Genomic DNA, 57,671 nt, shown 5'->3' with positions numbered 1-57,671 from the left:
TGTTTCAGGTCTAAGCTGGTGTAACAAAGCAGAAAGTTGGCTACCATCCATAGTTGAAACAAAATGTACATTTAACGGCTTAGCTGTTTTTACTTTGTAATCTGAAAGTGCATGACTCACCATCACAGGACCTAAATCAGATCCACCGACACCAATATTCACCACATCTTGAATGACTTCACCGGTACATCCACGATATTGCCCCGCATGTATTTTATTGACCAAAGCATACATACGTTCCAACTGTGTATGCACCAATTGGCTGAGTTCTGGAAATTTTTGACTATGTTGAGGCAATCGTAATGCCCAATGCATCGCTGCACGTTGCTCGGTATAATTAATTTTATTTTCGGAAAACAGCATCTCAATCTGAGTGTTTAGCTGCTTCGTTTGAGCGAATTCAAGCAATGCGTTTAAAACCTGTGAGTTAATCCGCTGCTTACTATAATCCAGTACAATTTGATTAAATTGATGTGATAAATGCTCAAACCGTTGTGTATCATCTGCAAACAACTGATTTAAATGTCTAAGTTTAAATTCATCTGCGTGATGATTTAAATCTTGTAGTCGCTCACCCGAGCCAGATTGATGTTCACTCATGCTCGCCCCACTCCCGCATAAATAAAGCCCTGCGCCTTAACATATTCAGGATTGTAAACATTACGCCCATCTAAAATGAAGGCTTGCTGCATCAATGTTTTTAATTGTTTAAAATCTGGACTTAAATATTGTTTCCATGCCGTCATAAGACACAGCGCATCTGCCGATTGTACGGTTTGATATTGGTCTTCAAATAAAACCAAGTCATCACGTTGACCATATGTTTTTCTAATCTCATCTAATGCTTGGGGATCATGTAAATGAACAGTCACACCTTGTGCCCACAGCGCTGCAAGCATGACATGAATCGGTGCATTATGAATACTTGAGGTATTTTCCTTAAAGGATGCCCCCCAAATCGCTACAATTTTTCCTTTTAGCTCGGTATGATAATGGTTCCATAACTTTCTAAATAAAATTTCTTTTTGTTGTTCGTTTATTTCCCACACTTGTTCCAACAACTGACTATTCGCACCCGTTCCAGCAACTGTACTCGATAAGGTCAGGATATCATGAGAGAAATTTTCACCACCAAAACCAGTACCTGTAGATAAATAAGCTGAACCAATACGACTATCCGCAGCTAGACCTTGCTGTACATTCAAAATATCAATGCCCAGCTTTTCAGTGACTAAAGCCAAATCATTCATATAACTAATTCGAGTTGCTAACATCCCTGAGATACTCAGTTTAGTAAATTCCGCATCTAAAATCGGCATAAATAAATATTGATGTTTAAACTGAAAAATAGGTCTGAGCAATTCTTGCACCAAGTGAGCTGCTAAATCACTATCCACCCCAACAATAATCTGTTTAGCTGAAGTAAAACTATTGATCGCATTACCTTCCTGAATCACATCTGGCAAATAAGCCCAAGCATCGACCGCTAAAATTTGTTTTAACTTTTCCGTACCATATAAACCAAAAGTAGAACTATTAATCATTAATTTTGGATGAGAAATAGCCAGTTGAGCGATCTTTTTAGCTGCCGCCGTTGCTTGATTCACTTCAGTCGCTGCATAACTAAATAGAAAAACTTCTTGGTCCGAATTAACTTGATCAAGATGTTTTAATGTTAAGAATCCAGTTTGAATTTGCTTTTGAATGAGCTGATTCACCACGCCATCTTGATAGTGTATTAACAACTCAGCGCTTGTATTTGAACACCAAGTCACTTGGTGTCCATTTTCAGAGAACAGTCCAGCCAGAACACCAGCTTGCAGCGTTGCCCCTAAAACAGTGATTTTCATTGCGAATCCAATCTGAATTTTATAATTTCAATTCTTGTATTAGCTGTTTAAATTCATCACCCAATTTTGGGTGTTCAATACCATAATGCAGTACGGCTTTTAAATAACCAATTTTACTACCACAGTCAAAAGTTTGTCCCTGCATACGATATGCTTCAACAGGTTCAAGTTTTTGCAAAGCAGCAATGGCATCGGTCAATTGAATTTCATTGCCTGCACCCTTCGGTGTACTTTCTAAAAGCTGCATAATTTTTGCAGGTAAAACGTAGCGTCCCACTACAGATAAATTTGAAGGTGCAGTTCCCACTGTAGGCTTTTCAACGATACCCTGCATCACCATACTTTCACCTTCCGCAGGTGTATTTTTTACATCAACAATGCCATATTGATCGACCAAGTGCTCAGGTACAGCTTCCACCATAATCTGAGCCGACTGTGACTGCTCAAAACGATGAATCATTTTAGCTAAATCATTGGCTGCATCAGCATTTTTTACCAGTACATCTGGCAGTAAAACTGCAAATGCTTCATTTCCAATCACATTTTTAGCACAAAGCACGGCATGCCCTAAACCAAGCGGTTGGGGTTGGCGTACACTAATCACACTAATATGCTTCGGTAAAATTTCAGTAATTTCTTTAAGTAAATCAAATTTCTTTTTATTTTCTAAGGTGGTTTCAAGTTCAAAATTACGATCAAAATAATTTTCGATGGATGCTTTTGAAGCATGTGTCACCAGAATAATTTGCTCGATTCCTGCTGCTACAGCTTCTTTAACCACATATTCAATTGCGGGACGATCAACCACTGTCACCATTTCTTTTGGAATAGCTTTACTTGCAGGTAAAAAACGTGTGCCTAACCCTGCGACTGGAAGAATTGCTTTTTTAATCATCATCATTACTTACTTAAAAAACTCTATAATTTAACTTCATCGTTTTGATCTGGGGCATTGTTGCCCTTAAATAATGAAGGCCCTACATGCCCAGGTGCATTAATACCTTCTTTATTGGTCATGACTGAGACGGTTTTAAACATAATTTTAAAGTCGACAAAAACATTATGATGATCTACATACCATACATCACACTTAAATCGCTCTTCATAATCCAGTTCATTACGACCACTAACTTGAGCTAAACCCGTCATACCTGGCCGAACATCCAAACGACGAGCCTGTTCTGGAGAATATAACTCCACAAACTCTTTAAGCATAGGACGCGGTCCAACAACACTCATATCACCCTTCAATACATTAATAAGTTGGGGCATCTCATCTAAGCTTGTGGAACGTAATTTTTGCCCAAATGGCGTAATCCGTTGTTCATCTGGTAATGGATTACCTTGAGCATCATTTGCATCTTTCATCGAACGAAATTTCATCATTTTAAAAAGATTGCCATTCTTCCCTGGACGCTCTTGATAGAAGAATATAGGCGAACCAAGATTTTTACGCACTTTATAAGCTACAATAAAAAAAATAGGAGAAAGCAGTATCAAGGCAATTGATGCTATCAAAATATCAACCAATCTTTTCATTTGATTCATTTAAACCCATTATTTCAAATAATTTTTTATTTGCCTTATTCACATCAAAATGCTCAATAGCAATTTTATAACTTTCTAAACCCATAACATTAATCTGTTCTGGATGCTCTATAAAATAACATATTTTATCGGCCAATGCCTGAGTATTCCATTTAAGCACTAAAAAACCATTTACTCCATCAACAACTGTTTCTCTACAACCAGGAACATCCGTCGTAATGACAGGACGACCTATTGCCATTGCTTCTTGCGCACTTCTTGGTACACCTTCACGATATGATGGTAGAATAAATACACTCGTTTCAGCAATCCAATCTTGTACGTTTGCAACATAACCAGGATATTCGAATAAATTTTCAGCAATGAGTTGATCTAATGTTTCTTGCTTTAATGCTCCCATATTTTGAGGGTCTATAGCTCCTAAAATTGTAAAATGAGCATCAGGATACTTTTTCTTTACCAACCTTATCGCCTCAATAAGCTCGAAAATACCTTTTTCTTTCAGTAATCGACCAATAAATAAAAATTTAACAGGAATACATTTTGCAACAGAGAATGGATATTGTTCTAGATTTAATCCTATACCACCCAATATGTGTATTTTGGATACTTTAAGCCCATAAACTTCCATCAAATCTCTTTGATCATCCGCATTTAGAAAAATAATTTGATCTAAACAAGGAAATGCAAGCTTATAAAGCATAACCTGTACACTTTTGACTAATTTCGTTTTATTACTTTGCCCTTCTGGTTGTTCTGTAAATGTATAACCCAAACCTTCCAGCATACCAATCACCAAGGGAACCCGAGCTGCTTTAGCTGCCATACTTCCATAAATGACAGGTTTTGCAAAATATGAAAAGACGATATCTGGTTTAAGTTTTTTTAATAAACCTTTTAATTGTAAAAAAGAAGCAATATCAGCAAATGGATTCAGTCCACCACGACTCAATTTATAGGTAACTGGTTCTGCACCAAGTTCTTTGATTTTTTCTAAACATTGATCAGTATATTCTGATGTAAAAGCAAAAACTTGATGTCCTTGAGCATTTAAGCGTTTAATTAAATCCGCACGAAAACCATAAAAACTTGCGCCAGTTGTGCCTATTAGAGCTATTTTTTTATTTTGATTCATAAGTTTCTAACCATTGATTTACAATAATTTTCAAATCAAAATTATCTTTTACGTATTTTAATGCTAGTTCATTATTTCTCTGACGTTCTAAATGACTCATTTGAATCGCACCACTCAACTCTTTCGCTAGAGCATTCATATCATTAACTGGAGACATTAAACCGTAGCCTCCCATTACCTCTTTAACACCACCACAATCGGTAGCAACAACAAATGTTTTACAAGCCATCGCCTCTGCTACAACCAATCCAAAACCTTCAAAATTTGAAGAAAGGACAAACAAATCTGCTGCTGACATTAATGCAGGAATATCATCTCTTCTTCCCAATAGTTTAACATGCGCAGTTAAATTCAAAGCCTGAATTAGTTGTTCTATTTCCAACCTGAGCTCACCATCACCGGCAATAATCAATTCTGGTTGATTTTGTGTATTTTTTTCAATTACTTTTTTAAATGCCCGAATCAAACCGAGAAAATTTTTCGCCTCATGAAAACGCCCAACTGCTAAAATCATTACCTTATTGGTATTAAGCTCTAATTCACTTCTAATATTAATTCGACTTTCAGAACTAAATTTAAACTTATTTAAATCAATCCCATTGTAGACTGTATAAATACCACTTTTAGGTACTGCACCTAGTTTCTCAAAACTTTCACAAGCTGACGTACTAACATTCGTAGTCATATCAGCCATATCATGAGTAAGTTTATAAGCTAACATACGTAGTTTGCCCCCCTCATTATTACTATGCGCAGTGCAAATAAGCCTTGGAATCGGAGAAAATTTACGAGATATTCGTGAAAATATATTGGCATGGACCATATGTGCATGTACGACATCAGGTTTAAAGGATTCTAATAATTTTTTATAATTTTGATACGCAGACTTAATATCTTTTATAATTTCCAACTTAAGATAAACTAATTCAATTTCTTTATGCCGTAGCTCTACAATAACTTCACCTTTCAAATAAGCAATTTTAACCTCATGCCCAAGTTGAACCATTTGGTCAGCTAGATCCACAACTACTTTTTCTGCACCACCACCACCAAGACCAGTAATTAAATATAGAATTTTCATTAATCAAATCCAGTGCATAATTAATATTGATTGTTGAATAAAACTAATCATTAACAATAAAATTGCTAATAAACGATTTTTTAAACTTAACTGAGATGCGGCAATAATAACTAAAACTAAAACAGCTGTTAAAAACCTATAAGGGTAACCACCTGTAAAAAATGGACTTATCACAACTAATGAAATAAAAACAATGCTCGTTGCGACTTCAAAACTAATCACTTTCTTTTTATAAACATCTATTAAAAAAATTATCAGTAAAGTTAACCAATACACTGAAGACAAATAAGAGGAATTCCATTCATTACTCGAATAAATCTCAGACCTTCGATTATCACCGATTGCTCCAAGAACAACTGAAATCAATGGCCCAGTTAAAAAAGCAAGTACGAAACCTAATAAAACCAAAAGCAATAATTTAATATTTATTTCACTAATCTTATTTAATAAAACATTAATAAAATAAAAAACTGATATAAATAATAGCATTGAGGTATGCATTAATAAGCAACTCAAAACTAAAATAGAAAAAATAAGTATATTATTTTTAAAAAAATAATATGCATAAAAAAACAATGCTATTGCTAAAGCAAGTCGAAGCTGACTAAAATTGAATAAAATCAATAATGGATGTATCAAAAAAACACAATAAAAAATATTAGTTTTAAATATTAAAATACGAGCTAAAACAAAATAAATTAAAAAAGGTATGAAAGTAAAAAAGATAAATTTTGATGATAAGCCCATCGCACTTAAAAATGTTACTAGAAGCCCCCAAACCCATTCATTTTTCACATATGAAATAATGTTTGAAAAACCATACTTTAATAACTCATCATACATACCTAAATCAAGTAAATTCACATATGTAAATGCATCTATATCCTTATACGCAGGATAGTTGCTTAACCATGGAATGCTAACTATTATTACTGCCAACGGAAAAGCCAATAACGAGTAAAATTTTTTCCTATTAATAATTAAATTAATCACTCAACATATCCTGCCATCGTTTAGTAATAGTTTCTATTTTAAATCTTTTGCTATTCCTAAATGCTGATTTAACAAAATTTTGATACCTATCTTCAGAAGATATTATTTTCAATATTGCAGAAGAAAAATTTGATACCTGACCTTGTTTACATAAATAACCATTTTCATCATTTAATAATATTTCAGCTGGACCTGTATCGCAATCAAAAGCCACAATCGGTAACCCATAGCTTTGTGCTTCTAGTAAAACCATTGGGAACCCTTCATTTCTAGAAGTTAAACAATATATGGAGGCCTTTTTATAAAATGAATCAACATCTTTTTGTTGACCCGAAAATATCACTCGCGTTTCAATAGCTAAGTTTTGTGCCAACTGCTTTAAATTAGCATCTTCTTGCCCACCACCGACTATATTTAGCATCCATCTCTCATCTACCTCTTTACAGACCAATGCCCAAGCCTCTAGTAACAGGTCAAATCCTTTAATATAGTCTAAACGACCCACTGCCAATACTGTTCTACTCTCTAATGTCGGCTGATGGTCAAAATTCCCAAAAAGGCTCGGATTTGCAATAACAAATATTTTATTATTAATTTTTGGATATTTTTCAATCCAGAAACTTTTATCACGCTCGGTTAGCGTTACTATTTTTGTGCACCATTTTGCCGCCATCCAACGACCTAAATCTCGAAAACGTGTTCCTAAATTAACTTTAAAATTAAAGTGTTCCCAACAAATATGATTAACTTTTAAACCCATGCAGGCAGGAACAGTAAATACACAACTGATACTATCGACTACAATCAAAGTGTCAATTTTATTTTTAATTAAATAATTTCTAATTTTTAATACTGCTGTAAAAAAATTACTACGCATTGAGACTTTTTCATTAAATAAACAATCATTGATAATATTGCTATTTTGTTCAAAAAATGGCTCCCCCCCACTCAATGAAAGTATATAAACATGTTCATTTTTTGAGATGAAAGCATTGGCAATAATGGTCGTAACACGCTCTGTACCCCCAGAATGACTGATGTCCCCTATTAAAAAACATATATTACTCATTTTTTTACCTTAATTTTTCTCAAACAGTACTCAAGTACCAAAAAAAATACCCCGTATTGATAAAACAACTTATTACCTTTGTTCATAAGCATATTTTGATCAAAATCACTTTGAACTATTTGTCTTTTAAGTGCAGACCATCTACTTAGTGCTTTACTAAAACCTTCAAATTTTAGACTTTGGGTAATATAATACTGACTAATTGAAATTAAACTAAGACTAAAATATTTACATGTAGGTATACTTTTCACGAAAAGCTCAGAAACATCTTTTAAATCCTCTATGCTTTTATCTGTGATTTTTGCTGTAATCCCTTCTTCATTAAAACGATATCCCAATAAGCATTCGTTGATAAAATAGATTGTTTTCGCTTTCAAAAAAATAAATGGTATTGTATACGCATCTTCATACAGTTTTCGTAAAGGAAAAGACTGCTCTTTAAACAAATCTTTCTTGTAAACTCTAAGCCAAGCAAACCAATTAGAACAATTAAATACAAATTTAACAACATCTTCATCTATAATATACATTTTCTCAAACGGACTATTTACCATGAAATCCATCTTCACAGAAGGGTTATCATGAAAGCGAAATGCTTTGAATTGAATTATATCCAATTTATTGCTGTCCAAAACGCATTTAATTTTTGTGAAAAAACTTTCTTCAAGAATATCATCAGAATCTAGAAACATTAAATATTCACCCTGAGCACACTGAATACCTGTATTTCTTGCGCCACTCAATCCCATATTTTCCTGATCGACAAATATAAATTGCCCATTTAAATAAGCATATTGTTCAGTAATATAATTTTTTGCTATAAGCATAGATTCATCTGGTGTTCCATCATTTACAAGAATAACTTCAACACCATCAATCAACTGACTACAAACACTTTCCAAACATTCAATAATATATTTTTCTACTTTATATATTGGAATAATGACACTTAATAACATAGTTACAACCTATTTACAGTTTTATCGATTGATAAGCCTTAAAAAAACTAAAAAACTAAAACCATATTTATAAAACAGCATATTACCTCTATTTTTTATATATTTTTTTTCAATAGATTTATCAATAACATTCCACTTACAATATGTTATAAATGCACTCTTTATACCAAAATTTCGAAGCAAAAACATAATATATGATTGAAGAATAATTAGATAAGATGAGCTATATATCTTGTTTTTATCTAACTCTTCACCAAATACTTTAACTAAATACTCATAGCTTTCTCTATGTTTTTTTAAATTACCACTATCTTTACTTAATAAGCTTCCAGATGAATTTAACCTATAAAAATACAACTCATCATTAATCAAATAAACTACCTTAGCTCTTATAAATATTTTTGTTATTACAGCAGCATCCTCAAAATATACTCCAACAGGGAATATTAGGCCATCAAATAATTTTTTTCTATAAATATTCAACCAAGGATACCAAGCAGCCTTATTAAATAATTCAATCAAAAACTCTTCATTAATATTATTTTCACCATTATAACCAATATTTGTATTAAAAATTATGCTTTCATTGGTATCTTTAATAAACTTTCTTGCATTAAACCTTAAAATATCATAATTATTTTTTGAAATAATTTTAAATATAGTATCAAAATAATCTATAGCTAAAATATCATCAGAGTCTAAAAAAGCCACATATTCTCCTGTGGCTATATTCAAACCATTATTTCTTGCCACACTCTGCCCTTGATTTTCCTGTTCCAATAAAATAAAAAACTGTTGAATATTTTTAGGTAATTGGCTAATCAATCCATTAATTATTTTCATAGAATTATCAGGTGTTCCATCATTAACAATAATAACTTCAATATTCATTGTTATTTGATTAATCACACTTTTCAAACATTCCTCGATGTATTCTTCAACATTATATACAGGTATAATCAGTGAGATTAATTTTCTCATTTTTTAACTCCAATACACTTTAATACTATTTGTGGCATTTTCATTTTTGGGTACCATAAATTAAATACAATATTTGACAAAAATTCTGTAATCAAAATTGAAATCGCCGCACCCACCACACCGTATCTTTGAATTAAAAAATAAGTTAAAATAATATTTAATACACAAGTAAACAACATTTTTTTTGCTAAAAAACTATACCCTCCAAACTTTATAACCAGCCTATAAAAGAAAAAACCCCAAACTGAAAAAAAATAAGAAAATAATAATATCTTAAATACTAGTACTGATTGTTTATAATCAGGGCCATATAACCACAAAATCAAAGGTGATGCCAAAGAATATAAGACTATAATAATAAAACCCGAAATCAAACTTAAATATCTTAAAATCGTCCCAGCGACTTCGATATATTCATACTCATCATTCTGTCTATAAATTAGAGATAAAAATGATAAAATAATTGTTGTCGGTATAAAATACCATGCCCCTGCTAGCATTGATGCGATTGAATATATACCTACTGCTGCACTATCTTCCAAAAACATTAATATAAAATTTGCTGATTGCAAATATATACTTACGGAAAGCATGGAAATAGCTAATGGAACTCCTGCTTTTAAAAAGTAATTTAAATATTTTTTAAAATGAATAACTTTAAAATTTCTATTTCCAATAAGAATTTTTTCTCTTTTAAAAAAATAAATTCTCATTAGGTATGGTACTAATGCAATTAAAACAATAGGAATAGCTAAAAACTGAGGATCCAACTTTAAATAAACAATAAAATACCTTGCAATTAAACTTAAAATCAATCCTGTTGTATTAGCTAAAACATTGAACTTTGAAAGCAACAATGCATCTAAATGAAATGCTCGTAAATCAATCGTTATTAAATATGTTGCTATTGCTGTAGCAATAAAATAAATAAAATTATGGCTTTCGACCTTAAAATAAAAAAAACATAAAACAAATAATGAGATTGGCAAATAAATCAATTTCATAGTCCACATCATATTATCAATTAAATAAGATGACTTTGTGTTATTTTTACTTACCGTTTTAAAATAAATCTGATCTAATCCAAGCCGTCCAATCACACTTATAATTGCAAAAACAGAGGAAGCTAAAGCCAAATAACCATATATCGTTGGTCCTAAATATTTTGCAACAGCAGAAACAACAAATATTAAACCAAAAAATGCAACCCCTTTTTCTATGACCATCCAAATCGAATTACGGACTCTTGAGTTATTTAATATTTTAAGTAATGCACTTTTCATTTAACTATAATCTAATATCATTTAATTTTTTATCTAAAACATACTTCAAGTCATAGAAAATATGCTTCTCTTTACTCAATTTTTCATACTTTTTTGCGAATTCTCGCTTAAATTTCACACGAATATCTAGGCAGTTTTCTTTGGAGCTCCGCCCCATCACCAAAATTTTCATACCTATAATCTGAATATATTGCTTCACTATTTTAATTACTTGAGCAGTAGCATATTCTTCGGAATCATCTTGTAAACGCCACACTACCAAAACAATTCCTGATTGTTGGTCAATTGATTGATACCTATGTGTTAAAAAATAAAGAGCCATACCGAAACAATGTTCCCTTACCAAGCTAGGATTAAAATTTAAAAAATTAATTTATTTGGAATCTTGCTGTGATACTTCCAAGGTATGGTCTACATCATATTGAGTTCCATAATACAATAGGAGTCAGTCAATCTTACTTTTTAACAAACTCATCATCTAGGCATAAATCAACGTAACCTAGACTAATTTTTGCTATTTTAAGCTGTTCGTGTTGAAAGATAAGGATAAGTTTTTTTCAAAAAAATCTTATTATATTTTACATGAAATAGATTAGATTTCACATGCCAATTGGTTGATTAATACGTATTGCTAATACACATTAACCATACCCAATGCTTAAATTATAGAATATAATTTAGTTTATAGATTGATTCTAAGTAACAGTATTACAATTAAGGGTTTGAATGTGAAGTATCAACGCACTTCTGTTTTTCTAGCAATTTCTCTACTATTTTCTGGCTGTGCCACCATTTCTGGGTTACAAACCTATGATTTACCAGACCAAGGATATTATAAAACTGAACAAGGTGCTGAACTTTCAGTTGTTCAAATTACTCAAGAAAACTTACAAAATATTAGCCATTCTCTCACTCAAATTACGGGTTTGAATGAGGTTTCAGCATTATTCAGAAATCAACAACACAGCTATCGACTCACGGCTGGTGATGTTCTCTCCATACAACTTTGGGCTTATCCTGAAATCACACCTCCTAGCCAAGATAAGTCTGGAGCCTCTGTCGGCTACCCAATCGATTCTAATGGATACGTTCAGTTACCATTAGTCGGTCAGGTTCGCATTGCGGGTAAAACCCTAGCAGAAACCAATCGCTTTTTACGCAGTCAATTTGCCAAATACTTAAAACAACCCGATGTTGTCGTTCGCGTATTGTCTTATGAAGGTCAGCGTTATTTTGTCAATGGTCAAGTCATGAAAAGTGGCCAATACACACTCAATGACCAGCCTGTAAGTATTTATACTGCAATTAGTAATGCTGGAGGGGTGAATACTGAGAATGGTGACAATAGTAATATTCAACTCATTCGAAATGGGCAAACCTATAACCTCAATGCCATCGCATTAGAAAAGCAAGGTTATTCTTTACATCGGTTATTGATACAGCCTAATGACACTATTTTTGTAAATACTAAACAAGATCAAAAACTTTATGTCCTTGGTGAATCAAATAAAACTGAAGCGCTCGCTCTTCGAGATCAAGGCATGTCTTTAAGTGATGTATTAGGTTCAAGCGGTGGTATTAATCCCTATACCGCTAGTGCCGCACGAATTTACATCATGCGCACCAATATGATGAACCGCACATCAACGGTTTATCATTTAAATTTAAGTAGTTTTGGTAATTTAGCCTTAGCCAATCAATTCCCAATGCAAAAGAACGATATTGTCTATATCGATGCGACGGGTCTAACACGTTGGCAACGCGTTATTGGTCAAATTGTTCCTTTTGCTGGCGCAGTTAACTCGTTCCAATTACTTGGAAGTAATTAATATGCAGATAAAAAATATTCTTGTAGTGTGTATAGGAAATATCTGCCGAAGTCCTATGGCCGAGTTTTTTTTAAAACAGCAACACCCTGATTTACATATTGAGTCAGCAGGTATTTCTGCAATGGTCGGGCATAATGCAGATAGCAAAGCCATTCATTGTATGGATCAGATTCAAATCGATATGCGAACCCATATTGCTAAACAAATTAATGCAGATCTCATTAAGCAATCTGACCTTATTTTAGTCATGAGTCATAATCAACAAAAGCATATTGAAAATAGCTTACCTTTTGCAAAAGGCAAAGTGTTTCGATTAGGGCATTGGCAGGGGAAAAATGTGCCTGATCCCTATCAGCACGATCAAGCTTTCTTTGAAGAAACTTGCAATAATATTCAATCCTATGTCACAGACTGGCAAAAACATTTAAAAATTTAATTTAGTTGTATTCTCATGACCTCGAACGTAAACACAAACGATGATACTATTGATTTAAAAGAGTTATTTTTCTCTCTTATTGCTCAATGGAAAGTCATTACTCTTTGTATCATCCTTAGTCTTATTTGCGCTATTTTATATTTAAGATCGACACCTAATGTTTATGATGTCGATGCCTTAGTCCAAATTGCCGAATCAAAAGGTGCTTCTTCAGCATTACTGGGTAATTTATCGGGGATGATTGATCAAAAATCACCAGCACAAACAGAAATCGAAATCATTCAATCTCGAAAAACGCTGGGTCAAGTCATTAGGAATTATCATTTAGATATACGACTTAAAAATCAAAATGATTCGCTCTTATCTACTTTAATAGAAAATAATCACAGTATTAATGTGCATTATGCTACTAATGGGGTAGTCTACAATAATAAAAAAGAATCTTTTTTAATTAAGACGCTTGAAGTCCCTCAAAAGTATTTAGACCAAGGCTTGCTGCTTCAGTTTAATAAGAATGACTATACATTAAGCCACAAAGACAAAGTGGTTTTTCAGGGAAAATTAAATCAAGCCAAAAAAAATTCCTCATCTAATGGGATTTGGAATGTTGATATCACAGCTAAAAATGACATTACAGATCAATTTACGCTGACCAAATTAGCTCTACCCACGGCTGTTAATAATCTCACTAGCAACTTAAAAGTTGCCGAACAAGGTAAACTTACAGGTATCATTAATTTCAACTATCAGGGTCAAGATAAAGTACTGATTACTTCATTATTGAATAATATTTTAAATGTTTATAATCAACAAAATGTAGTCAGCCGTTCTTTAGAGTCTGCACAAACTTTAGAATTTTTAAACAAAAAACTACCTGAGTTGAAAAGTAATTTAAATCAATCTGAAATTGCATTTAATGATTTTAGACATAAAAATAACACTGTCAATATTACCCAAGAGTCTGAATTATTACTCAAACAAAATATTGCATTAGAAACGACTAAACTTGAATTACAGCAGAAACAAGCCGAACTTTCTGCGAAGTACACAGCAGATCACCCATTAATGACTGAAATTAATTCACAATTAAAAACAGTGAATAATAAAATTTCTGAAATTCAAACTGCCATTACTCGCTTACCCGAACTGCAACGTCAATACATGCAATTGTACCGAGACGTAGAAGTACAAACCCAGCTGTACACAGAATTAATGAAAAGCTATCAACAACTACAAATTGTGAAAGCAGGTGAAATTGGAAATGTACGCATTCTAGACTATGCAATTGAACCCGTTAAACCGATTAAACCTAGAAAACTGATTGTTCTCATCTTATCTATCTTTGTTGGTGGACTCGTTGGTATACTGATCGCGTTAGTTAGAAATATGATGCAATCGGGTGTGAAGGATTCATCACAAATTGAAAGCTTCTTTAACCTACCGGTCTATGCAACAGTTCCTCGCTCTCCGTATCAATTAAACCGTCTTGATAAACTCAAAAAACAAAAAGTTATTCCTATTCTGGCTGAGAAAAATTCAGAAGATATTGCAATTGAAAGCCTCAGAAGCATTCGTACTGCACTGCATTTTACCTTTATGCAAGCAAAGAATAATGTCATGTTGATTACTGGACCTGCACCATCGATTGGTAAGTCATTTGTTTCAACCAATTTAGCTGTGATTTTGGCGCAAACAGGCAAAAAAGTTTTACTCATTGATGCTGACTTACGCCGCGGCTATTTACACAAATACTTCGGTGTCAGCAATGAAAAAGGCTTAGCTGAGCATTTAATTGACAATATGCCCTTAGAAAGCGTCATTAAATCGACCAATATTGCTGGATTAGACTTCTTAAATCGTGGCCGAAACCCTTCCAATCCGGCAGAACTCTTAAGCTCAGATAAGTTTAGAGACTTTTTAGCCAATTTAAATGAAGTATATGATCATATCTTGATTGATTCACCACCAGTACTTGCGGTTACCGACAGTATCATTATTTCTCAATATGCTGCAGTGAATTTAATCGTTGCGCGGTATAATCAAACAGCGTTAAAAGAGTTAGAAATTACCGTCAATCGTTTCGAACAAGCAGGAACGAAAGCGACAGGCTTCATCCTGAATGATGTGCAAAAAAGCTTTGGTGGAAATTATGCATACAACTATGCCTATACATCTAAAGTAGATGACTAATTTTCCCCCTAAAAAGCCAGATTAAAGATCTGGCTTTTTTATTGACATCGCCGTATATTTTTAGATGATTTGGTTAGAAAGTGATATCGTTTCTAATATAGACGTTATATGCTTCTGTGGTTAAGCTATGATAATCAAATTAACTCTTTGAAAGATTAAAAATTGGAAAATCTTATGAGTAAAGCCTTACCCATCGCTGTTGCTGTTATTTTAGGCGGTGCTGCTCTTGTACCTGTTTACTATGCATCTCAACACCCAGCCGACAGTGCTGTTAAATTTGGATCGCAAAATCTTGATATATCAAAAAACTCTTCTGAGCTTGATAAATTAAGTTATGCGCAAGGGTTTAAAATGGGTGCGCAGATTCCTGCTGAAGTGAATGCTAAAGCAATGGCAGCGGGTATGCTTGATGCTGCTGAAAAGAAACCTTCTCGCTTCTCGGAAGCCGAAATTAAAAAAGCAACAGCACTCATGAATAAAGAAATGTTTGCAAAAGGTATTGAAGAATTACGTTTAAATTTAGACAAGATTCCGCCTGAACAAAGAGCTCAAGCTGAACAAGCTCTCAAAGCCTATGATGCAAACATGGCATTTATGAAAGAAAATGCAAACAAACCTGGTGTGATCACCACTGAAACAGGCCTACAATATAAAATTACCAAAGAAGGTACAGGTAAACAGCCAACCGCTGAATCTACCGTTATTGCACACTATAAAGGCTCACTCATTGATGGGACTGTGTTTGACAATTCATTTGAACGTAATCAACCCATTGATATTCCTTTAGGTCAAGTGGTTCCAGGCTGGACGGAAGGTTTCCAACACTTAAAAGAAGGCAGTAAAGCAACCTTATATATTCCGTCGTATTTAGGTTATGGCGAACAAGCTCAAGCCAATATCCCACCATTTAGTACACTTATTTTTGATGTTGAACTCATCAAAGTAAAATAAAAAAATATTAAGGAGAGCTATAGCTCTCCTTTTTTAAATCTAAAAATTAAAAAACTGTTAAGCGTGTAAATTCAAATTCCATCAGATAAAAATTCTTTAAAAAATGCAAAATAACTTCGTTTCGTATGCAATATAAAATTATTTAACTAAGCACTGGTCAACATTCAAGCAAAATTTTTATAGTAATAACGCATATAAATGGATAAATTACTTAATGGCACAGTTTTAATGACTTACTATGGGCATCATAAGCTAATTAAATGACCTTTATATCAAGTCATCATGGGTTGGATTGAAAAGTTACAATTCCAAATAAAAGTGCTACTTAAATTTGAGATATTCCTGCAAAATTAACGTATGGTGTAGATGACATAATCTCTCCTCACAACGCCTTAATTTTTTGAAGCGAAATAATTGAAAGTGAAATAATAGTCGAAAGACGGAATTAAACATGAAAAATACTATTTTATTGTTATCAATGTTCAGCTTAGTCAGTGTGAGTCATGCTGCTGTTATCACTAATAAAAGCACACAAGAAGAACAACTGGGCTATAGCTATGGCTATGTGATGGGGCGCAGTAATGCAGAAACCTTAAAGGATATTAATCTCGATGCTTTTATTCTGGGATTAAAACAAGGTTCTACAGGTCAAAAAGCGACATTAACTGACGAAGAAATGGCAAAAGCATTAACTCAATACAAACAACAAAGTGATGCAAAACAACTCAATGATTTTAAAAAATTAGCCCTGCAAAATGCAAAATTAGGCGATGATTTTTTAGCTGAAAATGCCAAAAAATCGGGGGTAATAACCACAAAATCAGGTTTGCAATATTTGGTTTTACAGCCAGGCATGGGGAAATCTCCAAAAACTAATTCTAAAGTTTCCGTTAATTATGAAGGTCGTCTGCTCGATGGAACGGTCTTTGATAGTTCAATTGCGCGTAATCAGGCCGTTGATTTTCAAGTGAACCAAGTTATTCAAGGTTGGACCGAAGGCTTACAATTGATGAAAGAAGGTGCTAAATATCGCCTTTTCATTCCGGCCGCATTGGCCTATGGTGAAATTGGTTCAGGTGATGCGATTGGACCGAATAGTACCTTAATTTTTGATGTTGAACTGTTAAAAGTAAGTCCTTAAAAGTTGAGCATAATAAAAAAACATCGTAGTGATTTTTAAATCATTACGATGTTTTTTCATTTTCAATCTTAAATTTTTTAATGTTTCAAATGGCGTGGTCTGAATCCAGAAGCAAGCAACGCCACAGCATAAGCCACTACACCAACCACACAGAGTCCGACTACTTCAGCAATACGAATCCACTGGGACAGTGCCCCATCGTACCAAGTCAGTCCGTACCAAAGTGCGGCTATCATGACTAAATTTGCGATCACAAACTGAATCGATAACTTTTTCCAATGTGCCCCAAAACGGAAAATATCGCGCTTATGCAAGTAGTAATACAGCATTCCAGCATTAACCAACGCTGAACCTGAAGAAGCAATCGCAAGGGCGATATGCTCAGCTTTCCAATCGATTAATTTAAATATCCCAATAAAGACAATATTTAAAATGGCATTTGCCGCTACAGCCATTAAACCAACGCGTACTGGCGTTCTGGTATCTTGCATCGCATAAAAACCAGGTGCAAAGACTTTAATCAACATAAATGCCAATACACCACCACTCATGCATTGCAATGCCATTGCCGTCATTTGAGTATCACGTAGATCAAAAGCACCGTGTTGGAATAATGCTTGAATAATCGGTGTAGACAGCATAAACAATGCAATACTTGCAGGCACACCCACCAAGACAATGACACGGGCTGCCCAATCGAGCATGGCACGAAATTTGGTTTGATCATGTTCTGCTTTGCGGGCTGAAAGTGATGGCAGAATAACAGTACCGATTGCTACACCAATTAAGCCTAAAGGTAACTCCGTCATCCGTTCAGCACTATACAACCAAGAGACCGAACCATCCTGCATAAAAGATGCCCAAATGGTATTCAATAATAAATTGATCTGAGTCACTGAAACACCAAACAAAGCTGGCAACATCAGTTTTAAAATACGATCTACACCTTCATGCTTAAAATCAATCTTGGGTGGAATCAATAATTTTTTATGCCACAGTTCGGGAATTTGAATCGCCAGTTGCAATATTCCCGCAATAACCACTGCCCACCCGAGCGCCATAATAGGCTCTGCTAGATGAGGTGCAAGCCACCAAGCACCCGCAATCATGGCGATGTTTAATAAAACTGGGGAAAATGCTGGAGTCGAAAATGAACCATAACTGTTCAAAATACTACTGGCAAAAGCTGTCAGTGACATAAACATCAAATATGGAATCGTGAGCCGAAACATGTCTACAGCCAAATCAAATTTGGCAGGATCATGATGGAAACCCGGCGCATAGACATACAAAATTGCAGGTGCAATCACCATACAAAATAATGTCAGCAAAGACATGACCGTTAACAGACAGCCAAATACTCGACTAATCAGGATCTGAACTTCTTCATGTAACTTTGTTGTTTTATATTCAGTTAATACTGGAATAAAAGCTTGTGAAAAGGCACCTTCGGCAAATAATCGCCTGAAAAAGTTTGGAATACGAAAAGCGACCACAAAAGTATCGAAGTCTTTGCCTGCACCAAAGACATTCAAAAGTACCATATCTCGCACAAGCCCTAACACTCGTGACAACATGGTCATTGCACTGACAATGAAGGTGGATCGCCACAGCGCCATCGTATTCACCTAGTAATTATAAAGTCGCTATTGTAATGAAAGTTTCTAAAAATTACGTTGTTAATTCATGAATGCCGTGATGATTTTTAAGCCTGCTTTTTCTGAGCCAATAATGCTCTAAAATATGACCATTGGAAATGTGGTCCTGGATCTGTTTTTCGTCCTGATGCAATATCAGAATGACCCGCTAAATGATGCGCTATTTTTGGGAATGCCTGCTGTAAGCTTGCCACAGCATCTGCCAAAACTTGATATTGAATATCTTCAAAATCAGTATCATCACTGCCTTCTAATTCAATGCCAATGGAGTAATCATTGCATTCTTTTTTAGCAAGATAACTTGAACGTCCAGCATGCCAAGCACGGTCATTAAAATTCACAAACTGAAGGACTTCACCCGTGCGCAAAATAAGTAAATGGGTTGAAACTTGCATTCCTGCTATCGTTTGAAAATAAGGATGTACTGACCAATCCAGTTGGTTTTGAAAAAATTGTTCAATATATCCGCCCCCAAATTGTGAAGGCGGCAAGCTAATATTGTGAATGACAATCAGCTGTATTTCAGTATCTTCAGGCCGTTGATTATAATTGGGTGAAGAAATTTGACGAGCACCGATGAGCTGCCCATTTACAACTTGAAATTTTGCTGCTGATTGCATAACTCATTCCTAGACGATCATGATCTTTTTAAATCCAAATCCACCATTCGGACCAAGAGTAGTTTACGCTGAACAATCTTAAATAAAAACTTCTCAAAACATTCAACGAGAATGCTAATATAACGCTCAATTTTAAGGCTGAACACGAAAGGGATTCCATGAGCATACCTGAATCTTTGCTTGAACAATCAATTCAAATCAATATTCAACACGCGCTACAGGAAGATATTGGCAATGCTGATATTACGGCCCTGCTCACGCCTGAAGATGAACAAGCCACTGCGACGATTATCACCCGTGAAGATATGATTCTTGCAGGACAACCGTGGGTGAATGCCTTAATTCAAGCCTATGATCCAACGGTACACATCACCTGGCTTAAAAATGATGGTGATTTCGTTCAAGCCAATGCACCTATTTTTAAATTAGCAGGTTCGGCACGTAGTTTACTGACTGTAGAACGCCCTGCTTTAAATTTTATCCAAACCCTGTCGGCCGTGGCAACCAAAACAGCTGACTATCTCAAGCATCTTGAGGGTTTAAATACTAAGCTATTAGATACCCGTAAAACTTTACCAGGATTACGGATTGCGCAAAAATATGCGGTTGCAGTTGGTGGTGGTCAAAACCATCGTTTAGGTTTATTTGATGCTTTTTTAATTAAAGAAAATCATATTATGGCGGCGGGTGGTATCACTCAAGCCATTGCCAAAGCACATCTAATTGCACCTGGCAAGCCTGTTGAAGTCGAAGTCGAAACTTGGGATGAATTAAATCAAGCACTTCAAGCTAAAGCAGATATCGTCATGCTGGATAATTTTAGTAATCAACAAATGATTGATGCCGTTAAACATGTGGCTGGTCGCTGTAAACTAGAAGCATCCGGTAATATCACGCTTGATAATTTACGTGAAGTAGCAAGCACAGGTGTAGATTATATTTCAATGGGTGTTCTCACCAAAGACATTAAAGCTGTGGATTTATCTATGCGTTTTAACGCTTAACACTTAAAAATAAATCTCCACTTGAAAGCATAAAACGACAGTCCTTCTGCTGTCGTTTTTTATTTATCATCCCTATTTACTACCTTGACGACAGATTACATAAATATACTTTTGAAAAGCTAATGTGATCTTCTATATTTAATTTAGCCAAATTATTATAAACATAGAGAATATAACAGTGAAAAAAACAATCTACTTATGTAGTCTTTTAAGTCTATCGATCTCCTCATTCAGTATTGCTGCACCTTTAGATGTGCATGTACTGAGTGCAACGGTAAAAGATCAGAACATTGTCAATGCAGAAGTTATTTTACAAAAAAATGGGGAAAGATCTGCATCCAACCATACCAATGCTCAAGGACGAACTACAATTGAGAGCAGCCTCAACGATACTGCTGAAAACCTACTGATTGTTAAAAAGCAGGGTTATTCAACTTTGGTGGCAAAATGCCCATGTGATGGTATGACCTATGCATTAAGTCCAATACTCAAAGATTTGAATAGTATGCGAGTTGTACTGAATTGGGGGCAAAATCCTGCAGATTTAGATTCACATTTAATTTATAAAAATCAACATATTTATTGGGATAGCAAACAAGGTACAAATGCCAACTTAGATGTAGATGATGTGGATTCGTATGGCCCAGAAACAATTACTATCGAAAAACGCTTAGCCGATCAGTATTATGTTTATTCTGTACATGATTATTCCGATCGTGAATCCCCTGATACCCATAACCTTGCCAATAGCCAAGCCAAAGTCATGGTTTATGCAGGCGAATCTTTAATCCGTTCCTATTATGTTCCTACAGGCAAAATTGGAAACTTATGGACGGTATTCCGTATTTCACCAGAAGGAGAAATTCAAGATATCAACCAAATCTCAGGTACTCAGGCTGGTGCAAGCCGAATTGGCTCCACTGTTTCTAATTATCAAAATCAAGCAACACAAATACATCAAGTTACTGTTTCAAGCGCCAATCAAGCCCATGCCAAAACGTTGAATCTTCAAGCAGATCAAGCCTATAAAAATAATCAATTTGAGCAAGCAGCAATGCTGTATCAACAATCGATTGATTACAATCCAAGTATTGGACAAACCTATAGTAATTTAGCACTAAGCTATCAAAAGCTTAATCGTTCCGCAGAGGCATTATGGGCCAATCAAAAAGCCATTGCCCTAGCCAACAATAACAATACTAAAGCCTATTCACATTATAATATGGGGCGTATTTATGAAAATCATCAGGATGATGCAGCAGCATTAACTCATTATCAGCAAGCCAATCAGTTTAAACCAAGCCCAAGTTATGATGAGGCAATCCGACGAGTAAGTCGTTAAATCATGTACCGAGGAATTTTCACAATTCCTCTTTTTTAATATCAATAAAAGCTTTCAACAACGATGAAAGAAAGTGTATCTATGTATCCCTGACTCAAAAGCATCTCATTTATTTTGCTTCGATAATCTTTTTAAGCATAAGTTCAGCCTTAATGATGAGTGAACCTAAATCGCACCAAATGGTTACAAATCAACCAACTCGATTACATTGTAAAAATATCTAAACGGCCTATAATATTGGCCCATCCCAAAGCAGTGCAAATTAGATCAAATGACGACATTGAAACAGCAAGTATTATTCCTACTTGTGGCTTTTTTATCCGTGTTCATTTTTTTCTTATATCAAGAAGATCTCAATAAGTTCTTACAACTTTCTGAAGCTTATCAAAAATCGCGCCTCTATAAATATAGTTTTTCTGTTCTCCTCAATTATGCGTTTATTAGTCTATTTTACTTATTGTTAAGAAAAACGTTTGCAACCATTTTACTAAGTCAATTCTTAGTTTTTTTACTGACATTTATCAATATCAAGAAAGAGCAATATTTATCCTCAAGCTTTGTACCGAATGATTTTTTGTTAGTCAAAGAGACCTTTATTGCCTCGCCTCTTTTACTAAAATTTACTGTGTTTACAGGAATTACATTATTTTTAGCGCTATTTATTTTTCTATATAAAAAAGAAAACTTTGGGAAAAATAAATTATTATTGGTTAATGGAATTTTTTCAGTTTCCATTCTTTCATTTTTTGTGACCGCAAACTTTACCAATAATTTTAATCAGGCATGTTCATCTGCGAGCAAATCTTCGCTATGCCAATACACTGCTTTTTTACCAAATACCCGCGGTGACTGGGTGGGTGATCACCTCACCATTAAAAATCTAGGTTTTACCACCTTCTTTTTTTCAAAATCAGTCGATAGTATCAATACCAAGATCTTTCAAACTGAAAATATTCCTGAAGATAAAGTTCAGGCTTTATATGCTGAACCAGCCGCTCCAACTGAGCTTACTCTGTCCCCTTCACAAGAGAATAAGGTTTTACCCAATATTATTTTTGTGATGAGTGAGTCGCATTGGGATGCAACGCAACTCGATAAGAGTATTCCCAAAAACCTTACCCCAACCATTCATAAAAATCAGGTATCAACACTACTCTCACCTAGTTTTGGTGGGGGTACTGCGAATGTCGAATTTGAAGTTCTGACGAGTTTAAATGTTTTACTGAATCATAATGAATTAGCTTACGTCTCTAAACTTAAACGTCCAACATACTCTCTTCCTATGTATTTAAATACATTGGGTTATGACACTACTGCAATGCATAATAATGGTAAATATTTTTATAATCGTAGCGCGGTATACCAAAATCTAGGTTTCAACCGATTTACCTCGATTGAAAATATGGTCAATGCCGCTGATCGCCAGAAATTTATTAATCAGGCCGGTTGGGCAACAGATGATTTATTGTATAGCAACATTCAAAATCAATTAAAAAATTCAGAGCAACCACAATTCATTTATGCGATTAGTGTCGAAAATCACCCGATGTATAGTGATGATCGTTTTGGTAAAGATAACTACAAAATTAGTAAAGCGGGCATCAGTGATGCCTCTAAGCGCCAGTTAAATACGTATTTAACTGGTATGAAACGTGCAGATGATAAATTAAAAAATTTAATTGAAAATGTTAAGCAATTAGATCGTCCAACCATGATTATTTTCTTTGGTGACCACCTACCTAATTTACAAGCGGTGTATGATGAATATGGCTTCTTTGCTTCCGCACAGGAAAAAGCGGAGAAAAAAGATGTTAAGTTCTTTGAAACCCCTTTAGCTGTTTGGAGTAACTTCCCAATTGATCGTAAACCATTGCAAGGGGATTTTATTGCAGCGCATTTCTTAGCTCCTAAAGTTTTAGAAGCAGCACACATTCCTCTTTCACCTTATTATGCATTTATCAATAAAGTCAGCTCATGCTATAACGCAGTACATCAAACAGCGATCATGCCGAAAAAAGACTGTCAGTTTGATCAAACACAAATATTGAATGAATATAAAGATATGAATATGGATGTGCTCAATGGTAAAAATTTTAGTTATCAAATTCTAAAGGCTCAAATAAAAAGTTAAATATATGCTATAATTTCACTAAATAGTCGTTTTATTTTCACTTGAAATCTAATGAAATCGTTTCTTAAATACCAAACTATCTTTCTTATCATATCTATAATTTGTATTTATACTTCAATTTTTATAAATAATAATCTTGTATTCCCCCCTTTTCTTAAACAACAAAGTCTACTATTTATAACTATTCAAACTATATTCTCTAGTTTGTTTCCTATCTCCATATTAAATATAATTTATTTTTTTACAAAACGATTATTCACAACATTAATTATCTATTTTTCAATATATATAACTTTAAACTACATTAATCTCAAAAAAAATTTATATTTATCTTCAAGTTTAATTCCTAGTGATTTTTTTCTATTTAAGGAAACTCTTATTGCAAGTCCTTTATTATTAAAAGCAGGAATAATAATATTATTACTTTTATTATGTTCAATCATTTATTTTTTTTATAAAAAAGAAAAACCTAGTCATATTTCTTTACACCTATTATATATATTCATACCCTTACTCATCATTTCCTCGTACATACTAATCAATAGACAACAATATTTTTATTCTTATTGTCAAATAAATATAAATATTGGATGTAAACTTGTAGCAGTGCTGCCACGTACTCAAGATAATTGGTTAGGAGATCATGAAATCATTATACAAAATGGATTCGTAACTTTCTTTGTATCCAAATCAATTGATACTTTTTTTGAAGAAAGTGACTCAAATATTTCAGAAAATAGAATTAAGCATATTTTTAAATTAGAGAATAATAAAACTGTTTTACTGAAAAATTTACCCAATATTATTTTTGTGATGAGTGAGTCGCATTGGGATGCAACGCAACTCGATAAAAGCATTCCAAAAAATATTACTCCAACCATTCATAAAAATCAGGTATCAACACTACTCTCGCCTAGTTTTGGTGGGGGTACTGCGAATGTCGAATTTGAAGTTTTAACTGGATTAAATACTTTAATCAATAATAAAAAATTAGCTTATGTATCAAACTTAAAACGACCTACTTATTCATTACCTACATATTTAAATCAATTAGGTTATGAAACCACTGCAATGCATAATAATGGCAAATACTTTTACAATCGAAGTAATATTTATCAATATCTAGATTTTCATCGTTTCATTTCACTTGAGAATATGGTGAGCGCATCTGAAAAAAATAAATATATCAATGAAGGTGGTTGGGCAACAGATGATTTGTTGTATAGCAACATTCAAAATCAATTAAAAAATTCAGAGCAACCACAATTCATTTATGCGATTAGTGTCGAAAATCACCCGATGTATAGCGATGATCGTTTTGGCAAAGACAACTACAAAATTAGCAAAGTGGGCATCAGTGATGCCTCTAAGCGCCAATTAAATACCTATTTAACCGGTATGAAACGTGCAGATGATAAATTAAAAGACTTAATTGAAAATGTTAAACAATTAGATCGTCCAACCATGATTATTTTCTTTGGCGACCATCTACCTAATTTACAAGCGGTGTATGATGAATATGGCTTCTTTGCTTCCGCACAGGAAAAAGCGGAGAAAAAAGATGTTAAGTTCTTTGAAACCCCTCTAGCCGTTTGGAGTAATTTCCCAATGGATCGTAAAGCATTGCAAGGGGATTTTATTGCAGCACATTTCTTAGCTCCTAAAGTTTTAGAAGCAGCACACATTCCTCTTTCACCTTATTATGCATTTATCAATAAAGTCAGCTCATGCTATGACGCAGTACATCAAACGGCGATCATGCCAAAAAAAGGCTGTCAATTTGATCAAGCACAAATATTGAATGAATATAAAGATATGAATATGGATGTGCTCAACGGTAAAAATTTTAGTTATCAAATTCTAAAGGCTCAAGCACAAAATTAAAATTTTCTTATGAAGACTCTTCGGAGTCTTCATGCTCTTGCTTGGGCTTTTCTTTCGATAATTTTTGATTGAAAGATGAGTCTCGAGTTTCGACATTGTCTGAGCGAGGATCACCCGCCATGATTAAAAAGGTAATGACTGCAAATAGAATAATCAATATTTTCATCAACAAACTCATTATAAAAAATTTGTATTCAAGCTAATGGGAGGATATGACAAATTATGGTAGGTTTTGTATAACAACCACATCATCTCAAAAGTAGTTATGTATCTATAAAAAGAATCTATATATCAAAACAATTCAAAATTTTATAAAAAATAAGGTGCATAGCGCACCTTATTGAAAATTTTAAAAACTCAAACTAAGACTCTATAAAGCCCATATACGGGTCTGAAATGGAATCTTCATTGGTTTCAATCCTGCCTGCAAAACGACGTTGATACGTTGGATCATCCACCATGGTGACTGTAAAATCATACCAACCACCAAATTGAGACATATCCCATTTCAGTTCTTTTTCAGTTGACACTGTCTCGATATTCCAAGTCTGGTTGGGTAAGTAAGCATTGGCTTTAACCGACAGTTTTGTAGATTTAGTTGAATCATTGCGAACTTTCAAATAAATTTTAGGATCACACTCTTCTACACACACTCTCACTTCTGCGAGAGATTCGCTCTGGGTCGCTTTATTTAAATTACCGATAAAATGGCGATGAAAACCATTTGGTCCCAATACCCATAAATCATATTGACCTTGTTGAGTCGTCCAACTGTGATCTAATTGTTTACCTGCTTCCAACATATAACGATGTGGAATTGCGTCTAAATTTAAACGGTCATAGACATGGAACACAGCCGCTTGCGTTCCTGTATTGGAAAATATGAGTTTAACCGTTTGAGTCGTAAGATCTACTTTGGCACTACTATGCAATATATAAGGCAATGCACGTGAAGGACGAATTCCCATATCTTGCACTGGATATTGCTGACTTAAAGGTCGTGATACTTGTGGCATTGCAGCTTGTGCGCTACGAATGGCATCGGCCTCTGCTTTGGTTTTCTTGCCATCTAAATTCGGAAGAACAAATAAATTGGGGGTTTTAAAATCAAAGGCTGAGGTTAAATCACCACATACAGCACGACGATATGGACTAATATTCGACTCTTGAACCCCAAAGCGTTGCTCTAAAAAACGAATTACAGAAGTATGATCAAAGACCTGAGAGTTAACCCATCCTCCACGACTCCAAGGTGAAATGACATACATCGGTACACGCACACCCGGCCCATAAACACGACCATCAGGCTTTGGTTGTGATTTTGAAGTCTCTACGGCTTTATGATCAAAATATTCGTAAGACATTTGTTGATCTGACAGCGTCGTTTTCCCCTGTAGTACACCATTGGCATCACGTGATGGTGCACTTGGCGATGGTATATGATCAAAAAATCCATCATTTTCATCAAAATTCACCAATAAAACCGTCTGACTCCATACCTCAGGATTATTGGTTAATGCATTTAAAACTTCCTGAATATACCAAGCACCCTGTACAGGACTTGAAGGTCCAGGATGCTCACTATAGGTCGCTGGTGCAACAATCCAACTCACTTCTGGTAACTGACCTTGAGCAATATCATCTTTCAATGCACCTAAAAAACCACCGTCAGGCATCGTATTGGCAATGGCTTTATAAAGTGGTTGTGTAGCATCTATTGCCGTATCATAAGCTGGACAGACTGCTGAATTACTCACTGGCTGACCTGAAAGCTCATTGGCGCGACGATACTGCTTAAAACCGGCTAATGGATTGTCGGTAAAATTATCTGGCATATTTTGATAAATTTTCCATGTCACCCCTGCTTGTTGTAACCGCTCAGGATAGGTGATCCATTCATAGCCTTGTGTTGATGGACCAATATCATCAAACTCATTCACCACACTGGCAACATTTGCTCCAGTTGGACCATTGGTTCCAGTCCAAATAAATTTTCGATTTGGATTAGTCCCAGCATGCATAGCACAGTGATATGCATCGCAAATTGTAAAGGCATTGGTTAGAGCAAATTGAAATTCAACTTCTTGTTTTTTATAATAACCCATCGACTGAGGCTGCTTATATTTAACCCAGCTAGACATTCGACCAGCATCCCAAGCCGCTTGACCATCTAACCATGAATGTGGCGTTCCACTGACACGTTGTGCATTGCCGCGGCTACTGTCTAAATGATACGGCAATACTTTATTTTGAGTTGCATCGTACTGTTCCCATACCTTACGCCCATTGCTTAAGGGAATCGTAAAACGGTCACCAAAACCACGGACACCTTTTAAGGTTCCAAAATAGTTATCAAAAGATCGATTCTCTTGGGTCAAAATCACCACATGTTTGACATCTTTGATTGTGCCTGTATCAACTTTGGCATCAATTGCTAAAGCTTTTTGAATACTTAAAGGAAAACTAGCTAAGGCTGCCGTTCCAAACATAGTTTTAGTTGAATTAAGTAAAAATTCACGACGATTCATTCTTCTGTCCTTTTTTATTATTATTTATGGTGCGCAATGTATTTTGCAATTTGAGGTTGGTGGATTGGGTGTTGAACTCTTATTATCATTGCTATCCTTACATGCACTGAGCAATAAACTACTGCTGAACATGAAACTCAGAATTAAAAATCGCATCGGGCAAATCCATAAATGAAAGATGCTCATAGTCAATACAAGCCCAGTGACAGTTTGGTGATGCTTTCATGGCAATTTAATTAATTTTTATTTTAAATATAAGAAAACGCATCCGAAGATGCGTTTTTAAGTACAGAAATTATGGCGTTAAATTACCAACCCAATGCTTCCTGTTGTTTTTTCACTAATTCTTGAATGCCTTTTTCAGCCATTTCAAGCATTGCATTGGATTGTGCACGCGTAAATGGTTTTTCTTCCGCAGTCCCTTGAATTTCAATAAATTCACCCGCTTGTGTCATCACAACATTCAAGTCTGTTTGGCAGCTTGAATCTTCTTCATAGCAAAGATCAAGTAACACTTCGTCTTGATAGATACCCACAGAAATTGCGGCAACTAAACCTTTTAGAGGGTCCTGTTTAATTTTCTTTTTCTCAAGCAATACATTCATGGCATCAATTAAGGCTACTGCTGCACCCGTAATGGCTGCTGTACGTGTACCACCATCGGCTTGGATCACATCACAGTCAATGGTAATGGTATTTTCACCTAATTTTTTCAGGTCAACCATAGCACGTAAGCTACGACCAATCAGACGTTGGATCTCTTGCGTACGACCACTTTGCTTACCACGAGCTGCTTCACGATCACTACGTGTATGGGTTGAACGTGGCAACATACCATATTCTGCAGTTACCCAACCTTGTCCTTTACCTTTTAAAAAACGTGGAACTGAATTATCAATACTTGCTGTACAAAGTACTTTAGTATGACCAAATTCAACCAATACTGAACCTTCCGCATAACGCGTATAGTTACGAGTAATTTTAACTTCACGTAATTGGTCTAAAGTACGTTGGTCGATACGCATAATTCATCCTTAGAATGGCTTAAATTGATTGCGCATTAGTATAACAGAAGCAGATAAGATGGTTTTGTTACAGCTTGATGGTTTTTGAATATAATCATCTCAGATGTATAAATATAATCTCAATAGCGCCAGTTGTACTGCTTTAAACCTATAATTTAAATAAAGACCTAGAACTCGCCTCCAGAAATATCATCTTCTTACTTTTCATCCCTGAAAAGTAATATCTGCCCCATATTGATCACATGAGAGATGACTTTCATGCGAAGCAATGCATTAAGTCAATTAAGCAAAAACCCCTTTCACTTTTTGTAAAGACTGCATCAGCGTATGTGTCATCGAATTGGGTAGAGAACATTTTGCTAAACGCATCCATACACTTCCAAATTGCTGAAAGAAATTTGCTTCATTGTAGTGAATACCATATTCAGCACATAACGCCTTAATCTGAGGCGCAACTTGCGCATAGCGATTGGCAGGCATATCCGGAAATAAATGATGCTCAATTTGATGACTCAAATTACCACTTAAAATATGTAAAGCTTGCGTACCGGTAAAATTACTTGAACCACGAATCTGACGTAAATACCATTCCGCACGTGTCTCATTTTCCGTATTATCTGCTTCAAAAGTTTCAGCATCTTCAGTAAAATGGCCATTAAAGATGACTGCAGAAGACCATAAACTACGAATCACATTGGCAATTGCGTTGCCTGCAAATACTGGGATGGCATTGGGACCCGCGATAATCGGAAAAAATACATAATCCTTTAAAATTTGGCGACGGGCTTTTTTACGAAACTTACTTGCATCTTGCCAAACTTGTTGCCACGTTTTGGTCTTATAAATTAGTGCATCTTCTAAATGTAAGTTTTGCAGGCCAACGTACCATTCAAAAAAAACCATCAATTGAATTGCTAAAGGAATATTCAATAAAAAGCGTGGTTCCCATTTTTGCGATTCACTTACTCGCAACAAGCCATAACCGACATCGTGATCTTTGCCGACAATATTGGTATAAGTATGATGCACATAGTTATGCGTGTATTTCCAATCATCACCAGCAGCCATCGTATCCCAATCATAATTGGCACCATTGAGACTCGGGTCATTGAGCCAATCAAACTGACCATGCATCACGTTATGACCCAATTCCATATTTTCGACGATTTTAGAAATACCCAATAAACCAGTACCAATAACCCAGACTGGCGGAATCCAACCTGCAAACATCAACATAGCACGTGAAGCAATCTCACTATTACGAACAAAATTTCGGATTTTATAAATATATTCAGCATCTTGCTCACCGATGTTATCCATTATTTCACGGCGGATTGCATCGACACGACGACCAAACTCAGCCGTTTGTTCTGGACTCAAATGTTGCGATGGACTATTTTTTAGAAAATTGACGGATATATTCATTATTTTTCTCCTACCTGATTCACGTATTTTTAAATCACGGACTGAAATTTTGAGATAACGTTCCCTCAAGCTCATTGCGAAAATGCAGCCTGAAAAAATATGTTTTCATTAATTAAAAGTTTCAAATCTACAAAACTTATTTTAAAGATTGATCACCACAGGACTCACGGCCTGACTAATACACAGTTTGATTTGAATCTGACTGGCATGATCAATTTCACCGGTCAGAATATTTTTGGTGGAACCACTGACTTTAGTACAGCTACAGGTGTTACATATCCCCATACGACAACCATGCGTCGGCCTCAATCCCGCTTGCTCAGCACTTTCCAACAAATTAGATTTGGCTTCAAATTCTTGCTGGGAACGTAAAAATTTGACCGATTGAGCTGCTAAAGTTTCATCAACCACCACTTGGAAATACTCTTGTTTTAACTGGTTTGAGATTCCAAATTGTTGATAGATTTGATTTAAATTCAGCATCATATCCGATGCACCACAGGCATAGCTATGACGCTGCTGAAAATCAGCAACTAAACTTTCCAATAACGCGGCAGTTAAATGCTGCTTTTGCGCGACTGTATTAATGTGATGATAGTTAAAGTGTAAATATTGCTGTGCTAGTTGCTCAATATCTGTATGAAAAGCATCATCACGAGTGAAATAAATTAAATCAATTTTTTGAATTGATCGTGACAATGCATCTTCTAGCAATGCATAAATTGCAGTAATTCCACTCCCAGAAGCAATCAATAGAATTGAATGCGTGCGCTCATCTAGAACAAACTCACCCTGAGTTTGTGATATTTCTACGATACTACCAAAAGCCATTTTGGTTAAAGCATTGGAGACTTTGCCTTGCTGCTTAACCGCAATAAGAATATCTCCATTCGCCAAAATTTTTACAATCGAATAACTCCGTTGCTGACGAATACCAGCCACGACAACCGTAATCAGTAAGCTTTGCCCTGCCTGAAACTGTTGCATTTTAAAATTACGATTAGGACGAAGTTGAATTTGATAAAAATCAGGGCTTAAAGCACGTGTTTTAATAATAGATGCTTTAATCTTTTTCCAAGCCCAAACAGGATTGATTTTTTCAGCGATAAAATCGACAAAATCTTCACGCACCCATTCTGGCTGATACTGCATATAACGACTCATATTGCGTTCCTCTTTGTGCTTGCTATTTATTGAGTGAACATATGTTCTTTTAGTGAACATTTGTACACTATACTCATTTTTAGCACTCAGTCAACATCTGTACACTGACATTCGTCGTTTAATTTTTATCAATTTTTGATAGACTCATTACAACTTATTTATCTTAGGTATCAGAATGTCGATTCGTGATGAACGTAAACAACAAAGTCGCCAAGCGTTATTGGATGCTGCTTTACGTTTAAGTACCTCAGGTCGATCATTTTCGAGTATCAGTCTGCGTGAAGTTGCCCGTGAAGTCGGTTTAGTTCCCACGGCATTTTATCGACATTTTCAAGATATGGATGAATTGGGTAAAGAATTAGTCGATCAAGTTGCCTTACATTTGCAAACCATTTTACACCAACTCGGACAGGCTTATTTAAACCATCCTGAGACCAAAACCAAAGCTAGCCTAGAACTCTTTTTTTCTGCGGTAGATCAAAATCCTGCACCTTGGATTTTTATGATTGCAGAACGCTGGGGCGGTGCTGAAGTCGTTCGACATGCTATTTCAAGAGAGATTGACTACTTAAATCAGGAATTTACGACTTCTCTAGAAAAGATAGAGAGTGTGCAACATTTTCAAAATATGAATGATTTAAAGGTCTTATCTAATATTTTAATTAATCTCTCGTTTACGTGGGCCATGTCTTGGATTAATTTAGTTCGCCAAACACCGAGCATTGAATTAGAACTCGAAAAAATGGTGTTAAAAAATCAAATAGTCACCCAAATTCAACTCATTTTCCGTGGGATTTCGAATTGGGAAAGACCGACCACTTAGTCCTTGAGCTTATGTATACAATAAAAAACCCGCTTAAAGCGGGTTTTTTATTACTCACATTTATTTAGCAGTACGTTCTTTATTAATTAAATAATCAACCACTTGAGTGACTTTTTCATTTTCACCTTGCACCACATACTTGCCATTAACAACCACGGCTGGCACACCCGATAATTGGTATTGTTGACCTAATTTATTCGATTCAGCAACTTTAGCGGTAATTGCAAATGAATTGTATAAGCTATTAAATTTCGCTTCAGGCACACCATATTGAGTAAAGAATTTGGCTTGCGAAGCCTGATCAAAAATCTGCTGACCACCCTGCACCGCATGGAATAATGGAATATGGCTATACTTACGTACGCCTAATGCTTCAGAAACATAATAACCACGCGCATTTTGTTCCCAGACTTTATTCATCGCAGCCGGTGTACGCACAAAATACACATCTTTCGGAATTTTCTTTAACCAAGTCTGCATGTGTGGTTCAAGTTTGAAACAATGTGGGCAACCGTACCAAAAGAATTCGCGTACTTCAATTTTACCAGGAACAGCAGATTTGCCTGGATTTTGAATAATGGTGTAATCCTTCCCTGCAACATAATCTGCAGCCATCGCCTGTGCTGAAAATGCCATAACCATGGCCGTCATGCTGCTTAAAATAAATTTTTTCATTACGCTTATTGTCCTCTCAATCATTTTGTATAGCTTATGCACTAACTATAAAACAAATATGGGAAATTCGTTTTCCTTCTGTGAAGTTTTTTACGCGATTCATCGCTTTTTTCAGAATTATGGTTACACTAGCACAGCTTGAATTAATTTTTGATTAAAACAAATTACTCAGAGGTGGTGCTTATGTCGAAACTTAATGTTGACCCACAAGAAATTGCTAAATTTGAAGCGCTTGCTGCCTTATGGTGGGATCAGCAATCTGAGTTTCGCCCTTTACACCAAATTAATCCGTTACGTTTAAATTGGATTGATGAACACTCAGGTGGCTTAAGTGGTAAGAAAACTTTAGATGTTGGCTGTGGCGGCGGTATTCTGGCTGAAAGTATGGCACGGCGTGGTGCCCAAGTTTTGGGTATTGATATGGGGGCGGCACCTTTAAATGTGGCGCGCTTACATGCAGAACAAGAAAATGTCAGCAACATTGAGTATCGCCAAGTCCCTGTGGAGCAACTCGCAGAAGAACAAGCTGGGCAGTATGACATTGTGACGTGTATGGAAATGCTTGAACATGTACCCGATCCTGCATCCATCATTCAAGCCTGTCAAAAATTGGTTAAACCCAATGGCCATGTATTTTTTTCGACTATTAATCGCAATCCGAAAGCGTATCTGTTCGCAATTATTGGTGCAGAATATGTACTTCGGCTACTCAAAAAAGGTACACACGACTATCATAAATTCATTAAACCTTCCGAACTTGCCAATGACATTCGCAATTCAGGTTTAACTATGAAAGATATGACGGGTTTACATTACAATCCATTAACCAAACACTATTGGCTTGCGCCAAATGTTGATGTGAACTATATGGTTTATACCGTCAATGCAGGTGTGTAATGAAAGCGGTTCTATTTGATCTTGACGGAACTTTGATTGATACCGCTGCGGATTTTATCCGCATCATTCAAACAATGTGTCGTGAAGAAGGGCGTGAGATTGTCAATGCCGATCTCATTCGAACACAAGTTTCTGAAGGCGCACGTGCCATGGTGAAACTGGTGTATCCAGAGTTGGATGTTGAAGATCCAATTTTTCTCGCTCATCGTCAACGCTTTTTAGACATTTATGGGACGAATATTGCGGTAGATACCGCTCTATTTGACCGAATGCATCCATTGCTTGAAGAATTGGAAACACATGCGATTCCTTGGGGAATCGTGACCAATAAACCCCGTGGATTGAGTGAATCATTGCTCAAAGCGTTACATTTAACCGAACGTTGCGCTGTATTGGTGTGTCCTGAAGATGTCTATAAAACCAAACCAGATCCAGAACCGATGTTCCTTGCAGCCAACCACTTAAAGATTGATGCAAAACAAATTATCTATGTTGGAGATCATCCACGAGATATTGATGCTGGTCGAAACGCTGAAATGTATACGATTCTTGCAGCTTACGGTTATTTACCATTGCAACACAAAGATGACTTAAAGGCATGGCAAGCAGACTGTATAGTAGAAAATGTGACTGAATTACATCAGGTCATTCATAAATTGCTAGATATCAATCTTCCCATGACTTAAATTGAAATTTTAAAACAGCATAACAATTATAGGAGGTCAGCCATGAAATATTCAGAATATCAACCTCGTCCTGACTTATTAAAAGATAAAATTATCTTAATTACTGGTGCAGGAGATGGTATTGGGCGCGCTGCTGCTCTTAGCTATGCACTACACGGCGCAACTGTCGTCTTGCATGGTCGTACTCTAAATAAACTTGAAGTCATTTATGATGAAATTGAAGCCTTAGGCGCACCACAACCTGCGATCTTACCGTTACAACTTTCCACAGCAAGTGCAACCGACTATGAAGTCTTGGCCAATACCTTAGAACAGCAATTCGGACGTTTAGATGGCATATTGCATAATGCGGGAATTTTAGGTGAACGCGTAGAACTGGCGCATTATCCTGAAGAAGTTTGGGATGATGTTATGGCTGTGAATTTAAGAGCGCCCTTTGTTTTAACACAAGCCTTATTACCTTTATTACAAAAATCGGAACATGCCTCTGTGGTTTTCGCAAGTTCAGGTGTAGGCCGAGAAGCTCGCGCGCTCTGGGGTGCTTATTCTGTTTCCAAAGTTGCGATTGAAGCCGTCAGCCAGATTTTTGCTAAAGAGAATACCTATCCCAATATTCGTTATAACTGTATTAATCCAGGTGGTACACGAACTGCAATGCGTGCCAAAGCCTATCCTGATGAAGATCCAAAAACTTTGCCGACCCCAGAAGCGATCTTACCCGCCTATCTATATTTAATGGGCGAAGATAGCTTAAGAATGAATGGTCAGAGTATTGATGCTCAGGATTAAAAATACAGTGTACTGATTTCCTCCCTCTCTCATCTGAGAGGGCTTATGCTAGATCTTTGAAGCTTAATACCTTGCGGTCTCGCCTATAAATCTAAATATCCAATCATTATTATAATATTATTCGGTTTTTCAAATTCAAATATTTCCACTATGCTCAGTTAAGTACTAATTAATTTGAGATACTTCTGATGACTGATTTAAAACGTAAAATGGAAACGATTCAATCGATTCAAGACTTACAATTATCCAATTCCCTCATTCACGCTCTAAATGATGCCAAGCAAGCCCAACATGTGGTTGAAGCGATAGACTGTTTCAAAAATATCACACGACAATGGTATTAATACCAAGACATCCGAGATCCAACCACCGATGCATGGAATTTGCATGAGCTATCTCTAGATTTCATATTTTTTTACAATTTTTTTGAAAAAGATCAAACCACCATTCATCAGCAAAAGCGTTTAAATATAAATACCTCACGACGAAATTCTTTTATCTTTTGCTAAAATATGTTCTTATTATCTCTGCATTTTTAAATGAACTGATGCTTTATCTTCACAGTTTCTCTGCAATTTCACAGTACATTAGTGGTGTAAAAAATAGCATAAATAAACGAGGGCCTAACATGAAAAATATTTTGACTATATTAGCCATTTTTTTCAGTGCATTGCTGACCAGTCATGTTGCCAATGCAGGATCCCATTTTGACAATGAGCGTAACAATGACCGAGGTCATGGTCAAAATTTTAGCGATTTACAACAAGATGAAGACAATATTCATGAACAACGTCGCGAACGTGAAGAGCGTGGTGTACGTCGCCTACAACAACATAAATGGCAAACTGGTTATGTCATGCCGCAACATTATCGTGGCAATAGCTATAAAACCGATTATAAAAACAATAATCTACCGAAACCTTCACGTAATCAGCAATGGTACAAAATCAATAATGACTATATTTTAGTAGATTCAGATAGCAATAATATTGTCGGCATTCGAGGAATGTAAATCATTCTTTATAAAGTAACTTTTTATTGATCAGCTCAAACAACAGTTTGAGCTTTTTTTGCTTTATAACATTCAACTCACTTATTTTCAGCTTAGAAACGATATTTCTCCATGAAATCTTCATACATTTCACAATTCAACTAAATCTCCCTCACCATTTATCTCTAATTGTTGCGTAATTTAATCTCATTGAAGGACAAAAGTTAATTTAAGGTGAGTCACATGAAAAAAGTATTAACTGCTATGGCATTATCGCTCAGTGCTATGATTGCGACGTCAGCAATAGCTGCTCCACAAGATTATCAAGACAACCGCCATTATTCACAGCCAAGTCACTGGAATAATCAATATAATCAGCAAAACAATAATCGCTACGAACATGACCGTTATGATCGTGATCACCGTCGAGTAAACCCAAGTCGTGAATGGCGTACAGGACAATATTTACCGAATCAATTCAGCTCATCTCGCTATCAAATCAATTATAAGAATTACCGCCATTTACCGAAACCAGGAAGATATCAACAATGGTATAAAATCAATGGTGACTATGTCTTGGTAAATGAACGCAACCATCAAATTATTCGAATCGTTGGATAAATCGAGTTCTGAATAAAATTAACCTAGAGATCTAATTTTGATTTGATCGCAAATCTTGACTAGAAAATACCGCTATTTGTCCACCTGCCCTCTTGTACCTTGAGCAAAACATTGGTTTTCTCAAGGTACAAGAGGGCTTTTTTTACATTCACTATTCCGTAATTCTGTTTTTTGTTTAGAATCAGCAGAACACTCCTCGTTTTTCATTGGATTAGGCATGCAAACTGACGCTTTAGAAACAATACACAGCACAACTCAACAGTATGTGCATTGGTTTCGTCATTCTGCACCTTATATCAATGCACATCGTGGTAAAACCTTTGTTCTGATGTTTGGTGGCGAAGCGGTGCAACATGAAAATTTTCAACATATTATTCATGATATCGCTTTACTCCACTCCCTTGGAATTCGCTTAATTTTAGTGCACGGTGCACGCCCACAAATTAATGCCAATCTCCAAGAAAAAGGCATTCAGAGCCCTATTCATATCAATCGTCGAGTGACGACTCGTGAAGCCTTACCCTGTATCATGAATGCAGTCGGTTCAATTCGCTTACAAATTGAAGCGTTATTGTCTATGGGACTCGCCAACTCACCTATGTTTGGTGCTCGTATTGACGTTGTCTCTGGAAATTTTGTCACTGCAAAACCCTATGGCATCCGTGATGGAGTCAATTTTCAACTTACCGGTGAAGTTCGCAGTATTGATACCGAAGCGATTCAACGCCATTTAGATAATCATAATATTGTGGTCTTAGGCGCAACTGGTTATTCCACTACTGGCGAAGTCTTTAATCTTCTTGCCGAAGAGGTCGCCACCAAAACGGCGATTCATCTTAAAGCCGATAAGTTAATTTTCTTAGGTCAACAACAAGGCTTATTAGATGAACATGGGCAGTTACTGCGTGAAATTACCCCACAGCAACTCGATCAGCACATTACGCAACATCAAAATTCTCATTTTGAAATTGCCTTACATCTACACAATGCCAAAGAAGCCTCATTAAAAGGTGTGCATCGTGTGCATTTACTTTCTTATGCCTATGATGGTGCTTTAATTGAAGAATTGTTTACCCGAGATGGTCATGGCACCATGATCACAGATGCACATTATGAAGAAGTCCGTATGGCCAATATTGGTGATGTCGGTGGTTTGATGAACTTACTTCGCCCACTCGAAGAAGAAGGGATTCTCGTTTATCGTTCACGAGAGCGCTTAGAAAGTGAAATTGAACAGTTTGCGGTTATTGAGCGCGATGGAACCATTTTAGCGTGTGCTGCGTTGTACCCAATTCCTACAGCAACAAATGAAATCCAATCCGCAGAAATCGCCTGTGTTGCTGTACATCCAAGTTATCGAAAGTCTAATCGTGGCAGCCAAATTTTGTATTTCTTAGAAGAAAAAGCACATCACATGGGCATTCAACAGCTGTTTGTGCTGACGACACGTACAGCACATTGGTTCTTAGAACATGGTTTTATCAGTGCAAGTGTCGATGATCTTCCAGAAGCACGTCAGGCTTTATACAACTATCAGCGTAATTCAATGGTGTTTAAAAAATTGATTTAAGGCTCAACTCAGCCTCGATCATTCGCTCAATTTCTATTAAACAGCTATGCAATTCAGCCCTGAAAGCCAATATAGGGATTGCTTTAGAAAATCCCTATATCTCTATTTTTCTCATTCATATTTTTAAATAAAGTTCCGTTTCACGTGGAACTTAGAGCTCTACATCAATGTCGGTGTATTGGTTGTTAGTTGGAGTCGCTGTAGCGAGTAAAAATACCCTGTTATTTTTTATTGCCGATTTAGAACCACCAAACAACATTCAAATTAAATTTAACTCTTTAAGAGTATTTTGTTAAAAAATGATGGTAGATCAAATTTAGGTTCTGCTCCAACACCCTCACCACTTGACGTGAAAAAGTATTCGAAAAATGTAAATAAGCGCTTTAAAATCAAACAATAAATGAGGATTTTGAATGGACATCACTCTTACTTTCAATCCATTACACTCGTTTAAATAAAAATAATCTGTTCTTTATTGAATAATATGTAATCTCGTCTATTATTTTAAAATTCTATTCTCTTATTTTAGCTTGCTTAAATTAACTGCTAAAATTTTGAATGCATTAAATCCTAAAATGCAATTAGGCCAATACAATATGGATTATCGGAATAATTATAAAATATTGTGATCACCTGTGCACAAATCAAACATTTTACCGTACAATTTAAGACTCCCTTTAAATGCAATTTCATAAGATGGAACAAAAAAAGAGTACTCAAAAAAGACAGCAACTTTTGGCTGCTGCATTAGATGTATTTTCACTCTACGGTTTTAATGGCGCCAGTTTAGATGAAATAGCGCAACTTGCAGATATGCATAAATCTAATATTTTCTATTATTATGAAAATAAAGAAGCACTATATGTCGAAGTATTAACCACTGTCATGCAAAAATGGCTTGCCCCTTTACAAATGCTGGAATCTGAATTAGAGCCTGCTGAAGCGCTTAGTCATTATTTAATGATCAAAATTGAAATTTCACGGACACAGCCTAAAGCATCTAAACTGTTTGCTTTAGAAATAATTCAAGGTGCCCCACATATTTTGCCAATATTAAAAGGCCCGTTGAAAAAACTATTTAAACGTAAAGCAAAAGTCATTTTAAATTGGCAAGTGCAAGGGAAAATTTCCGACCAAATTGACGCTGAATTATTGATCCTAAATATTTGGGGATTAACACAAAATTATGCCGATTTTAGTACCCAGATGGAAATGGTGACTGGTAAAACTTTAAAAAATCGTAGCATGTATCAACGTGCTGTTGAACATACCATTCACATGCTTTTATATGGAATTTTACCGCGTACTTAATTAAATTTGCACACTTCTCATCTCAAATAAATGATCACTTTAAAGCATTTATTTTGGCATACGGCCATAATTAACTATGGTCGCCAAACTAAAAATAGAGAGACTCAGATACTTTCTTATAAACTCTTATAGAGTACTAATAACTTCTGAGCGCCTAATAATAAATTGGCTTCCCAATCTAAATGTGCAGTGTCGTTTGCACCATCGGTAATATATTTTACCGATACCAAACGTACACCAAGCTTTTTACAGACCTTCGCGATGGCATAGCCTTCCATATCCACCAAATTACAATCGACTTTGGGTATCCCCGTTTCAAAGCTATCCCCTGTACCACAAATTCCTTGAGGAAGATGTTTAAAATAAGGTTCAAGGTCTATGCCACTTGGATAATCATGATCCATGGGCGTCACGCCTACTGCAAAACCGAGTGGAGACACATCCATATCACGCTGGACAAAACGACTGACTTCAACCAATTCGTGTGCATTAAATCTAGAACTGCCTGCTGTGCCTAAATTCAATAATGTTTTACAGCCAGTTTTTTGAATGACATCAAATGCTTTAAATGCAGCATTTACTTTGCCAATACCGCTATAGTGAACATTGATATGTTCTTGTTCAAATAAACCTTTAGATTCATTGGGCAATGCCATCATTAAAGCTAAATCATGTTTCATACATTGAGCATCTTAAAAACTTGCCAATATTAAAATCTAAAAACTAAAATCGTGCAAATGCGAGATATAAAAAATCCTCCTTTTTCAAAGGAGGATTTTGGCTGATTAAACGCTTATTGTTTTTCTAATAAATTTTTTAAACAGGGAGAGAAAAATAAATGACCTGCATACATCCCAAGCAAGGTTTTACGCATAACGATGACCCAAAGCATCATGAGAATTGCTGCGAAAGCTAAAGCAATATGTTGTAAAAACTGAGCATTCATCTGCTGTGCAAGATTTAAAATTGCGAGGGTAAATACGCCCAATGGGAAAGTCAGCCCCCACCAACCCAAATTAAAAGGTAAACCTTTTTTGGCATGGCTAAATGTCGTAAAGACCGCAATTGCAAACCACCACATACCAAAACCTAGCAAAATAAAGCTACACATGATGCCGGCATTTTTAAAGAAGACCCCTAAACTTTCCAAGCCAAATACTTGTAAAACATGCGGAGCTTGGGCACCGAGAACCAATAAAGCCAAAGCACCAGTACCAATTGGACCTAAAGCTAACCATCCAGTAATGGCTAATTCTTTACTCGGCAATTGATGTAATGCTAAACGCAACATCAAAATCGTCAGGATAGCAAAGGCAGGAATGACAGACATGCCCCATAACATATAGCTACCGAGTAAAATAGCCAAAGCCTGTTGATCTATAGCAAGGTGCTGTAATAACAAACCACCTGACGTTGCTGCGACTTCACAAGCAACAATCGGTAATAACCACATTGCAGTCATACTGTGCAACTGATGTTCCTGACGACTATACATACAAAATGGAACACCAACACCAATTACAACGGCTAAAACAACATCCACATACCAAAGTACTTGTGCAATATGGATCGCCATATCACCATATACAGGTAGACCAAACTTTAACAAGCCATTGATTACTGTCGCCAATCCCATCGGAATAGCACCTAAAAACAAGCCCATGGTTGGATGGGAAAAAATCTGCTTTGCTTCTTGAGGATAGAGAAACCAACGGAGAAGATAGAGCAACGTGAATGCTATAAATAAGAGCGTATTGAATTGCCATAAGCCTGTCGCCAATTGCATCAAGAATGTATGCGCAAATGGAAACTCAGGTAAAATTAATGCCACAACACCAGTCCCCATCGTCACAGTAAACCAATTTGGGGTAAACTGACGGATCACATCACGGGTCTGGGCTAACTGATACAATGGCTTTTTCATTGCTTGAATCCTCATAAAAGCAGATAAACGCATTATAGAATGCCACACTAATAAGTAAAATTGATTTATATTTATAAAATGAATCAATATTATTTATATGTGAATTTATTGATAGAATTTTTTTGGGTAAAAACACAACAACAAGACGAAATTGTGAGATTATGGCAATATATCCTTTCAAATTTTAAGCTTATTTTGAAATCATGAAGCTGTTACGTCTAAATGCTTTAGCGAAAAACTTACAATTGCCAAAAACTGCGGTGACAATTGGCAATTTTGATGGTGTCCATTTGGGGCACCAAGCCATGATTTCGCAGTTAAAAGAACTTGCTGCAGCGCAAGACTTAAAAACTTTAGTCATGATTTTTGAACCACAGCCTTTGGAATTTTTTAAAGGATATGCTGCCCCACCACGCATTAGCTCGCTCAGAGAAAAAGTTGAATATTTGACTGAATTGGGTGTGGACTATATTGCGATTGCAAAATTTAATAATGAATTCCGCAGCTTAAGTGCTGAGAGCTTTGCCAATATTCTCAAAAATAAACTCAATACCCAAAGCTTAGTCCTAGGCGATGACTTTCACTTTGGCAAAGACCGTCAAGGCAATAGTCAATTTCTAAAACAATATGGTTTTCAAGTCACCAACTTAAATACCGTAGAATTTGATGCTGAACGGGTCAGCTCGACTCGGATTCGCCAAGTCTTACAAGCCGGTGATTTACAACTGGCAGCAAAACTATTGGGTCGCCCCTATAGCATGATTGGTCGAGTACAATATGGCGATCAAATTGGTCGTACCTTAAATTTCCCCACCATTAATGTTCGTTTAGGTCGCCATAAACCCTGTTTAAATGGTATTTATGCAACCGAAGTTGTCTGCGAAACGACTTCACTCACAGCAAAAGTTAAACAAGATAATGCTACTCAATTGGGTGTCGCTGGTTATCAAACAGATAGCTTATTTGGTGCGGGTCATGTTGGAACACGTCCTGCGATTAAACAAGAACATCCAGAATGGAGATTAGAAGTTCATTTTCCTGATGTTTCTGCTAATCTGTATGGTCTGTTAATGCGAGTCACATTCTTACACTATTTGCATGGTGAAAAGAATTACCCTTCGCTAGAGGCACTTCAAACTGGAATTGATGATGATGTTGTGAAACTACTTGAGTTTCGTAAAAACACGCCCAAATTTCCTTTTTAACTCATATTTTTATTGTAAAACGCGTCAGCAATCGTGCTGATAATATTGGATGAAAACTTGCATGAGCGATAAGCAAACTCCTGAAAATGCAGTGGATTACAAAGCCACGCTAAACCTCCCAGGTACTGAATTTGCAATGAAAGCAAATCTCGCAGTACGTGAAGCAAAATGGTTAGAGGAGTGGTATGCCGACAACATTTATCAGCAGATTCGTGCGTCGCGTATTGGCAAGAAAAAATATGTGCTTCACGATGGCCCTCCATATGCCAATGGTCAAATCCATTTAGGCCACGCAGTTAATAAAGTTCTTAAAGACATTATTATTAAAAGCCGTGTGATGGATGGTTTTGATGCGCCATACGTACCAGGTTGGGACTGTCACGGTTTACCGATCGAGCTGAAAGTTGAAGAGAAAGTCGGTAAAGTTGGCGTAAAAGTTGACGCATCAACTTTCCGTAAAGCTTGCCGTGAATACGCTTATACACAAATCGAATTACAGAAAAAAGATTTTGTGCGTATGGGTGTGTTTGGTGATTGGGACAACCCTTACTTAACGATGAATTTCAAACAAGAAGCCGACATCGTACGTTCATTGGGCGAAATCCAAAAACAAGGTTATATTCAACCGGGTCTAAAACCAGTGAACTGGTGTATGGACTGTGGTTCAGCATTAGCTGAAGCAGAAGTTGAATATGAAGATAAAAAATCAGATGCGATTGATGTTGGTTTTGGCATTGTCGATTTACATGATTTATCCTCACGCTTAGCGATTGAAGTGACCAATCCTACTGACATTGTGATTTGGACAACGACGCCTTGGACACTACCTGCGAACCAAGCTGTTGCTCTACATGCTGAAATTGAATACCAATTGGTAGAAGTGCAAACTGAACGTGGTGCTCAGAACTTAATCTTAGCCAAAGATTTAGTAGCTTCTGCATGTGAACGCTATCAATTAGAAAGTCCGAAAGTTTTGGCTGATTTTGTCGGTACAACACTTGAAAATATTCAATTACAACATCCTCTTCTGGCTGAGCGTCAAGTGCCTATCATTTTAGGTGAGCATGTGATTGCAACCAGTGGTACTGGTGCTGTACATACAGCACCTGGGCATGGTGTAGACGATTATAAAGTTGGCTTACTGTATAACTTAAAAGTCGACAATCCAGTCGGTGGTAATGGGGTGTATTTACCCACTGCACCCATTTTTGCCGGTGAACACATCTATAAAGCCAATCCACAGATTATTACAGCTTTAAGCGAAACAAATAAACTTTGGGCACATATCCCCATTCGTCATAGCTATCCACATTGCTGGCGTCATAAAACACCAATTATCTTCCGTGCGACCCCACAATGGTTCATTAGCATGGATGAAAAAGGTTTACGCCAAGATGCTTTAAATGCCATTGAACATGACATCAGTTTTGTCCCAGATTGGGGTAAAAACCGTATTGCATCAATGATCGAAGGTCGTCCAGACTGGTGTATTTCACGTCAACGTACTTGGGGTGTGCCAATTCCATTCTTCGTACATAAAGACACCAATGAATTACACCCTCGTACGCCTGAATTGATCGAAGAAGTGGCTAAACTGATCGAACAAGAAGGTATTGATGGTTGGTTCAACCGTGAAGCCAAAGATTTCATTGGTGCTGATGCTGAACAGTATAATGCGATTCGTGACACGCTTGACGTTTGGTTTGACTCAGGTACAACGCATCACGCAGTGCTTCGTCAACGTGAAGAGCTCACTGATCCTGCTGATCTTTACCTTGAAGGTTCTGATCAACACCGTGGTTGGTTCCAATCGTCGTTATTAACCTCAATTGCCATCAATAAACGTGCGCCATATAAAGGCCTACTTACGCATGGTTTCGTGGTCGATGAGAAAGGCCGTAAGATGTCTAAATCATTGGGTAATATCATTGCACCTCAAGATATCATTAAAGATATGGGTGCAGATGGCTTACGTTTCTGGATTGCATCTGCTGATTACCGTTATGAAATGACCGCGGGTAAAGAAATCTTTAACCGTGCATCTGATGGTTACCGTCGTATTCGTAATACTTTACGTTTCTTACTCGCAAATTTAAATGGTTTCCAACCATCGACAGATGCACTTCCTATCGATCAAATGATTGCTTTAGATCAATACATTTTACAGCGTGCTTCAGAAGTACAGAAAACCATTCAACAGGCCTATGAAGATATGAACTTCCATATCGTCACTACGTCGTTGACTAACTTCTGTATTAATGATTTAGGTGGTTTCTACTTAGACATTATTAAAGATCGTCAGTACACCACTAAAGCAGATTCTCAAGCACGTCATTCTGCACAAACAGCGTTGTATCACTTGGTACAAGCTTTTGTGCGTTGGATGGCTCCAATATTGACCTTTACTGCACAAGAGGCTTGGCCGTTAATTCCGGGCCAGACCGAGAAATATGTATTTACCACAGAATGGTATGACATTCCTGTAGCATCTACAGCAAACTTAATTTCAGAAGCAGATTGGCAAACCATGATTGCGGTGAAATCTGCAGTCAATAAGCAAATTGAAACTGCACGTAATGCTAAATTGATTGGTTCAAACCTGTCTGCCAAAGTTGAACTTTGGGCCAATTCAGAGCTTAAAACTGTACTTGACCAACTTGAAAATGAACTACGTTTTGTCCTGATTACCTCAACTGTTGTTGTTCATGCATTTGATGCTGCGCAAGGTGAAGTAACTGATCTTGAAGGCTTACGCGTTAAAGTATCTGCTGCGGAAGGTGAGAAATGTGCGCGTTGTTGGCATGTTCTTCCAGATGTAAATACACACGCTGCACACTCAGGCTTATGTGCACGTTGTATTATCAACCTTCCTACAGGCCAAGGTGAAGAGAGAAAATATGCCTAAAACTCAAAAGGGCTTATTCCACTTCTATCCACACAACCTTATTTGGCTTGGACTTTCAGTCCTTGCCATTGTGTTGGATCAATGGACCAAATGGATTGCAAGTACCCATCTGACTTATGCAGACCCAGTACCAGTAATGCCCTTTTTAAATTGGACATTACTGCATAACTATGGTGCGGCCTTTAGTTTCTTATCTGATGCTGGCGGCTGGCAACATTATTTATTTACCGGTTTAGCAGGTATAGTATCTATCATTTTTATTTTTTGGCTGATGCGTATGCCAAAGAACATGTTGATTTTACCTGCTGCAATTGCACTAATTTTAGGTGGTGCTGTAGGTAACTTAATTGATCGTGTTACTTTAGGTTATGTCGTCGATTTTATTCATGTGTTTTACCAAAACCACCACTTCCCTGCATTTAATATTGCGGATAGTGCGATTACACTTGGTACCATTTTATTGTTAATTGATACCTTCTTTTTAGAAAAGAAACGTATTCAAAGTGCGGAAGCGCAAAATGACTGAAATTATAAATCCCAATGATGAAACCCGCGTTGCGGAAGGTTCAAAAGTAGACTTACATTTCTCTGTCGCCATTGAAAATGGTGTCGAGATTGATAATACTCGCAGCCGTGAAGAACCTGTTAGCCTTGTGATGGGTGATGGTAGTTTACTGCCTGGCTTTGAAAAAGCACTTTTTGGTTTACGCGCAGGCGATCGTCGTACTGTAAGTCTTCCTCCCGAAGATGCTTTTGGCCCTTGGAATGCTGAAAATATTCAAAAATTCGACACCATTAAATTTGAGCAGCGTCCAATTGTTGGTCATATGATTGAATTTGAAGATAAAGCCAAATCTAGCTTATTTGGTGTGGTTAAATCGATTAATGATGATATTACTGAAGTGGACTTTAACCATCCATTAGCGGGTAAAAACATTACTTTTGAAGTTGAAATTTTCAAAGTAACACCTGCTGGTCAACAAGGCGTTAAGTTCCTATAACCATCTGTATTCATACTCTAAAATAGCTCCTACGGGAGCTATTTTTATGCCATGTGCAGATACAAATCCATCATATTTTATCCATAATATTCATATTAACTTAAACACATAACTTTAAATATAAAGGTTTAAAAAGTGAAAATATACATCATTGTTGGAAGTATCCGTGAAGGACGAGTCGCCATCAAAATTGCCGATTGGCTCTATAAACAAATAAAACAACTTGGATTTAGCACCGTAGATGTCGAAATTATCGATTTAAAAGTCTGGGATTTACCTTTTTTTGCAGGGAAAAACTCTCCTGCAACTGGAATTTATGATCAACCCAAACAACAAGATTGGGCTGATAAAATTACCTTAGGCGATGCTTTTATTTTTGTTACACCTGAATATAATCACGGCTATAGCCCTGTACTCAAAAATGCCCTAGATTATATTTATAAAGAGTGGCAAGGCAAACCCGCTGCATTTGTCAGCTATGGTGGAACCAACGGTTCACGCTCTATAGACCAACTTAAGCAAGTCTGTACATTTATTGGCATGATTGATTCAAATGCGGTCATTGAAATACGAGATATTTTTAGTCGTACTAAAGACTATACCTTTGAAGGAAATGAATTTGATAACAAAGCCATTCAATCGGTGATTCATAAACTCATTCAATATGCTAATGCCTAACATGTACGCTTAAGCGTACAAGGCATGCTGACATTAACGTATATCTACGAGTTAGAAAATTTATTATGATTAAATTATCAAGGAACAGGATGTTTCTTAACATAAAACAATAATGATAAGTGATATGCAGGACGCAAGGTACGACAGGAGTTATACCTCAGGTAATGAATATAAAAAAAGCCTCGACAGGATGTCGGGGCTTTTTTCATGATCTTAGAATTTACTTAAAAAATTTTTCGACTTTTTCCCAAAAAAATATTTTTGAGGAAGATAAAATTCACCATGATCGTCAGAAACTGTATCTGTCTCTTTAAGAGTTAAAATACAAAAACCTTTTTCCTCAGTTTAGATAACTTGCATCAATTACAATGCTATATATCCTTTTATTCATTCAAGCTTTATTCGGCTCAATACACTTCTTTTCATTTGGATCATTTTTTTAAATCACTAGAATCATTAAATATTTCATGATCACTTCCTATCTGTTGTTATTAAGATAGTTGAGGTCTATGTCAGAATATTTTCCCACAATTTTTTTCTTTAAACTTAATTTTGCCCAATCGTTAAAACCTGATTCGCAATACATTTACAACCACATGATAAGGGCGAATTATGCTGTGCCGCAGATTTACCCATCACAAGCATATGATTATTCCCCGTAATAATCGTAGAAATACATTGGTGCTTAGGACAAGTTGCCTTATCACCAACACAAGCAATTGCCTTATTATCTATCAAAAATGTTTGATTTGCCGAAATCACTTTGCCGCCACCAGTCGTAGCACACCCAATTGTTATATATGGAGTTGCCATAATTTAATCCTTCTTCTTTTAGTAAATTGGATTGAACATTTATAAAACTTCAAATTCAATACGTCGGTTTTTCTTACGTCCTTCTTCAGTTGCATTATCAGCGACTGGTTTACTTGCCCCCATCCCTGCTGTGCTTAAACGTGTAGCGATAATACCTTTCGCAATCAAATATTTTTTCACAGCTTCTGCACGTTCTTGGCTGAGTTTAATATTTTTTTCTGGATTACCCTGACTATCAGTATGTCCAATAACTTTTACATTTTTGCCTTGGACTTTATTTAAGGCAATCACCATTTCATCTAAAATTTGAGTACCCGCAGGTAATAAAATGGCATTGCCTGATGCAAACTCAATAATTCGATTCTTTAAAGCATTATCTACCACAGCTTGTTCAGCCGCATTCACGGATAATTGTGAATTAAATTGATACGGTGATTGTACTAAAGTTTGAAAAAATGCTGTTGTAGGCTGGATATCATTTTGATTCCCCATTTTACCGATTAAATCGACCTGAGTTCCACGAACTGAAAGTTTCCCTTGTGTCACTTTTTTTAAATCAGGGGTAATTACTCGAGTGACTGATTCACTCCATCCATTTGGTGCCGCAACAGAACGAATCTGGATTTTATCAACCACTTGATCGTTACCATAAACTGAACGTAACTTGGCTAAAATAGCTTGTTTACTGGCATCATTGGGTACAACCCCCTCCACCACAATAGGCTCGGCAAAACTAAAAGTACTGAAACCTATTCCAATCAATAAAGCGACTAACTGAAAATTGGTAAATTTTTTCTGTCTTTTTTTCATCATTATTCTTCTATAAAAGTCTGTCGGAACAATTTTATACCTTGCTTCAAGCTCAATTGCCTTTCGCATAATGCCTGTTCAAATGCTGCTAGACCTGCATTTTGCTCTAAGTATTTATCAATCCATTGTGCCTGAGTCAAAGAGACCCAATGTTCATTATCCATACTCTGTGTAAAAATATCACTCAAGGCTAGAATATCTGCACCTTGGAATCCAAACAGTAAAACTGGGGTATCTGTATGCAAGATACCAATCAACGCTTCTGTATTATGTTTCGATAAAAAACGCCCGATTAAGCTGACCCAAAATGCAGCTATTTCATAACAATAATTGGGATTATTAATCGGTAAAATCAGAACTTTATTGAGCTTACTGGTACCATGTTGAATAATCGGTTGTAATAACAAGCCCAAGCCAATCATGCTCTGTGCGAGCTCATAGCTACTCATTTTTAAAAGTTGAGCAAATGAATGCATCGTGTGATTTTCAAAAAATCCCTGACTACGAGATGCACTTAGAACCTGTATTTCATTACTCATTTTACTTAACTTATCGAGTAAAATATCTGGTTCTCGAATACTTCGGATTACCCGATTTTTTTGTAATAAATCAATCAAAACCATCTTATAGGTATAAGGCGCATAGAGTAGATTCTGTAATGGTGAATCTACCTCTAACAAATGGCTTAAGACCATCGGAAACTGTCGGCCAGAACTATCTTCACTGGTGATTAAGTTTGCCACCAAAAACATATGCTCTTTCGGATTGGCAATAAAAAAATCAAGTGATGGTAAGGTCCGATAGGCATCATTAAACTTAGTTTGACGCATGGCATGATCCAAAGCTTCAGTAATCCACTGATCAATCACTTGAATCAAGGCATACTGACCTTTGGTTTTTAGAAAATCACCCCATGCAGGGCTTTTCCCATAATATAACGGTGTCGTCTTTAATAATTGCATATAGCTCTCCTTTGCACAGAATCAATTACTTTCATCATGGTGCAACCTTAGCGACATTATTTGCAGTATTACTCGTCGTAGCCACCGTCAATGATGATTGAACAGGTACAGCTGGTGTATTTTGAAGTGTAGGCGCTTGTTGTGCAGCAACCACGCGAGCCGCTTTATTGGTGGTTATTTTATCAACCAATTGCAACCCAGAATAACCTCGAGATGAACCCACTGAACCGCCACTATTTCCGCTAATCAGACGGAAATTGACTTTAACAGCTAAAGCAGGATTTTGTTTACTCAACCAAGTCATTTCAAAATTTCCATTTGCAGGTTTACGCTGTGCAGAATCAATCAAACGGTTAATTCCATATTCACCAGGTTCATCAAAAATGGTATGCGTTTGCCCTTCTAAATCGACCACTGTGATACGAGCGCCTGGAATTGAACCGGTATTTGGCCAAATAAAATTCACCCATTGTTGTATGCCATTTTCAAAGACCATACGCTGCCCATCAATATCAATCGTATAGGAGAGTAATTGTGGATTTGGTAATGGGTAAAATTGGAAATTGGATTGATTGGCTGCCACGGGAGCCGATGAAGGTTGATTCAAATCACCTGTTGCAACGCCATTGGCTGGCGCAACATAATTTTGGAAATTCATTACAAACTGTGGATTCAAACTAACACCCAAATCTTTCCACGTTTTTGAGGTCAGGGTATAACCACGGCGAATAATCAATGGGTCAAGATTTTCTTTAACGAAACGGGCGACACTGCCACTTTCACCTAAAATTTGTCCAATTTCATTACTTGTGGCTTGAATCGTAGCCGACGAGTTAAATGGATATTTTTGGCCTAAAGTTTGGTTAAACGGTTGATAAGCCTGCATCATCCAAAGTTTATTGATTTCATCTTGAGCTGGTGTAATGAGGCTCTCAAAAGACTGTGTGAGAGGACTCACTAAAAGTTTCTGGATGGTTTGCTGATCAAGTTCATTTAAGCCAACAGTTAACTTTTCATCGACCATTTTCTGCGTCGTATTAAATACTGATGTTTGTTCATTAATGGTTTGCTTGGCTAAAGCTAGAGCACTTGGACCAATATCCCCAGCACTCTTCAAATCATTAAACTTACTTCGGACTTGCGATAAATTCTGCAAGTATTCATCTAATAAAGATTTGTTTTGCTGATCATCGCGCTTACGTACCAATTGATAGAAAACTTGGAACTCTTGCGAAATTGGACCTTGTGCCTGTGTTGCAGCCTTTTGTGCTGCATCGGCCTTACCTTGACCTAAAACTTTTTGTTTAAACCAAGCCATAAACCCCGTTTGAGGTGCTGCCAACTCAGCTTGAACAACAGGATTATCCCAACTGGTTTCTTTTGCTACTCGATCCAATAAAGTTCGAATTGGTGAATTTTGTGGTTCACCTAATACTTCGATAACTTTTGCTTGTTGAGCAAAATCCGTACCTTTCGCATAGTGCACTCCATTTAAGAACTTTTTCCATTCCACAATGTATTCTTGTTTATACAGCTGTGTCAGTTGCTTCCGAATCTGATCTGGGCTACCACTAAACGTTAAATCATCAGATTGTGAGCTATTCAAGACCCAGTCTTTGGTATCTGTTGGTTTATTTGCAGCTTCATCAATCGCGTTAGCAATATAATCATCCCAAGCTTTTTGTGAAAAAACTCCCGGTAATGCATAACCACCCAATACTGTTGTTCGGTTAGCTTCCCCAACTATTTGTGCGACCGTCACCGCAGGGAAACGCACAGCAGCACGCATTTTAATTTCATTATAAACACGGTCACGCGCTGGCATACCACGAATCACTGAAAGTAAAACTTGGCGCATCTGATCAACCATTTGTGCATCGGACTCAAGTACCGGAAATGTTTTGTCATTTGCCAGTGTCATTGAATAAGATAATATTTTTTCACCTTTTTGAATCATTTCCCCACGTGGCATTTGTCCACGATTAGCATCTAGCCATGAACGCCAAAAACGTGTCACCTGATCACTCAAATGGCTGGCATCCATATACTGTGGATTACTCAGCATTAAATAAGCTTTCAAGGCGTTATAGGCATCTTGAGGATTGCTATCTAGAGGTTCGGTTGCAACTTGATTTGAAGCAGTTTGTTTAACTTCAACATTAATATGATTTTGTTTTAATACATCCTGATTATTTTTCACACGCTGTAAATATTGCGCAATATTTTGCTGAGTCGGTGCCAAAACAACTTGTTTAACCCCATTTAAATATTCTCTTTTTAACTTATCGCGTAATTCATTGCCGTGATATAAACCAAAACTAAATTTTAATGGACGATGTTGATCAAAATCATCCAGTTGTTCCAAACGCTGTTGCAAAATTAACAATGCATCCAGTTGAGTCGATAATTCCTGACCAGATGCTTGGTCCATTTGTACTACTTTATTTAAATCTGCCTGTACATCTGCAATCAGTTGTTGATTATTACGATATGACCACACCCATAGCCCCAAAATAATTGAAACACCTAGTAATGTCGCAATAAAGGCTAAATAATGCTGACGTTTTTTCGCAGGATTAATATGCTGTTTGACCAGATTTTTATCTTTTAAAATAACGTCTGAAAATAGCCCTTTTAAAAAATAACCATGATCCTGAGATACTGAATGTTGCGGAATACCATGTTCACTATTTGGAATTTTTACAAGATGGAATTCATCCGCAATTTGCTCAGTCATCGGACTTTCAATTACACCTTCTTGCACAGCACTGGTAAAGTAAAATCCACGGAAAACTGGTTTAAATTGATATGGGTTTTCCTCAAATAAAGTTCCAATAAAGGTTTTAAGTGCTGGCTTTAAGGTTTTAAATTCGAGTGGGAATGTCATCACACTGGGAGAAATATTTTTGGCATGACGGCGACTCAAATGAGTTGTGCTTACACCTTTTAAGCCATCATATAAAATATTGTAATGTTGTTCAAAAAGCGCTGTGGCATTTTGTGAGGAGTCTTGATCGTAGGGAATGGTTGCCCCCCAAACTTGATCAAATTCTTGGTCATCATAACATTCAAAAAACTCAGTAAAACCAGCAATTAAGTCCATTTTTGAAAACACTAAATAAACTGGTGAAAAAATCTCTAAGCGCTCTGTTAAATCTTGAATTCGCGCACGTAAATTTTTTGCCAATTTCAATGATTTTTCAGGGCTTTGACTCACTAGCTCCGCAATACTAACAATCACAATTAAGCCATTAATCGGTGCTTTCGAGCGATTTTTTTTGAGTAAGTTTAAAAACCCTAACCATTCGGAATGATCTTCGCTATAAACCGAATACCGTCCTGCCGTGTCTAATAACACACCTTCTGTTGAAAAAAACCAATCACAGTTACGCGTCCCACTTAAACCCGCTGAAACCATTTTTTGATGGGTTTCTTCAAACGGAAATTTCAAGCCTGAATTATAAATGGCTGAGCTTTTACCCGCTGCAGGATTACCAATGACCATATACCAAGGTAATTCGTAGAGTGCTGCACTACCCTTCTTATCTCCCAGTTTTGATTTACGAATGAGTTGAATTGAATCCTTCATCTGCTGGTTAATCAGCTGTAATTCGTCTTTATCTTTTTGTTTACCATATTCGGCTTCAGTATCTTTGGTTATTGCCTCAACCAGCTCTTCACCTTGTTGTGCATGACGCTTACGTTGAATAAACCAATAAATAGCATAAATGATTATGCCCAAAACATATACGGCAACGAGTGCCCAAAAGTATTGTCGTGGAATAACGTTATACGATGACACCAGTGCAACACATAATGATAGTGCAATAATTGCCTTTGGATTGGTCACGTACTGCCATAAATAACCTAAAATTGTGTACATTAGCGTCTCTTCTTATTTTTTAAAATCTGTAAACTCATCATCACTCGGAAAACTCTGCGCCAATGAAAACTTGTGTTTGAGCATAATCAGCGGTAAAGACCATAGCAAACATATCTTCTGGAAAATTCATTCCTAGCATAAATCCAAAAATTTTGGCTAAATGTTGAGTATGTCCTAGCCCTAACTGACTAAATAAATAATGATGTGCTTCTATCGATGATTGAGAAAAATTGTGCTCTATCTTTTTAAGTACTTTTATATCTGCTGGGTGATCTAAAATCAGCACAAAGGGTTTTTCAGCTTCATATTGAGCCAACTCTTGCAGCTTTAATGCATCTAACCCGTCGAATATATGCTTGGTATTGAGTGCAATACGCAATGATTTTATAGCTTGTAAAGCTTGAACGTGAACATCTGGTGCAGCCAATAAACAACTACTAATAAATTCAGCGGGAATATAGTGTTCAGTCATCCAGTTTTTTTCATCCAAGACATCCTGATCAATTTCAGAATCAACACAGAGCATCAAGGAAACTTCAGCAACTTGCATCTGTACTTGCTTAACCAAACCTAGCCATTCCCAATAGGCGGTTTCTTGCCCCCAGTAATGATATTCAATATGAATATGTTGCGGAATCATGCCCAGTTCGAATAAATATTCTTTAATTTTTTCAGAGTTCGTCGCTTCATCCCAGATATGTAGTAAGTTTGCCGAGACAATAATAAAAATGCTCAGCAAGGTTCCAATCATCATCTTCAGCATTTTATGCTGCCCCTAATAATGCATAACATGTTTCATCATTATTCTTTATTACTTGAGGCATTAGAAAAGCACCTTGCCCTAACCCATCAATTACCAAATTTAATTAAACAGGTTCCATTACTCAATATTCAACCTTATTACTCATTATTAGATTACGAAAATTTTTTATACCAACAAAATAATCGCCTCAAAAATCACGATGGAGCTGATGAAATTAATAGCTCGCTACAAATGGAGCAGTTCGAACAAGCCTTATTTAATACTTCAAAGAGTTTTCAATATCAAAATTATCAACATTTTAATGAAATACTAAACCATTGGAATACCCTAAAACAGGTTCTTGATTTACTGATGGAACTCGAAGCACCGAGTTTTGCAAACATCGACTCTCAATTAGAAAATATTCAAAAAGCTTTAAAGAAAATATATAAAGCAGAAACGTTTGGCAGCAACATTCAACCAGAAACTGAGCAAAATATTCCGTTAGTTGCTCAACCATTGACATCCTTAATGAATACTCAAAGCCAGCACTCATTCCAACCCCAACCGCAAAGTCACTTGCAAAATCGTGAACAAGCGATGAATGTTTTACAAGAAATTGCTGATTATTTTCAAGCAAATGAACCGCATAGTCCCGTCAGTTATATGCTGCAAAAAACGATTAAATGGAACCAAATGCCATTACACGAGTGGTTAGGTCAAGTTATTCAAAATGAAAATCCTTTAGAGTCTGTTCAGGAATTATTAGGTGTACAACAAAATAGTAATGAATCTAACGGATGGTAATTATTGATGTTTAATGCAGAAAAAATTCTTTGGGGTGAAGGCTTATTTTTAAGACCTCAACACTTTCAACTTCAAGATACCTATCACGAACAGCGTTTAAGTCAAACTATTCGTGCCACTATTCCATTTTCTTATGGCGTAGAAAAAATCCGTTTTGATGAAACACAACTGAGTACCCATGTCCTCGCTTTAGAATGCATCGAAATGATCTGGCAAGATGGTGAAATCTATACAGCACCTTCTCGTGACTTACTGCCAGAACCGGTACAACTTGATGATCTCCATTTACGTGGAGAAATACAGATCTATTTGGCCTTACCCATTTTACAAGCCAACAAAAAAAATGTGGCTGATGAGGATGCACGGCAGCCCAGTCGATATCATTCTTATCTCAATGAAACGCATGATCTTTTTACAGATGCCTCCCCTGCTGAGATTACTCAGTTGAGACGACGTGCTGCATTTAAATTATTAGACATCAACTCTGATCCAAATCATGATTTAGATGGTTTTTTATATTTACCCATCGGAAAAATTAAACGACAAAGCTCAGGCAGTTTTGAACTGGATTATAAATTCATTCCGCCTATCGGAGTCCTGAACGCCAAACACGCTTATCTGGCAATACTGCAACCACTTTAGCAAAAGCCTATCAAAGTTATCATCAATTTGGTCTCGCTGCCGATGTTGCATTTAAGCGTAATGGAAAAGTTGTTATTTCAGAACGAGATCCATGGGCATGGCAAGGTTATAAACTCTATGGTGAAGTTGCGGAATCTGTCGGTTTAACATGGGGTGGGCGTTGGATAAAAATTCATGATTATGGGCATACCGAATTTCGAATACCTGGTTTAAGAAAAAATAAAGAGTCCGCTGATCAGCTTATTGCTGAGGCTCAAGGCCAAGAACAACTTATGGCCAATAATATTAAGTGATTACTGTGCAATTATTATCTATTGTGGTGCTAGAATTGTTATATTTTAACCTCTAGAAAACAATAAGTTTTCCAACTTAAAAAGCCATCATCATTTTGCGCATTAGGAAGTGGAGAAGTTACCCTAAAGAATCCCATTTCCATCCTCATATTCATCACCTTTTCTTATTCCCAACTTCCGTACATATTTCCCATAAAAAAACACCCCAACTGTTAAGTTGGGGTGTTTTTAGAATTAATGAGCTGGCGATGACTTACTCTCACATGGGTAACCCCACACTACCATCAGCGCTAAGAGGTTTCACTTCTGAGTTCGGGAAGGGATCAGGTGGTTCACTCTTGCTATTGTCGCCAGCACAACTGTTTATGCTTACTCGCCAAGGTCTTATTGAATGCCTAGCTTTCGTCAAATGAGTT

The 57,671-nt window shown here is 36.3% G+C and carries 50 protein-coding genes, 1 rRNA gene and 3 pseudogenes (1 of these 54 running past the window's edge); 26 read left to right on the top strand and 28 right to left on the bottom strand.

Features of this window, described 5'->3' with window-relative positions; translation table 11 throughout:
• The 12 genes in view from pgi to B9T28_RS12635 are tightly spaced (at most 23 nt apart) and all read right to left on the bottom strand, a layout consistent with a single transcriptional unit that may run on beyond the window.
• A protein-coding gene (gene pgi / locus B9T28_RS12690) for a glucose-6-phosphate isomerase (RefSeq protein WP_086204358.1) crosses the window boundary here: on the bottom strand, positions 1–600 show its beginning. The gene continues 1,059 nt to the left of window position 1, outside the view; only the first 600 of its 1,659 coding nucleotides appear in the window; the start codon lies at positions 598–600; the stop codon falls past the left edge of the window.
• Positions 597–1,850: a nucleotide sugar dehydrogenase gene (locus tag B9T28_RS12685; protein ID WP_086204357.1), complete on the bottom strand. Its 1,254-nt coding sequence runs from the start codon at positions 1,848–1,850 to the stop codon at positions 597–599. Before B9T28_RS12685 ends, pgi begins: the two co-directional genes overlap by 4 nt.
• Before the next feature lie 19 nt (positions 1,851–1,869).
• A complete protein-coding gene (gene galU / locus B9T28_RS12680; protein WP_086204420.1) occupies positions 1,870–2,745 on the bottom strand; it encodes a UTP--glucose-1-phosphate uridylyltransferase GalU in 876 nt (291 codons plus the stop codon).
• Between the two features lie 23 nt (positions 2,746–2,768).
• Positions 2,769–3,389, bottom strand: a complete 621-nt coding sequence (locus B9T28_RS12675; protein ID WP_086204419.1) for a sugar transferase — start codon at positions 3,387–3,389, stop codon at positions 2,769–2,771.
• The gene (locus B9T28_RS12670) at positions 3,373–4,533 is read right to left on the bottom strand and encodes a glycosyltransferase family 4 protein (RefSeq protein ID WP_086204356.1); all 1,161 of its coding nucleotides are present in this window, start codon (positions 4,531–4,533) and stop codon (positions 3,373–3,375) included. The genes B9T28_RS12675 and B9T28_RS12670 overlap by 17 nt, the downstream gene beginning before the upstream one ends.
• On the bottom strand, positions 4,520–5,614 hold the full coding sequence (locus B9T28_RS12665) for a glycosyltransferase (protein ID WP_086204355.1): 1,095 nt from the start codon (positions 5,612–5,614) through the stop codon (positions 4,520–4,522). Before B9T28_RS12665 ends, B9T28_RS12670 begins: the two co-directional genes overlap by 14 nt.
• A gap of 3 nt (positions 5,615–5,617) precedes the next feature.
• Entirely contained in the window at positions 5,618–6,607 is a 990-nt protein-coding gene (locus tag B9T28_RS12660; RefSeq protein WP_143222618.1) for an EpsG family protein, read from the bottom strand.
• Positions 6,600–7,676, bottom strand: a complete 1,077-nt coding sequence (locus tag B9T28_RS12655) for a glycosyltransferase family 4 protein (RefSeq protein ID WP_086204353.1) — start codon at positions 7,674–7,676, stop codon at positions 6,600–6,602. Before B9T28_RS12655 ends, B9T28_RS12660 begins: the two co-directional genes overlap by 8 nt.
• On the bottom strand, positions 7,673–8,635 hold the full coding sequence (locus tag B9T28_RS12650; RefSeq protein WP_086204352.1) for a glycosyltransferase family 2 protein: 963 nt from the start codon (positions 8,633–8,635) through the stop codon (positions 7,673–7,675). Before B9T28_RS12650 ends, B9T28_RS12655 begins: the two co-directional genes overlap by 4 nt.
• Before the next feature lie 21 nt (positions 8,636–8,656).
• Positions 8,657–9,616, bottom strand: a complete 960-nt coding sequence (locus B9T28_RS12645) for a glycosyltransferase (protein WP_086204351.1) — start codon at positions 9,614–9,616, stop codon at positions 8,657–8,659.
• The gene (locus tag B9T28_RS12640) at positions 9,613–10,899 is read right to left on the bottom strand and encodes an oligosaccharide flippase family protein (protein WP_086204350.1); all 1,287 of its coding nucleotides are present in this window, start codon (positions 10,897–10,899) and stop codon (positions 9,613–9,615) included. Before B9T28_RS12640 ends, B9T28_RS12645 begins: the two co-directional genes overlap by 4 nt.
• Positions 10,900–10,903: 4 nt before the next feature.
• Positions 10,904–11,221, bottom strand: a complete 318-nt coding sequence (locus tag B9T28_RS12635; RefSeq protein WP_086204349.1) for a nucleotide sugar dehydrogenase — start codon at positions 11,219–11,221, stop codon at positions 10,904–10,906.
• Positions 11,222–11,627: 406 nt separating this feature from the next.
• Here B9T28_RS12635 and B9T28_RS12630 point away from each other — a divergent pair, with 406 nt between their 5' ends.
• From B9T28_RS12630 to bamJ (B9T28_RS12610), 5 genes are all read left to right on the top strand, one after another.
• Entirely contained in the window at positions 11,628–12,728 is a 1,101-nt protein-coding gene (locus B9T28_RS12630) for a polysaccharide biosynthesis/export family protein (RefSeq protein ID WP_086204348.1), read from the top strand.
• 1 nt (position 12,729) lies between these two features.
• Positions 12,730–13,164: a low molecular weight protein-tyrosine-phosphatase gene (locus tag B9T28_RS12625; RefSeq protein ID WP_086204347.1), complete on the top strand. Its 435-nt coding sequence runs from the start codon at positions 12,730–12,732 to the stop codon at positions 13,162–13,164.
• 15 nt (positions 13,165–13,179) lie between these two features.
• Positions 13,180–15,354, top strand: a complete 2,175-nt coding sequence (locus B9T28_RS12620) for a polysaccharide biosynthesis tyrosine autokinase (RefSeq protein ID WP_086204346.1) — start codon at positions 13,180–13,182, stop codon at positions 15,352–15,354.
• Between the two features lie 174 nt (positions 15,355–15,528).
• Complete coding sequence (bamJ, locus tag B9T28_RS12615; protein ID WP_086204345.1) at positions 15,529–16,305, top strand: BamJ family beta-barrel-assembly machinery protein; 777 nt, start codon at positions 15,529–15,531, stop codon at positions 16,303–16,305.
• Between the two features lie 451 nt (positions 16,306–16,756).
• Positions 16,757–17,446 (top strand): BamJ family beta-barrel-assembly machinery protein, encoded by a 690-nt coding sequence (gene bamJ / locus B9T28_RS12610; RefSeq protein ID WP_086204344.1) that lies wholly within the window; start codon positions 16,757–16,759, stop codon positions 17,444–17,446.
• A gap of 77 nt (positions 17,447–17,523) precedes the next feature.
• Here bamJ (B9T28_RS12610) and murJ read toward each other — a convergent pair whose 3' ends face one another.
• The gene (gene murJ / locus B9T28_RS12605; RefSeq protein WP_171263520.1) at positions 17,524–19,074 is read right to left on the bottom strand and encodes a murein biosynthesis integral membrane protein MurJ; all 1,551 of its coding nucleotides are present in this window, start codon (positions 19,072–19,074) and stop codon (positions 17,524–17,526) included.
• A 77-nt stretch (positions 19,075–19,151) separates the two neighbouring features.
• A complete protein-coding gene (ampD, locus tag B9T28_RS12600) occupies positions 19,152–19,724 on the bottom strand; it encodes a 1,6-anhydro-N-acetylmuramyl-L-alanine amidase AmpD (RefSeq protein ID WP_086204342.1) in 573 nt (190 codons plus the stop codon).
• A 158-nt stretch (positions 19,725–19,882) separates the two neighbouring features.
• On the opposite strand from ampD, the gene nadC reads away from it, so the two are divergent.
• The 4 genes from nadC to B9T28_RS12580 all read left to right on the top strand — a co-directional run bounded on the left by nadC (position 19,883) and on the right by B9T28_RS12580 (position 26,085).
• Positions 19,883–20,728, top strand: a complete 846-nt coding sequence (nadC, locus tag B9T28_RS12595; RefSeq protein ID WP_086204341.1) for a carboxylating nicotinate-nucleotide diphosphorylase — start codon at positions 19,883–19,885, stop codon at positions 20,726–20,728.
• 178 nt (positions 20,729–20,906) lie between these two features.
• The gene (locus B9T28_RS12590) at positions 20,907–22,070 is read left to right on the top strand and encodes a YfaP family protein (RefSeq protein WP_086204340.1); all 1,164 of its coding nucleotides are present in this window, start codon (positions 20,907–20,909) and stop codon (positions 22,068–22,070) included.
• 271 nt (positions 22,071–22,341) lie between these two features.
• On the top strand, positions 22,342–24,201 hold the full coding sequence (locus B9T28_RS12585; RefSeq protein WP_086204339.1) for an LTA synthase family protein: 1,860 nt from the start codon (positions 22,342–22,344) through the stop codon (positions 24,199–24,201).
• Between the two features lie 51 nt (positions 24,202–24,252).
• On the top strand, positions 24,253–26,085 hold the full coding sequence (locus tag B9T28_RS12580) for an LTA synthase family protein (RefSeq protein ID WP_086204338.1): 1,833 nt from the start codon (positions 24,253–24,255) through the stop codon (positions 26,083–26,085).
• A gap of 7 nt (positions 26,086–26,092) precedes the next feature.
• Here the strand turns inward: B9T28_RS12580 and B9T28_RS14910 are convergent, their stop codons facing one another.
• From B9T28_RS14910 to B9T28_RS12560, 5 genes are all read right to left on the bottom strand, one after another.
• Positions 26,093–26,251 (bottom strand): ABZJ_00068 family colistin stress protein, encoded by a 159-nt coding sequence (locus tag B9T28_RS14910; protein WP_171263519.1) that lies wholly within the window; start codon positions 26,249–26,251, stop codon positions 26,093–26,095.
• 196 nt (positions 26,252–26,447) lie between these two features.
• Positions 26,448–28,613, bottom strand: a complete 2,166-nt coding sequence (locus tag B9T28_RS12575) for a phosphocholine-specific phospholipase C (RefSeq protein ID WP_086204337.1) — start codon at positions 28,611–28,613, stop codon at positions 26,448–26,450.
• Between the two features lie 308 nt (positions 28,614–28,921).
• Positions 28,922–29,638 (bottom strand): ribonuclease PH, encoded by a 717-nt coding sequence (gene rph, locus B9T28_RS12570; RefSeq protein ID WP_086204336.1) that lies wholly within the window; start codon positions 29,636–29,638, stop codon positions 28,922–28,924.
• 282 nt (positions 29,639–29,920) lie between these two features.
• The gene (locus tag B9T28_RS12565) at positions 29,921–31,063 is read right to left on the bottom strand and encodes a fatty acid desaturase family protein (protein ID WP_086204335.1); all 1,143 of its coding nucleotides are present in this window, start codon (positions 31,061–31,063) and stop codon (positions 29,921–29,923) included.
• A 141-nt stretch (positions 31,064–31,204) separates the two neighbouring features.
• Entirely contained in the window at positions 31,205–32,227 is a 1,023-nt protein-coding gene (locus tag B9T28_RS12560) for a flavin reductase family protein (protein WP_086204334.1), read from the bottom strand.
• Between the two features lie 175 nt (positions 32,228–32,402).
• On the opposite strand from B9T28_RS12560, the gene B9T28_RS12555 reads away from it, so the two are divergent.
• Positions 32,403–33,050 carry a TetR family transcriptional regulator gene (locus tag B9T28_RS12555; protein ID WP_086204333.1) on the top strand — a complete coding sequence of 216 codons (648 nt, stop codon included), beginning with the start codon at positions 32,403–32,405 and terminating at the stop codon, positions 33,048–33,050.
• Positions 33,051–33,110: 60 nt separating this feature from the next.
• Here B9T28_RS12555 and B9T28_RS12550 read toward each other — a convergent pair whose 3' ends face one another.
• The gene (locus B9T28_RS12550) at positions 33,111–33,725 is read right to left on the bottom strand and encodes a thiol:disulfide interchange protein DsbA/DsbL (RefSeq protein WP_086204332.1); all 615 of its coding nucleotides are present in this window, start codon (positions 33,723–33,725) and stop codon (positions 33,111–33,113) included.
• A gap of 183 nt (positions 33,726–33,908) precedes the next feature.
• On the opposite strand from B9T28_RS12550, the gene ubiG reads away from it, so the two are divergent.
• The 8 genes from ubiG to B9T28_RS12515 all read left to right on the top strand — a co-directional run bounded on the left by ubiG (position 33,909) and on the right by B9T28_RS12515 (position 40,590).
• The gene (gene ubiG, locus B9T28_RS12545) at positions 33,909–34,622 is read left to right on the top strand and encodes a bifunctional 2-polyprenyl-6-hydroxyphenol methylase/3-demethylubiquinol 3-O-methyltransferase UbiG (RefSeq protein WP_086204331.1); all 714 of its coding nucleotides are present in this window, start codon (positions 33,909–33,911) and stop codon (positions 34,620–34,622) included.
• Complete coding sequence (locus tag B9T28_RS12540) at positions 34,622–35,308, top strand: HAD family hydrolase (protein ID WP_086204330.1); 687 nt, start codon at positions 34,622–34,624, stop codon at positions 35,306–35,308. The genes ubiG and B9T28_RS12540 overlap by 1 nt, the downstream gene beginning before the upstream one ends.
• Positions 35,309–35,350: 42 nt before the next feature.
• Positions 35,351–36,097 carry a YciK family oxidoreductase gene (locus B9T28_RS12535; RefSeq protein WP_086204329.1) on the top strand — a complete coding sequence of 249 codons (747 nt, stop codon included), beginning with the start codon at positions 35,351–35,353 and terminating at the stop codon, positions 36,095–36,097.
• A 188-nt stretch (positions 36,098–36,285) separates the two neighbouring features.
• Entirely contained in the window at positions 36,286–36,441 is a 156-nt protein-coding gene (locus B9T28_RS14905) for a hypothetical protein (protein ID WP_171263518.1), read from the top strand.
• Positions 36,442–36,725: 284 nt separating this feature from the next.
• The gene (locus tag B9T28_RS12530) at positions 36,726–37,109 is read left to right on the top strand and encodes an RcnB family protein (protein WP_086204328.1); all 384 of its coding nucleotides are present in this window, start codon (positions 36,726–36,728) and stop codon (positions 37,107–37,109) included.
• A 222-nt stretch (positions 37,110–37,331) separates the two neighbouring features.
• A complete protein-coding gene (locus tag B9T28_RS12525) occupies positions 37,332–37,709 on the top strand; it encodes an RcnB family protein (RefSeq protein ID WP_086204327.1) in 378 nt (125 codons plus the stop codon).
• A gap of 217 nt (positions 37,710–37,926) precedes the next feature.
• Positions 37,927–39,279, top strand: a complete 1,353-nt coding sequence (gene argA, locus B9T28_RS12520; protein ID WP_086204326.1) for an amino-acid N-acetyltransferase — start codon at positions 37,927–37,929, stop codon at positions 39,277–39,279.
• 681 nt (positions 39,280–39,960) lie between these two features.
• Positions 39,961–40,590: a TetR/AcrR family transcriptional regulator gene (locus B9T28_RS12515; RefSeq protein WP_171263517.1), complete on the top strand. Its 630-nt coding sequence runs from the start codon at positions 39,961–39,963 to the stop codon at positions 40,588–40,590.
• 116 nt (positions 40,591–40,706) lie between these two features.
• On the opposite strand, the gene B9T28_RS12510 is transcribed toward B9T28_RS12515, so the two are convergent.
• Complete coding sequence (locus tag B9T28_RS12510) at positions 40,707–41,270, bottom strand: 5'-methylthioadenosine/S-adenosylhomocysteine nucleosidase family protein (protein ID WP_086204324.1); 564 nt, start codon at positions 41,268–41,270, stop codon at positions 40,707–40,709.
• Positions 41,271–41,383: 113 nt separating this feature from the next.
• Positions 41,384–42,514: a TDT family transporter gene (locus B9T28_RS12505; protein ID WP_086204418.1), complete on the bottom strand. Its 1,131-nt coding sequence runs from the start codon at positions 42,512–42,514 to the stop codon at positions 41,384–41,386.
• 203 nt (positions 42,515–42,717) lie between these two features.
• Here B9T28_RS12505 and ribF point away from each other — a divergent pair, with 203 nt between their 5' ends.
• The 5 genes from ribF (at position 42,718) to B9T28_RS12480 (ending at position 48,303) form a co-directional block, all read left to right on the top strand.
• Positions 42,718–43,719 carry a riboflavin biosynthesis protein RibF gene (gene ribF / locus B9T28_RS12500; protein ID WP_086204323.1) on the top strand — a complete coding sequence of 334 codons (1,002 nt, stop codon included), beginning with the start codon at positions 42,718–42,720 and terminating at the stop codon, positions 43,717–43,719.
• Between the two features lie 61 nt (positions 43,720–43,780).
• The gene (gene ileS, locus B9T28_RS12495; RefSeq protein ID WP_086204322.1) at positions 43,781–46,624 is read left to right on the top strand and encodes an isoleucine--tRNA ligase; all 2,844 of its coding nucleotides are present in this window, start codon (positions 43,781–43,783) and stop codon (positions 46,622–46,624) included.
• Entirely contained in the window at positions 46,617–47,150 is a 534-nt protein-coding gene (gene lspA / locus B9T28_RS12490; RefSeq protein WP_086204321.1) for a signal peptidase II, read from the top strand. The genes ileS and lspA overlap by 8 nt, the downstream gene beginning before the upstream one ends.
• Positions 47,143–47,625, top strand: a complete 483-nt coding sequence (locus B9T28_RS12485; protein ID WP_086204320.1) for an FKBP-type peptidyl-prolyl cis-trans isomerase — start codon at positions 47,143–47,145, stop codon at positions 47,623–47,625. Before lspA ends, B9T28_RS12485 begins: the two co-directional genes overlap by 8 nt.
• Before the next feature lie 135 nt (positions 47,626–47,760).
• Positions 47,761–48,303 carry an NADPH-dependent FMN reductase gene (locus tag B9T28_RS12480; protein ID WP_086204319.1) on the top strand — a complete coding sequence of 181 codons (543 nt, stop codon included), beginning with the start codon at positions 47,761–47,763 and terminating at the stop codon, positions 48,301–48,303.
• 546 nt (positions 48,304–48,849) lie between these two features.
• On the opposite strand, the gene B9T28_RS12475 is transcribed toward B9T28_RS12480, so the two are convergent.
• Genes B9T28_RS12475 through B9T28_RS12455 form a run of 5 tightly spaced genes read right to left on the bottom strand, consistent with a single transcriptional unit; the run spans position 48,850 to position 55,534 of the window.
• Positions 48,850–49,116: a PAAR domain-containing protein gene (locus B9T28_RS12475; protein WP_086204318.1), complete on the bottom strand. Its 267-nt coding sequence runs from the start codon at positions 49,114–49,116 to the stop codon at positions 48,850–48,852.
• A gap of 39 nt (positions 49,117–49,155) precedes the next feature.
• Positions 49,156–49,929, bottom strand: a complete 774-nt coding sequence (locus B9T28_RS12470) for an OmpA family protein (RefSeq protein ID WP_086204317.1) — start codon at positions 49,927–49,929, stop codon at positions 49,156–49,158.
• On the bottom strand, positions 49,929–50,888 hold the full coding sequence (tagF, locus tag B9T28_RS12465) for a type VI secretion system-associated protein TagF (RefSeq protein WP_086204316.1): 960 nt from the start codon (positions 50,886–50,888) through the stop codon (positions 49,929–49,931). Before tagF ends, B9T28_RS12470 begins: the two co-directional genes overlap by 1 nt.
• Before the next feature lie 34 nt (positions 50,889–50,922).
• Complete coding sequence (gene tssM, locus B9T28_RS12460) at positions 50,923–54,771, bottom strand: type VI secretion system membrane subunit TssM (RefSeq protein WP_086204315.1); 3,849 nt, start codon at positions 54,769–54,771, stop codon at positions 50,923–50,925.
• A gap of 40 nt (positions 54,772–54,811) precedes the next feature.
• The gene (locus B9T28_RS12455; RefSeq protein WP_086204314.1) at positions 54,812–55,534 is read right to left on the bottom strand and encodes a hypothetical protein; all 723 of its coding nucleotides are present in this window, start codon (positions 55,532–55,534) and stop codon (positions 54,812–54,814) included.
• A 78-nt stretch (positions 55,535–55,612) separates the two neighbouring features.
• On the opposite strand from B9T28_RS12455, the pseudogene tssA reads away from it, so the two are divergent.
• The 3 pseudogenes from tssA to B9T28_RS12440 all read left to right on the top strand — a co-directional run.
• Positions 55,613–56,320: pseudogene (tssA, locus tag B9T28_RS12450) on the top strand (type VI secretion system protein TssA); the annotation flags it as partial.
• 6 nt (positions 56,321–56,326) lie between these two features.
• A pseudogene (gene tssK / locus B9T28_RS12445) lies at positions 56,327–56,953 on the top strand (type VI secretion system baseplate subunit TssK); the annotation flags it as partial.
• Positions 56,908–57,255: pseudogene (locus tag B9T28_RS12440) on the top strand (M15 family metallopeptidase); the annotation flags it as partial. The pseudogenes tssK and B9T28_RS12440, both read left to right, overlap by 46 nt.
• Before the next feature lie 240 nt (positions 57,256–57,495).
• Here the strand turns inward: B9T28_RS12440 and rrf are convergent.
• Positions 57,496–57,610: ribosomal RNA gene (gene rrf / locus B9T28_RS12435) — 5S ribosomal RNA — on the bottom strand.
• Positions 57,611–57,671 lie beyond the last annotated feature (61 nt).

The sequence above is a fragment of the Acinetobacter silvestris genome (assembly GCF_002135235.1).
GTDB lineage: Bacteria > Pseudomonadota > Gammaproteobacteria > Pseudomonadales > Moraxellaceae > Acinetobacter > Acinetobacter silvestris.
This window is presented reverse-complemented; position numbering and strand designations above follow the sequence as displayed.

Coding starts and splice junctions, on each gene's coding strand:
- B9T28_RS12470 (WP_086204317.1), bottom strand. CDS start 49,929: ATGATGAAAAAAAGACAGAAAAAATTTACCAATTTTCAGTTAGTCGCT.
- B9T28_RS12635 (WP_086204349.1), bottom strand. CDS start 11,221: ATGGCTCTTTATTTTTTAACACATAGGTATCAATCAATTGACCAACAA.
- B9T28_RS12645 (WP_086204351.1), bottom strand. CDS start 9,616: ATGAGAAAATTAATCTCACTGATTATACCTGTATATAATGTTGAAGAA.
- rph (WP_086204336.1), bottom strand. CDS start 29,638: ATGCGTATCGACCAACGTACTTTAGACCAATTACGTGAAGTTAAAATT.
- B9T28_RS12485 (WP_086204320.1), top strand. CDS start 47,143: ATGACTGAAATTATAAATCCCAATGATGAAACCCGCGTTGCGGAAGGT.
- B9T28_RS12585 (WP_086204339.1), top strand. CDS start 22,342: ATGACGACATTGAAACAGCAAGTATTATTCCTACTTGTGGCTTTTTTA.
- tssM (WP_086204315.1), bottom strand. CDS start 54,771: ATGTACACAATTTTAGGTTATTTATGGCAGTACGTGACCAATCCAAAG.
- B9T28_RS14905 (WP_171263518.1), top strand. CDS start 36,286: ATGACTGATTTAAAACGTAAAATGGAAACGATTCAATCGATTCAAGAC.
- B9T28_RS12560 (WP_086204334.1), bottom strand. CDS start 32,227: ATGAGTCGTTATATGCAGTATCAGCCAGAATGGGTGCGTGAAGATTTT.
- B9T28_RS12665 (WP_086204355.1), bottom strand. CDS start 5,614: ATGAAAATTCTATATTTAATTACTGGTCTTGGTGGTGGTGGTGCAGAA.
- bamJ (WP_086204345.1), top strand. CDS start 15,529: ATGAGTAAAGCCTTACCCATCGCTGTTGCTGTTATTTTAGGCGGTGCT.
- B9T28_RS12540 (WP_086204330.1), top strand. CDS start 34,622: ATGAAAGCGGTTCTATTTGATCTTGACGGAACTTTGATTGATACCGCT.
- B9T28_RS14910 (WP_171263519.1), bottom strand. CDS start 26,251: ATGAAAATATTGATTATTCTATTTGCAGTCATTACCTTTTTAATCATG.
- B9T28_RS12525 (WP_086204327.1), top strand. CDS start 37,332: ATGAAAAAAGTATTAACTGCTATGGCATTATCGCTCAGTGCTATGATT.
- bamJ (WP_086204344.1), top strand. CDS start 16,757: ATGAAAAATACTATTTTATTGTTATCAATGTTCAGCTTAGTCAGTGTG.
- B9T28_RS12550 (WP_086204332.1), bottom strand. CDS start 33,725: ATGAAAAAATTTATTTTAAGCAGCATGACGGCCATGGTTATGGCATTT.
- B9T28_RS12510 (WP_086204324.1), bottom strand. CDS start 41,270: ATGAAACATGATTTAGCTTTAATGATGGCATTGCCCAATGAATCTAAA.
- argA (WP_086204326.1), top strand. CDS start 37,927: ATGCAAACTGACGCTTTAGAAACAATACACAGCACAACTCAACAGTAT.
- B9T28_RS12580 (WP_086204338.1), top strand. CDS start 24,253: ATGAAATCGTTTCTTAAATACCAAACTATCTTTCTTATCATATCTATA.
- B9T28_RS12650 (WP_086204352.1), bottom strand. CDS start 8,635: ATGTTATTAAGTGTCATTATTCCAATATATAAAGTAGAAAAATATATT.
- B9T28_RS12565 (WP_086204335.1), bottom strand. CDS start 31,063: ATGAATATATCCGTCAATTTTCTAAAAAATAGTCCATCGCAACATTTG.
- B9T28_RS12670 (WP_086204356.1), bottom strand. CDS start 4,533: ATGAATCAAAATAAAAAAATAGCTCTAATAGGCACAACTGGCGCAAGT.
- B9T28_RS12640 (WP_086204350.1), bottom strand. CDS start 10,899: ATGAAAAGTGCATTACTTAAAATATTAAATAACTCAAGAGTCCGTAAT.
- ribF (WP_086204323.1), top strand. CDS start 42,718: ATGAAGCTGTTACGTCTAAATGCTTTAGCGAAAAACTTACAATTGCCA.
- B9T28_RS12620 (WP_086204346.1), top strand. CDS start 13,180: ATGACCTCGAACGTAAACACAAACGATGATACTATTGATTTAAAAGAG.
- B9T28_RS12475 (WP_086204318.1), bottom strand. CDS start 49,116: ATGGCAACTCCATATATAACAATTGGGTGTGCTACGACTGGTGGCGGC.
- B9T28_RS12675 (WP_086204419.1), bottom strand. CDS start 3,389: ATGAAAAGATTGGTTGATATTTTGATAGCATCAATTGCCTTGATACTG.
- B9T28_RS12685 (WP_086204357.1), bottom strand. CDS start 1,850: ATGAAAATCACTGTTTTAGGGGCAACGCTGCAAGCTGGTGTTCTGGCT.
- B9T28_RS12625 (WP_086204347.1), top strand. CDS start 12,730: ATGCAGATAAAAAATATTCTTGTAGTGTGTATAGGAAATATCTGCCGA.
- B9T28_RS12575 (WP_086204337.1), bottom strand. CDS start 28,613: ATGAATCGTCGTGAATTTTTACTTAATTCAACTAAAACTATGTTTGGA.
- B9T28_RS12455 (WP_086204314.1), bottom strand. CDS start 55,534: ATGCTGAAGATGATGATTGGAACCTTGCTGAGCATTTTTATTATTGTC.
- B9T28_RS12515 (WP_171263517.1), top strand. CDS start 39,961: ATGCAATTTCATAAGATGGAACAAAAAAAGAGTACTCAAAAAAGACAG.
- tagF (WP_086204316.1), bottom strand. CDS start 50,888: ATGCAATTATTAAAGACGACACCGTTATATTATGGGAAAAGCCCTGCA.
- ubiG (WP_086204331.1), top strand. CDS start 33,909: ATGTCGAAACTTAATGTTGACCCACAAGAAATTGCTAAATTTGAAGCG.
- galU (WP_086204420.1), bottom strand. CDS start 2,745: ATGATTAAAAAAGCAATTCTTCCAGTCGCAGGGTTAGGCACACGTTTT.
- ileS (WP_086204322.1), top strand. CDS start 43,781: ATGAGCGATAAGCAAACTCCTGAAAATGCAGTGGATTACAAAGCCACG.
- B9T28_RS12535 (WP_086204329.1), top strand. CDS start 35,351: ATGAAATATTCAGAATATCAACCTCGTCCTGACTTATTAAAAGATAAA.
- B9T28_RS12530 (WP_086204328.1), top strand. CDS start 36,726: ATGAAAAATATTTTGACTATATTAGCCATTTTTTTCAGTGCATTGCTG.
- lspA (WP_086204321.1), top strand. CDS start 46,617: ATGCCTAAAACTCAAAAGGGCTTATTCCACTTCTATCCACACAACCTT.
- B9T28_RS12655 (WP_086204353.1), bottom strand. CDS start 7,676: ATGAGTAATATATGTTTTTTAATAGGGGACATCAGTCATTCTGGGGGT.
- B9T28_RS12555 (WP_086204333.1), top strand. CDS start 32,403: ATGTCGATTCGTGATGAACGTAAACAACAAAGTCGCCAAGCGTTATTG.
- nadC (WP_086204341.1), top strand. CDS start 19,883: ATGAGCATACCTGAATCTTTGCTTGAACAATCAATTCAAATCAATATT.
- B9T28_RS12505 (WP_086204418.1), bottom strand. CDS start 42,514: ATGAAAAAGCCATTGTATCAGTTAGCCCAGACCCGTGATGTGATCCGT.
- ampD (WP_086204342.1), bottom strand. CDS start 19,724: ATGCAATCAGCAGCAAAATTTCAAGTTGTAAATGGGCAGCTCATCGGT.